The sequence below is a fragment of the Janthinobacterium sp. SUN100 genome, from assembly GCF_030397705.1.
Classification (GTDB): Bacteria; Pseudomonadota; Gammaproteobacteria; order Burkholderiales; family Burkholderiaceae_D; genus Janthinobacterium; species Janthinobacterium kumbetense.
Genome location: NZ_JAPUBU010000007.1, coordinates 115344 through 171977 on the forward strand (window position 1 = coordinate 115344; position 56634 = coordinate 171977).

Annotated in this window: 51 protein-coding genes and 2 riboswitches (2 of these 53 running past the window's edge); of the genes, 27 read left to right on the forward strand and 24 right to left on the reverse strand. The window is 63.0% G+C overall.

The genetic code is table 11. The features are described from left to right. The 3 genes from smc to O0881_RS27415 form a co-directional block, all read right to left on the reverse strand. Positions 1–296: the beginning of a chromosome segregation protein SMC gene (gene smc, locus O0881_RS27405; RefSeq protein ID WP_289913822.1), read on the reverse strand. The gene continues 3232 nt to the left of window position 1, outside the view; only the first 296 of its 3528 coding nucleotides appear in the window; its start codon is at positions 294–296; the stop codon falls past the left edge of the window. Positions 297–486: 190 nt separating this feature from the next. Then, complete coding sequence (locus O0881_RS27410; RefSeq protein WP_289913824.1) at positions 487–1122, reverse strand: phosphatase PAP2 family protein; 636 nt, start codon at positions 1120–1122, stop codon at positions 487–489. 147 nt (positions 1123–1269) lie between these two features. After that, positions 1270–1842, reverse strand: a complete 573-nt coding sequence (locus O0881_RS27415) for an ATP-dependent Clp protease proteolytic subunit (protein ID WP_289913826.1) — start codon at positions 1840–1842, stop codon at positions 1270–1272. A gap of 169 nt (positions 1843–2011) precedes the next feature. Then, positions 2012–2098: riboswitch (glycine riboswitch) on the forward strand. A 28-nt stretch (positions 2099–2126) separates the two neighbouring features. Further along, a riboswitch (glycine riboswitch) is annotated at positions 2127–2232 on the forward strand. Positions 2233–2306: 74 nt separating this feature from the next. Between O0881_RS27415 and gcvT the strand changes: the two genes are divergently transcribed. The 3 genes from gcvT (at position 2307) to gcvP (ending at position 6884) form a co-directional block, all read left to right on the forward strand. After that, positions 2307–3428 carry a glycine cleavage system aminomethyltransferase GcvT gene (gcvT, locus tag O0881_RS27420; RefSeq protein ID WP_251349130.1) on the forward strand — a complete coding sequence of 374 codons (1122 nt, stop codon included), beginning with the start codon at positions 2307–2309 and terminating at the stop codon, positions 3426–3428. Between the two features lie 71 nt (positions 3429–3499). Continuing rightward, positions 3500–3880 (forward strand): glycine cleavage system protein GcvH, encoded by a 381-nt coding sequence (gene gcvH, locus O0881_RS27425; RefSeq protein WP_077403327.1) that lies wholly within the window; start codon positions 3500–3502, stop codon positions 3878–3880. 103 nt (positions 3881–3983) lie between these two features. Then, positions 3984–6884 carry an aminomethyl-transferring glycine dehydrogenase gene (gcvP, locus tag O0881_RS27430; protein ID WP_289913828.1) on the forward strand — a complete coding sequence of 967 codons (2901 nt, stop codon included), beginning with the start codon at positions 3984–3986 and terminating at the stop codon, positions 6882–6884. An 80-nt stretch (positions 6885–6964) separates the two neighbouring features. Here the strand turns inward: gcvP and O0881_RS27435 are convergent, their stop codons facing one another. After that, positions 6965–7123, reverse strand: coding sequence for a hypothetical protein (locus tag O0881_RS27435; RefSeq protein WP_171985004.1), 159 nt, complete (start codon positions 7121–7123; stop codon positions 6965–6967). Between the two features lie 163 nt (positions 7124–7286). Between O0881_RS27435 and O0881_RS27440 the strand changes: the two genes are divergently transcribed. The 4 genes from O0881_RS27440 to O0881_RS27455 all read left to right on the forward strand — a co-directional run bounded on the left by O0881_RS27440 (position 7287) and on the right by O0881_RS27455 (position 12599). Beyond that, positions 7287–8504, forward strand: coding sequence for a Bcr/CflA family efflux MFS transporter (locus O0881_RS27440; protein ID WP_289913830.1), 1218 nt, complete (start codon positions 7287–7289; stop codon positions 8502–8504). A 22-nt stretch (positions 8505–8526) separates the two neighbouring features. Continuing rightward, on the forward strand, positions 8527–9138 hold the full coding sequence (locus tag O0881_RS27445; protein ID WP_289913831.1) for a TetR/AcrR family transcriptional regulator: 612 nt from the start codon (positions 8527–8529) through the stop codon (positions 9136–9138). 386 nt (positions 9139–9524) lie between these two features. Next, positions 9525–12209 (forward strand): magnesium-translocating P-type ATPase, encoded by a 2685-nt coding sequence (mgtA, locus tag O0881_RS27450; protein WP_289913833.1) that lies wholly within the window; start codon positions 9525–9527, stop codon positions 12207–12209. A gap of 36 nt (positions 12210–12245) precedes the next feature. After that, positions 12246–12599 (forward strand): hypothetical protein, encoded by a 354-nt coding sequence (locus O0881_RS27455; protein WP_289913834.1) that lies wholly within the window; start codon positions 12246–12248, stop codon positions 12597–12599. Positions 12600–12610: 11 nt separating this feature from the next. Here O0881_RS27455 and O0881_RS27460 read toward each other — a convergent pair whose 3' ends face one another. Beyond that, complete coding sequence (locus O0881_RS27460; protein WP_289913835.1) at positions 12611–13177, reverse strand: Rrf2 family transcriptional regulator; 567 nt, start codon at positions 13175–13177, stop codon at positions 12611–12613. A gap of 59 nt (positions 13178–13236) precedes the next feature. After that, on the reverse strand, positions 13237–14445 hold the full coding sequence (locus tag O0881_RS27465) for an FAD-dependent oxidoreductase (RefSeq protein WP_289913836.1): 1209 nt from the start codon (positions 14443–14445) through the stop codon (positions 13237–13239). A 142-nt stretch (positions 14446–14587) separates the two neighbouring features. Between O0881_RS27465 and O0881_RS27470 the strand changes: the two genes are divergently transcribed. Next, positions 14588–15280, forward strand: a complete 693-nt coding sequence (locus O0881_RS27470) for a ribonuclease HI family protein (RefSeq protein ID WP_289913837.1) — start codon at positions 14588–14590, stop codon at positions 15278–15280. On the opposite strand, the gene O0881_RS27475 is transcribed toward O0881_RS27470, so the two are convergent. The 3 genes from O0881_RS27475 to O0881_RS27485 form a co-directional block, all read right to left on the reverse strand. After that, complete coding sequence (locus O0881_RS27475; protein WP_289913839.1) at positions 15277–16923, reverse strand: methyl-accepting chemotaxis protein; 1647 nt, start codon at positions 16921–16923, stop codon at positions 15277–15279. The genes O0881_RS27470 and O0881_RS27475 overlap by 4 nt on opposite strands. 72 nt (positions 16924–16995) lie before the next feature. After that, positions 16996–18636: a methyl-accepting chemotaxis protein gene (locus O0881_RS27480; RefSeq protein ID WP_289913841.1), complete on the reverse strand. Its 1641-nt coding sequence runs from the start codon at positions 18634–18636 to the stop codon at positions 16996–16998. A 309-nt stretch (positions 18637–18945) separates the two neighbouring features. Continuing rightward, positions 18946–19437, reverse strand: a complete 492-nt coding sequence (locus O0881_RS27485; RefSeq protein WP_035818113.1) for a chemotaxis protein CheW — start codon at positions 19435–19437, stop codon at positions 18946–18948. A gap of 319 nt (positions 19438–19756) precedes the next feature. On the opposite strand from O0881_RS27485, the gene O0881_RS27490 reads away from it, so the two are divergent. From O0881_RS27490 to O0881_RS27505, 4 genes are all read left to right on the forward strand, one after another. Beyond that, positions 19757–20407, forward strand: a complete 651-nt coding sequence (locus O0881_RS27490) for an HD domain-containing protein (protein ID WP_289913843.1) — start codon at positions 19757–19759, stop codon at positions 20405–20407. 156 nt (positions 20408–20563) lie between these two features. Beyond that, positions 20564–21847: a TCR/Tet family MFS transporter gene (locus O0881_RS27495; RefSeq protein WP_289913844.1), complete on the forward strand. Its 1284-nt coding sequence runs from the start codon at positions 20564–20566 to the stop codon at positions 21845–21847. A gap of 100 nt (positions 21848–21947) precedes the next feature. Next, positions 21948–22769 (forward strand): transporter substrate-binding domain-containing protein, encoded by an 822-nt coding sequence (locus tag O0881_RS27500; protein WP_099664353.1) that lies wholly within the window; start codon positions 21948–21950, stop codon positions 22767–22769. A 7-nt stretch (positions 22770–22776) separates the two neighbouring features. Beyond that, entirely contained in the window at positions 22777–23634 is an 858-nt protein-coding gene (locus O0881_RS27505; protein WP_289913848.1) for a DMT family transporter, read from the forward strand. Here O0881_RS27505 and O0881_RS27510 read toward each other — a convergent pair. Further along, entirely contained in the window at positions 23631–25520 is a 1890-nt protein-coding gene (locus O0881_RS27510; protein WP_289913850.1) for a CocE/NonD family hydrolase, read from the reverse strand. The two genes, O0881_RS27505 and O0881_RS27510, sit on opposite strands and share 4 nt — an antisense overlap. 383 nt (positions 25521–25903) lie before the next feature. Here O0881_RS27510 and trpS point away from each other — a divergent pair, with 383 nt between their 5' ends. From trpS to O0881_RS27530, 4 genes are all read left to right on the forward strand, one after another. After that, positions 25904–26983: a tryptophan--tRNA ligase gene (gene trpS / locus O0881_RS27515; RefSeq protein WP_289913851.1), complete on the forward strand. Its 1080-nt coding sequence runs from the start codon at positions 25904–25906 to the stop codon at positions 26981–26983. A gap of 129 nt (positions 26984–27112) precedes the next feature. Next, a complete protein-coding gene (locus O0881_RS27520) occupies positions 27113–28702 on the forward strand; it encodes a pyridoxal-dependent decarboxylase (protein WP_289913853.1) in 1590 nt (529 codons plus the stop codon). 35 nt (positions 28703–28737) lie between these two features. Beyond that, positions 28738–29991 carry a voltage-gated chloride channel family protein gene (locus O0881_RS27525; protein ID WP_289913854.1) on the forward strand — a complete coding sequence of 418 codons (1254 nt, stop codon included), beginning with the start codon at positions 28738–28740 and terminating at the stop codon, positions 29989–29991. After that, the gene (locus O0881_RS27530; protein WP_289913857.1) at positions 29988–30719 is read left to right on the forward strand and encodes a methyltransferase domain-containing protein; all 732 of its coding nucleotides are present in this window, start codon (positions 29988–29990) and stop codon (positions 30717–30719) included. Before O0881_RS27525 ends, O0881_RS27530 begins: the two co-directional genes overlap by 4 nt. Positions 30720–30726: 7 nt before the next feature. On the opposite strand, the gene O0881_RS27535 is transcribed toward O0881_RS27530, so the two are convergent. Next, a complete protein-coding gene (locus O0881_RS27535; protein WP_289913858.1) occupies positions 30727–31284 on the reverse strand; it encodes an XRE family transcriptional regulator in 558 nt (185 codons plus the stop codon). A gap of 51 nt (positions 31285–31335) precedes the next feature. Between O0881_RS27535 and O0881_RS27540 the strand changes: the two genes are divergently transcribed. Next, complete coding sequence (locus O0881_RS27540) at positions 31336–32241, forward strand: DMT family transporter (RefSeq protein ID WP_289913859.1); 906 nt, start codon at positions 31336–31338, stop codon at positions 32239–32241. A 3-nt stretch (positions 32242–32244) separates the two neighbouring features. Here the strand turns inward: O0881_RS27540 and O0881_RS27545 are convergent, their stop codons facing one another. The 6 genes from O0881_RS27545 to O0881_RS27570 form a co-directional block, all read right to left on the reverse strand. Continuing rightward, entirely contained in the window at positions 32245–33192 is a 948-nt protein-coding gene (locus tag O0881_RS27545) for a cupin-like domain-containing protein (protein WP_289913860.1), read from the reverse strand. Positions 33193–33244: 52 nt separating this feature from the next. Then, complete coding sequence (locus O0881_RS27550; protein ID WP_289913862.1) at positions 33245–34231, reverse strand: chemotaxis protein CheB; 987 nt, start codon at positions 34229–34231, stop codon at positions 33245–33247. A gap of 126 nt (positions 34232–34357) precedes the next feature. Continuing rightward, positions 34358–35101, reverse strand: coding sequence for a DNA-binding protein (locus O0881_RS27555; RefSeq protein WP_046684938.1), 744 nt, complete (start codon positions 35099–35101; stop codon positions 34358–34360). 142 nt (positions 35102–35243) lie between these two features. Then, positions 35244–35861: an LON peptidase substrate-binding domain-containing protein gene (locus tag O0881_RS27560; protein WP_289913864.1), complete on the reverse strand. Its 618-nt coding sequence runs from the start codon at positions 35859–35861 to the stop codon at positions 35244–35246. A gap of 67 nt (positions 35862–35928) precedes the next feature. Continuing rightward, positions 35929–37167, reverse strand: coding sequence for a DEAD/DEAH box helicase (locus O0881_RS27565; RefSeq protein WP_289913866.1), 1239 nt, complete (start codon positions 37165–37167; stop codon positions 35929–35931). Positions 37168–37285: 118 nt separating this feature from the next. Further along, positions 37286–39361 (reverse strand): TonB-dependent receptor, encoded by a 2076-nt coding sequence (locus O0881_RS27570; protein WP_289913867.1) that lies wholly within the window; start codon positions 39359–39361, stop codon positions 37286–37288. Positions 39362–39753: 392 nt separating this feature from the next. Between O0881_RS27570 and asd the strand changes: the two genes are divergently transcribed. Then, entirely contained in the window at positions 39754–40602 is an 849-nt protein-coding gene (asd, locus tag O0881_RS27575) for an archaetidylserine decarboxylase (RefSeq protein ID WP_251349155.1), read from the forward strand. Between the two features lie 17 nt (positions 40603–40619). On the opposite strand, the gene O0881_RS27580 is transcribed toward asd, so the two are convergent. After that, complete coding sequence (locus O0881_RS27580) at positions 40620–41525, reverse strand: LysR family transcriptional regulator (RefSeq protein ID WP_077403254.1); 906 nt, start codon at positions 41523–41525, stop codon at positions 40620–40622. A gap of 124 nt (positions 41526–41649) precedes the next feature. On the opposite strand from O0881_RS27580, the gene O0881_RS27585 reads away from it, so the two are divergent. The 3 genes from O0881_RS27585 (at position 41650) to O0881_RS27595 (ending at position 44249) form a co-directional block, all read left to right on the forward strand. Continuing rightward, positions 41650–42249 carry an NAD(P)H-dependent oxidoreductase gene (locus O0881_RS27585; RefSeq protein WP_099664366.1) on the forward strand — a complete coding sequence of 200 codons (600 nt, stop codon included), beginning with the start codon at positions 41650–41652 and terminating at the stop codon, positions 42247–42249. Between the two features lie 57 nt (positions 42250–42306). Then, positions 42307–43182, forward strand: coding sequence for a pirin family protein (locus O0881_RS27590; RefSeq protein WP_251349156.1), 876 nt, complete (start codon positions 42307–42309; stop codon positions 43180–43182). A 116-nt stretch (positions 43183–43298) separates the two neighbouring features. After that, positions 43299–44249 carry a cation diffusion facilitator family transporter gene (locus tag O0881_RS27595; RefSeq protein ID WP_289905370.1) on the forward strand — a complete coding sequence of 317 codons (951 nt, stop codon included), beginning with the start codon at positions 43299–43301 and terminating at the stop codon, positions 44247–44249. A gap of 40 nt (positions 44250–44289) precedes the next feature. Here the strand turns inward: O0881_RS27595 and O0881_RS27600 are convergent, their stop codons facing one another. Genes O0881_RS27600 through O0881_RS27610 form a run of 3 tightly spaced genes read right to left on the reverse strand, consistent with a single transcriptional unit; the run spans position 44290 to position 47853 of the window. Next, positions 44290–46542, reverse strand: a complete 2253-nt coding sequence (locus O0881_RS27600; RefSeq protein WP_099664369.1) for a bifunctional (p)ppGpp synthetase/guanosine-3',5'-bis(diphosphate) 3'-pyrophosphohydrolase — start codon at positions 46540–46542, stop codon at positions 44290–44292. A 39-nt stretch (positions 46543–46581) separates the two neighbouring features. Beyond that, the gene (locus tag O0881_RS27605; protein WP_034784210.1) at positions 46582–46932 is read right to left on the reverse strand and encodes a RidA family protein; all 351 of its coding nucleotides are present in this window, start codon (positions 46930–46932) and stop codon (positions 46582–46584) included. Between the two features lie 39 nt (positions 46933–46971). Next, positions 46972–47853 (reverse strand): alpha/beta hydrolase, encoded by an 882-nt coding sequence (locus O0881_RS27610; protein ID WP_289913869.1) that lies wholly within the window; start codon positions 47851–47853, stop codon positions 46972–46974. A gap of 226 nt (positions 47854–48079) precedes the next feature. Here O0881_RS27610 and O0881_RS27615 point away from each other — a divergent pair, with 226 nt between their 5' ends. Beyond that, positions 48080–49417 (forward strand): dicarboxylate/amino acid:cation symporter, encoded by a 1338-nt coding sequence (locus tag O0881_RS27615; RefSeq protein ID WP_257218648.1) that lies wholly within the window; start codon positions 48080–48082, stop codon positions 49415–49417. 237 nt (positions 49418–49654) lie between these two features. Further along, positions 49655–50065, forward strand: coding sequence for a DoxX family protein (locus O0881_RS27620; protein WP_077409084.1), 411 nt, complete (start codon positions 49655–49657; stop codon positions 50063–50065). A 50-nt stretch (positions 50066–50115) separates the two neighbouring features. On the opposite strand, the gene O0881_RS27625 is transcribed toward O0881_RS27620, so the two are convergent. Further along, complete coding sequence (locus tag O0881_RS27625; RefSeq protein WP_077403229.1) at positions 50116–50766, reverse strand: CoA transferase subunit B; 651 nt, start codon at positions 50764–50766, stop codon at positions 50116–50118. A 157-nt stretch (positions 50767–50923) separates the two neighbouring features. Beyond that, positions 50924–51622: a CoA transferase subunit A gene (locus O0881_RS27630; RefSeq protein ID WP_099664372.1), complete on the reverse strand. Its 699-nt coding sequence runs from the start codon at positions 51620–51622 to the stop codon at positions 50924–50926. A gap of 147 nt (positions 51623–51769) precedes the next feature. Here O0881_RS27630 and O0881_RS27635 point away from each other — a divergent pair, with 147 nt between their 5' ends. The 3 genes from O0881_RS27635 (at position 51770) to O0881_RS27645 (ending at position 54442) form a co-directional block, all read left to right on the forward strand. Further along, entirely contained in the window at positions 51770–52336 is a 567-nt protein-coding gene (locus tag O0881_RS27635; protein ID WP_166450196.1) for a LuxR C-terminal-related transcriptional regulator, read from the forward strand. A 106-nt stretch (positions 52337–52442) separates the two neighbouring features. After that, positions 52443–53255: a phytanoyl-CoA dioxygenase family protein gene (locus O0881_RS27640; protein ID WP_289905373.1), complete on the forward strand. Its 813-nt coding sequence runs from the start codon at positions 52443–52445 to the stop codon at positions 53253–53255. A gap of 131 nt (positions 53256–53386) precedes the next feature. Continuing rightward, complete coding sequence (locus tag O0881_RS27645; protein ID WP_289913872.1) at positions 53387–54442, forward strand: class I SAM-dependent methyltransferase; 1056 nt, start codon at positions 53387–53389, stop codon at positions 54440–54442. Positions 54443–54498: 56 nt separating this feature from the next. On the opposite strand, the gene O0881_RS27650 is transcribed toward O0881_RS27645, so the two are convergent. Continuing rightward, on the reverse strand, positions 54499–55275 hold the full coding sequence (locus tag O0881_RS27650) for an SDR family oxidoreductase (protein ID WP_034752351.1): 777 nt from the start codon (positions 55273–55275) through the stop codon (positions 54499–54501). A gap of 264 nt (positions 55276–55539) precedes the next feature. On the opposite strand from O0881_RS27650, the gene O0881_RS27655 reads away from it, so the two are divergent. Continuing rightward, on the forward strand, positions 55540–56634 hold the 5' portion of the coding sequence (locus O0881_RS27655) for an electron transfer flavoprotein-ubiquinone oxidoreductase (RefSeq protein ID WP_174718100.1). Its footprint extends 582 nt past the window's final position; only the first 1095 of its 1677 coding nucleotides appear in the window; its start codon is at positions 55540–55542; the stop codon falls past the right edge of the window.

Genomic DNA, 56634 nt, shown 5'->3' on the forward strand with positions numbered 1-56634 from the left:
GCGTACTGGCCCCACTGGCCGGACGCCTTGCCATCGTTATTGTCGAACACCAGTTCCACGGAAGCGCGCCCGGCCGGTTTGCGGTGGGTGGAGCCATTGAAAATGACGTCCTGCATCGATTCGCCGCGCAATTCCGACGCTTTCGATTCGCCCAGCACCCAGCGCACGGCGTCGATGATGTTCGACTTGCCGCAGCCATTCGGCCCGACCACGCCCACGAGCTGGCCTGGCACCTGGAAATTGGTGGGATCGACGAAAGACTTAAATCCCGACAACTTGATGGAAGAGAGACGCACGTGTTTTAGAGTTCCTGGCCTATGCTGGCGGTTATATTTGGGTGAACCCGGTTCATATTCAGTTCATGGCCACCTTGGCCACCCTTGCGGCAACAGTCTATCCACTCACCGCAGGGAGTGGTTCATCATACCATTTCCTGATGCTTTTCTGGCCAAAAAACCGCAGCGCCAGGCGCCGGCGTGCCCCGCCTTACGGGGCTGGGCGGCCATCCTGCGCCAGTTTCCAGTCTTCGCGGGAAAAAACACGCTCATGACCGGACAGCGCCAGGGCCAGTTTTTGCAGCCATTGCTCGGTCGGCATGGGCTCCGCCTTGAAGCTGAGCCCCACCATCAGCACGAGGCTGGCCAGGGCCAGCGCATGGCTGACGGCGATATTCACGGCGCCGCGGGCGCTCCACATGAAGCCCAGGGCCAGCGCCAGGCCCAGCACGCAGCCGCTGACGGCTTCCGACACGCTGTGCGCATGCACGACCACGCGCGAAATGGCCACCAGCACGGCAAAGGCCACGCCGACAAGCACGCCGGCATGGCGCCAGCGCGGTGCGGCCCGCTGCAGCAGCACATACATCAGCACGGGAAACACGGCGCCGGCGCGCATGGCATGGCCGCTGAAGCCCGTAAAATCGAGCGCGCTGCTGCCCACGCCCCAACTCATGAAGGCCAGCTTCGACAACACCACGAGGACCAGGCCGCCGCCGTACCACAGGCTCCAGCTGAGCACCAGGCGCCATTGGCGCGAGACGAGCAGCCACAGGGCAATCGCCACGCCAGCCGGCCCCATCACGGACATATCGGCCGCAAAAGAAATCCCATTCCACCAAGTCATCGCGCCTGCACTTATTTCATGATCAGCTTGCACTATGCCACGACTCTGCCCTGTTCCGCGCGGCTTTTGCTGTGCTGCAGCGAAGAATTACATTCGATTACAAACTTTCCACGCTGAAACCATCGGCCCGCCATGGCGCGGCAGGCGTCAGATATTCGTCAGGCGCTTGCCCTTGGGCGGCGCAAAGTCGCGGATCGATTCGATCATGCCCACTTCCAGCGCCTGGTCGGCCGTCAGGTGCAGGTCGGAATACGCATGCACCTGCCACTGCTCTTCCGTCAGGCTGACGTGGCCGCGCAGGATGCGCTCGGTACGCATGTCGTCGGCGCGCAAGCCCTCGACGATGATGCTGAGCGCGTCGGGGCGGGAACCGGGCGAGGCTGTCGCATGCGACTTGTGCACCATGAAGCGGGCCGTGTCGCTGGCATGGCGGCGCCGCCCCGCCAGGAACAGGGTGACGGCGATGGAGGCCACGGCGCCCGCGTTATAGGTGATGATGTCGAGCGGCAACTTGCTGAGGAAGTTGTACAGACAGATGCCGTCGCTGACGTAGCCGCCGTTCGACTGGATCAGGATGTGCGCGGTGGTGAGCTTGTCTTCCGTGATGTCGGCCGCGGCGTTGAAGACGCGCCGCACCATATCGCTGTTGACGTCGCCCGAGAGGGTAAAGTAACCGTGCTGCTCGGTGTTGTTTTGCGTCTCGCTTTGTGTAGTGTTCATGGCAGGCACCCGCAAGAAAGCCAGAATTTCATCATAGCGCATTCCCGCGCGTCCGGGCGCCCTTTTGCGACGTCTCCAGCCCCCTGACAGCCCCGCAAACCGGGGCTTTTGCTGCAATTTGGCAACGTCTTTTCAGATTGACAGAAACACCCTGCTGGCATATATTCCTCCCACTTGATCGGGAGAGGGCAAACCAGCGTTGCCGCCGAAGGGGCACTACCCAAAAACTCTCAGGCAAAAGGACCGATCAGGCGGACTGAAGCTGTTGCTTTGGCGACACGTTTCAGCTCAACTCTGGAGAGCGGCCGCGGCTATTGCCGGCGGCCCACCGAAGGGGCGCACGGGGCAAGCCCCCGTAATCTCTCAGGTACAAAGGACAGGGGGGTCAGTGATCACGCTGGAAAGCCGTGTTTGGCTATTCTATGTTTTGTTAACTCCCCTTTTACCTTCGTCCCGAGGAATCCATGACGCTCAAAGCGACCCCACTCAATAACGCCCACCGTGCCCTCGGCGCCCGCATGGTCGATTTCGGCGGCTGGGACATGCCCGTCAACTACGGCTCGCAAATCGAAGAACACAACGCCGTGCGCGGCGATGCCGGCATGTTCGACGTGTCCCATATGTGCGTGGTCGATATCGAAGGTCCGAACGTGCGCGCCTTTTTGCGCGGCTTGCTGGCCAACAACGTTGACAAGCTGCAAGTGTCGGGCAAGGCGCTGTACTCGTGCATGCTCAATGCCGAAGGCACCGTCATCGATGACCTGATCGTCTACTTCTTCAACGAAAACTGGTTCCGCCTCGTCGTCAACGCGGGCACGGCTGAAAAAGACGTGGCGTGGATGCAGCAGCAAAACACCAACACCAACAGCGGCCTGACGATCACCGAACGCCGCAATGCCAACAATCCGATGGCCCTGGTAGCCGTGCAAGGCCCGAACGCGCGCGCCAAGGTGTGGCAAGTGCTGCCGGAAACGCAAGCCGCCTCCGAAGCCATCAAGCCGTTCAATGTCGTCATCGTCAAGGACACGGCTTTCGGCGAAGTCATGCTGGCGCGCACCGGTTACACGGGCGAAGACGGCTTTGAAATCGGCGTGGCCGCCACCCAGGTGGAAGCGCTGTGGAACGCCCTGGCGGCGGCCGGCGTCAAGCCTGCCGGCCTGGGCGCGCGCGACACCCTGCGCCTGGAAGCGGGCATGAATCTGTACGGCCAGGACATGGATGAAACCGTCAACCCGCTCGACGCGGGCCTGGCGTGGACCATCGACCTCGTCAGCGAGCGCGACTTCATCGGCAAGGCGGCCCTGCTGGCCAAGGGCCAGAACGCGCAATTCGTCGGACTGATCCTGCGCGAAAAAGGCGGCGTGCTGCGCGCCCACCAGAAAGTCATCATCGCCGGCAGCGAAGCCACGGGCGAAATCACCAGCGGCACCTTCAGCCCGACGATGCAGGAAGCGATCGCGCTGGCGCGCGTGCCGAACGGCGTCGCCGTGGGCGACACCGTGCACGTGGAAATCCGCGGCAAGCAGCTGGCCGCTTCCGTCGTCAAGCTGCCTTTCGTGCGTAACGGTAAAATCCTGGCTGCGTAAGGTTTTATAGAGCCGCCCGCAAGACCGTACAACCATAATCAATAACGAACACTTACCATCTGGAGCCACACATGAACATTCCTGCAGACCTGAAGTACACCGCTTCCCACGAATGGGTACGCCTTGAAGGCGACGGCACGATCACCGTCGGCATCACCGAGTACGCGCAGGACGCCCTGGGCGACATCGTCTTCGTCGAACTGCCAACCGTGGGCAACACCTACGGCGCCGGCGACGACGCCGCCGTGGTGGAATCGGTCAAGGCAGCGAGCGACATCTACGCGCCGATCGCCGGCGAAGTCGTGGCCGTCAACGACGACGTGGTCAACTCGCCCGAGTCGATTAATGCCGACGCCTACGCCAACTGGCTGTTCAAGATCAAGCCAGCCGACGTGTCGGCCCTGGACGGCTTGCTCGACGCTGCCGCCTATGGCGCCACCACCGGCGCGTAATCGCGTTTGACTCACGGGCCGCAATCGCGGCCCGTTTGCATTTTTTCTGCGCTGCGCCCGCGCGCCGCATCCCGGTTTTTCAGTCTTTTTTGGCCTCTATATCATGACCCGCACCAGCCTGACCCAACTCGAAGCACGCGATGCCTTCATCGCCCGCCACATCGGCCCTTCCCACACCGAACAAGCAGCCATGCTGGCGACCCTCGGCTATCCATCGCGCGCCGCGCTGATCGACGCCCTGGTACCGGCCAACATCCGCAACAAGGGCGCCCTGCCCCTGGGCGCGTATTCGCAGCCGATGCCGGAACAGGAAGCCCTGTCGCGCCTGAAAGCCATCGCCGGCAAGAACCAGGTTCTCAAATCCCTGATCGGCCAAGGCTACTACAACACATTCACGCCCGGTGTCGTTTTGCGCAACATCTTTGAAAATCCGGCCTGGTACACGGCGTACACGCCTTACCAGCCTGAGATTTCGCAAGGCCGCCTGGAAGCGATCCTGAACTTCCAGCAAGTGATCACGGACCTCACCGGCATGGGCATCTCGAACGCCTCGATGCTGGACGAAGGCACGGCCGCCGCCGAAGCGATGACCCTGATCCAGCGCGTGGGCAAGTCGAAGTCGAACGTGCTGTATGTCGCCAATGACGTGCTGCCGCAAACGCTGGAAGTGGTGCAGACGCGCGCCCAGCCGATCGGCATCGAAGTGCGCACGTTCGATCCGGCGGAAATCGAGTCGCTGGACGCCTGCTTCGGCGTGCTGCTGCAATACCCTGGCGTGAACGGCGTCGTGCGCGACTACCGCGCCGGCGTGGAAAAACTGCACGCGAACGGCGCCATGGTCATCGTCGCGGCCGACCTGCTGGCCCTGACCATGCTCACGCCTCCGGGCGAATGGGGCGCCGACGTCGTCGTCGGCAACAGCCAGCGCTTCGGCGTGCCGCTCGGCTTCGGCGGCCCGCACGCGGGCTATCTGTCCACGCGCGATGAATTCAAGCGCAATATGTCGGGCCGCCTGGTGGGCGTGACCGTCGATGCGCAAGGCAACAAGGCGTACCGCCTGGCCCTGCAAACGCGCGAACAGCATATCCGCCGCGAAAAGGCGACCTCCAACATCTGCACGGCGCAAGTGCTGCTGGCCGTGATGGCCTCGATGTACGCCGTCTACCACGGCCCGGCCGGCCTGCTGCAGATCGCCCGCCGCGTGCACCGCTTTACGGGCGTGCTGGCGGCCAACCTGAAGACCCTCGGCTATGGCGTCGTCAATACGAGCTACTTCGACACCCTGACCATCAACGTCGCCGATGCGGCGCAACTGCACGCGACGGCCATGCACCACGGCGTCAACCTGCGCAAGATCGACAATACCCACGTGGGCGTGTCGCTCGACGAAACCACCACGCGCGACGATATCGCGCTGCTGTGGAAAGTGTTCGCGCACGGCCTGACCAACGCGCCTGCCGCCCCGGACCTGGACAGCGTGGAAGCAAATGTGACCAGCGCGCTGCCGGCCAACCTGGCACGCGAGAGCGCCTACCTGACCCACCCCGTCTTCAACAGCTACCACTCGGAACACGAGATGCTGCGCTACCTGCGCAGCCTGGCCGACAAGGACCTGGCGCTGGACCGCACCATGATCCCGCTAGGCTCGTGCACCATGAAACTGAACGCGACGAGCGAAATGATCCCCGTCACCTGGCCGGAATTTTCGAACATCCACCCGTTCGCGCCGGATGCGCAAACGGTCGGCTACCGCGAGATGATTTCGCAGCTGGAAGAGATGCTGTGCGCCTTGACGGGCTACGCGGCCGTGTCGCTGCAGCCGAACGCCGGCTCGCAGGGCGAATACGCGGGTCTGCTGGTGATCAAGGCCTACCATGAATCGCGCGGCGAAGGCCATCGCAACATTTGCCTGATCCCGTCGTCGGCGCATGGCACCAACCCCGCCTCGGCCAACATGGTCGGCATGCAGGTGGTCGTCACCAGCTGCGACGCCAACGGCAACGTGGACCTGGCCGACCTGAAGGCGAAGGCGGAAAAGCACAGCGCCAACCTGGCTTGCGTGATGGTCACCTACCCGTCCACCCACGGCGTGTTTGAAGAAGGCATCCAGGAACTGTGCGAAATCATCCACGCGCACGGCGGCCAGGTCTACATCGACGGCGCCAACATGAACGCGCTGGTCGGCGTGGCCGCTCCCGGCTCGTTTGGCGGCGACGTATCCCACCTGAACCTGCACAAGACCTTCTGCATCCCGCACGGCGGCGGCGGACCGGGCGTCGGCCCGATCGGCGTGGGCGCCCACCTGGCGAAATTCCTGCCGAACCAGCGTTCCTCGGGCTACCAGCGCGATGCTGCCGGCATCGGCGCCGTCAGCGCCGCGCCATTCGGCTCGGCCAGCATCCTGCCGATTTCGTGGATGTACATCGCCATGATGGGCGCGGAAGGCTTGACGGCCGCCACCGAGACGGCGATTTTGGCGGCGAACTACATCGCGCGCCGCCTGGCGCCGCACTACCCGGTGCTGTACTCGGGCCACGACGGTCTGGTCGCCCACGAGTGCATCCTGGACCTGCGCCCGATCACGGACGCCACCGGCATCAGCAACGAAGACGTGGCCAAGCGTTTGATGGACTTCGGCTTCCATGCGCCGACCATGAGCTTCCCCGTGCCCGGTACCCTGATGATCGAGCCGACGGAAAGCGAATCGAAAGTGGAAATCGACCGCTTCATCGACGCCATGATCGCCATCCGCGCGGAAATCGCCAAGGTCGCCAGCGGTGAATTCGACCACGACGACAACCCGCTGAAAAATGCGCCGCACACGGCACAGGTATTGATGTCGGACAACTGGGAACGCAAGTACAGCCGCGAAATCGCCGCCTACCCCGTCGCTTCCCTGCGCCAGCGCAAGTACTGGCCGCCGGTCGGCCGCGCCGACAACGTGTACGGCGACCGCAACCTGTTCTGCGGTTGCGCACCGATCAGTTCCTACGAAGAAGAGTAAACGCCATCTGCCCGGCTAGCCGGGCAAGTGAAACACAGAACGGCAGGCCGCAAGGTCTGCCGTTTTTTTTATGCGCCGCGTTACAGCGCCAGCAAGGCCGCGCCCGGCAATCCCAGGGCGGTGCCCAGCATCGTCAGCAGCACGACATCGCGCCGTTCGCAGCGGGCGCGGTGCGAACTCCAGGCGGCAAACAGCAAGGCCACGGCCACGCCGCTGAGCGAAATACCCACTTCCGTCATGTCCGCGCTCCCCGCAGATGCGGCGCAGCCGCCATTGTTACGTTCATCATCGTCGTCATCCTTTGTCCTTATTGAGTTAACTACCTATCGGTAGGTAGCTAGTGTACAATAAAAAAGACGGCAATGTCCATGCCGTGTTTTTTGACGATACAAAGGAAGCGCAATGCAGCAGCAAACCACTCTCCCCGCCGCCAGTCTCGGGCTGGCGGCTTCCCTGGCCCTGGTGGCCGTGCTCGGTCCGGCCGGCATCGACATGTACCTGGCCTCGATGCCCGCCATGGCGCGCGAGCTGCACACCTCGTATGCGAACGTGCAGCTGAGCCTGACCGTTTTCCTGCTGGCCCTGGGCGGCGGGCAATTGCTGTGCGGGCCGCTCACCGACATGCTGGGCCGGCGCCGTCCGCTGCTGGCCGGCATCGCCGTGTACATTCTTGCCGCCGTGTGGGCGTCGCAGGCGGATCAATTGAGCACCCTGCTGCCGGCGCGCTTGCTGCAAGGTCTGGGCGCCGCGCTGACCCTGGTCGTGGTGATGAGCATGGTGCGCGACGTGGCCGATGGCGTCAAAGCGGCGCAGCTGTTTGCCCTCTTGATGACCATCGTCGGCCTGGCGCCCGTGCTGGCGCCCGCCGTGGGCGGCTTGCTCGACGCCCACTACGGCTGGCGCGCCGTGATGCTGGCCCTGGCCGCGCTGGGTGTCTTGACCCTGCTCAATAGCGCGCTGTTCCTGCCAGAAACCCTGCCAGCGGCCCGGCGCGTCGCGCCGCGCGGCATGCACCGCACGTATGCGCGCATCGCGCTGGACCGCGCCTTCCTGCTGCCCGCGCTGGCGCTGTCCGCCACTTTCTTTTTCCTGTTTGCCTATATCGGCGGCGCATCGCTCGTGTACCAGCGCGATTTCGGCCTGTCCGCGGGCAGCTTCGGCCTCGTGTTCGGCGCCACGGGCGTGGCCGTGCTGCTGGGCGCCATGGCCAGCGGCCGCCTGGTGGAAAAGCACGGCGTGGCGCGCCTTTGCGTGGCGGGCAGCGCGGCCATGCTGGGCGGCGCGGGGCTGGCCCTGCTCGGCGCCTGGGCGGGAGCAGGCATCGCCGCCGTCGTGCCGGGCATGTTCGTGGCCCTGTTTGGCCTGGGCATCGCGGAAGCGGCGCTGATGGCCATGGCCATGGGTTCCCAGCAGCGCGCGCTCGGTTCCACGGCCGCCCTGCTGGGCGCCATCCAGATGACCTTGTCGTCGCTGGCCACGCCGCTGGCGGCCAGCCTGTCGGAATGGGGGCCGCTGCCGTGGCTGCTGTTCTTGACCGTGGCCGGCCTGCTGGTATCATGGCTGACCCTGGCAACTGCGCGCGTCCATCCGGTCCATGCCAGCAGCCTGGGAGCGCACTGACGCCTCACCCCATATCACCCCCATGATGAAAAAACGCTCGGCCTCGGCCGATAATATCTGTGCCGTCGCCGTCGTCCACTTTTCGGAACACGGCTACGACGCTTCGTCCCTCAGCGACATCGCCGCGCAGGCGGGCATGCGCAAGGCTTCGCTGTACTCGCACTTCGCCGGCAAGGACGCCCTCTTCCTCGACGTGTTTGCCGACGCCCTGGCCGAAGAGCAAGCCTTCATGGACAGCTGCTTCGCCGACGAAGCGGCGCTGGCGGCACCCGGCGGCCAGCTGGCCGGCGCCCTGTACTGCGACCGCATGGCGCAGCGCTATGCGGACTCGGCCCATTTGCGCTTTCTGCTGCGCACGGCGTATTTGCCGCCCGCACCCCTGCGCGTGGAAGTGGGCACGGGCTACGAAGCCTTGCTGGCGCAGCTGCAGCAGTATTACGTGCAGAGCCTGGCCCGTCTCGCGCCCACGTTATCGTCGCAGCGCATCGACCTGTATGCGCAAGCCTACCTGGGCATCGTCGACAGCCTGCACGTGGAACTGATCTACGCGGGCGGCGCCGCGCTGCAGCAGCGCCATGCGGCGCTGTGGCAGATACTGTCCGATTCGCTGGCGATGGCCACGCAACATGGCTGAGCATGCGGCCTGCCACAGTCACATTACACTTTGGAAACCTAAGATTTCTTCAGTTGACACTCTTGCAGCATGTGCATAAGATGCCCCCATTATTCATTTACGGAGTCCCACGTGGGTACTTGTTCTAGTGACAGTAGCCGATCTTGTATCGGCGATTGCCTCGGCAGCTAAACAGCAAGCAACGCGGAACTCTCTTTCCTCCGTGCCTTGCTGAGCAAGGTGCGGTGTCTCGCGCGGCCAGTATGGCCGCACGCCTCTCCCCCCTCTTTCCGATCGCGACCGGCTACTGCCCCGGATTGCCCGCCAGCACTATCGTGCTTTGGCGGCACGCAAGTCTTGCCTGCGGCTGCGCCGCCCGTCAACACCTCGTCGTGAAAGGAAGAGCAATGAATCTCTTCACCCGCTTATTCGAATCGTTCCTGCGCAAGCGCCATACGGCAGGCAACTTCCGCCGCCGCGCCATGCCGCTGGAAAACAGCACGGCCCGCCCCGTGCCCGACCACCTGGCGCGCCAGTTGCTGGCTGCCGCCCATGAAGACCTCGATAGCGCCCTGAACCGCCTGCACACGCGCCTGGAAGGCTTGCGCGATGCCGAAGCGCAAGTGATCGGCGCGCAAACGGGTCCGAACGAGGTCGAGCATGAAAAGCCGCTGGCCTGGTACCAGCACCTGTGGCTGTGCTACAAGAATCCGTTCAACCTGCTGCTGACCGTGCTGGCCATCGTTTCCTACCTGACGGAAGACCCGAAGGCAACCATCGTCATCGGCACCATGGTGATCTTGTCGACCCTGCTGCGTTTCGTGCAGGAAGGCCGCTCGAACCGGGCCGCCGAGCGCCTGAAAGCCATGGTCAGCAATACAGCCACCGTGCTGCGCAATGGCCAGCAAGTCGAGCTGCCGATCCGCCAGCTGGTGCAGGGCGACCTCATCGTGCTGTCGGCCGGCGACATGATCCCCGCCGACTGCCGCCTGCTGTCCGCGAAAGACCTGTTCGTCAGCCAGGCCGCCATGACGGGCGAATCCTTGCCCGTGGAAAAGATGGCCGAACTGGCCGACGCCCATGGCAAAGATCCCATGGAACTGGCCAATCTGCTGTTCATGGGCACGAACGTGATCTCGGGCGCCGCCACGGCGCTGGTATTGGCCACGGGCAACCGCACCTATTTCGGCACCATCGCCACGCGCGTGACGGCCACCGAGCGCACGCCGACGGCGTTCGAAGCGGGCGTGAACAGCGTCAGCTGGCTCTTGATCCGCTTTGCCCTCGTGATGGCGCCGCTCGTCTTCCTGATCAACGGCTGGACCAAGGGCGACTGGATGGAAGCGTTCCTGTTCGCACTGTCCGTGGCGGTCGGCCTGACGCCGGAAATGCTGCCCATGATCGTCACCAGCACGCTGGCCAAGGGCGCCGTGAAACTGTCGAAAAAGAAAGTCGTCGTCAAGCGCCTGGACGCCATCCAGAACTTCGGCGCCATGGACGTGTTGTGCACGGACAAGACGGGCACCTTGACGCAGGACAAGATCGTGCTCGAGCGCCATACCGACGTGTTCGGCCAGCAATCCGATGAAGTGCTGCAATTCGCCTATTTGAACAGCCACTACCAGACGGGCTTGAAAAACCTGCTGGACCGCGCCGTGCTCGACCACGTGGAATTGCAGACGGAAATGCAGCTGGCGCGCGACTATGTCAAAGTCGATGAAATCCCCTTCGATTTCGTGCGCCGCCGCATGTCCGTCGTCGTTTCCGAAAAGAATGATCACCATGAACTGATCTGCAAGGGCGCCGTCGAGGAAATCCTCGCCGCCTGCAGCCACCTGCGCCTGGGCGGCGTGAATATTCCCCTCGACGCGGCCCTGCTGGACAAGGTGCTGGAAACCACGCACGGCCTGAATGCGGAAGGTTTGCGCGTGGTGGCCGTGGCCGTCAAGGAAGTGCCGCCCCACAAAACCGTGTACGGCGTGGCCGATGAAACGGCGCTCACGCTGATCGGCTACGTGGCCTTCCTCGATCCGCCGAAGGAATCGACGGCGCCCGCCCTGCGCGCGCTGGCGGAACACGGCGTCACCGTGAAAGTGTTGACGGGGGACAACCACCTCGTGACGGCGAAGATTTGCCGCGAAGTGGGCCTGGCCGTGCATGGCGTGCTGCAAGGCCCGCAGCTGGACGACATGGATGACGCCACCTTGGCGAAAGCGGCAGAGGACAACACGGTATTTGCCAAGCTCAGCCCGCTGCACAAGGAGCGCCTCGTGCGCGCCCTGCGCGGCAATGGCCACATCGTCGGCTTCATGGGCGACGGCATCAACGACGCGCCCGCCCTGCGCGCGGCCGATATCGGCATTTCCGTCGATTCCGCCGTCGATATCGCCAAGGAAGCGGCCGATATCATCCTGCTGGAAAAGAGCCTGATGGTGCTGGAAGAAGGCGTGCTGGAAGGCCGCCGCACCTTCAGCAACATGCTGAAATATATCCGCATGACGGCCAGCTCGAACTTCGGCAATGTGTTTTCCGTGCTGGTGGCCAGCGCCTTCCTGCCGTTCCTGCCCATGCTGCCGCTGCACTTGCTGGTGCAAAACCTGCTGTATGACGTGTCGCAGATCGCCATCCCGTTCGACAATGTCGACGCCGAACTGATCCAGCAGCCGCTGAGCTGGAACCCGCGCGACATCGGCCGCTTCATGGTGTTTTTCGGCCCCATCAGCTCGATCTTCGACATCAGCACGTTTATCCTGATGTGGCATGTGTTTGGCGCGAATACGCCGGAGCAACAGACCCTGTTCCAGTCCGGCTGGTTCGTCGTGGGCTTGCTAACGCAGACGCTGATCGTGCACCTGATCCGCACGCCGAAGCTGCCCTTCATCGACAGCATCGCGTCCGTGCCCCTGCTGGTGGCCACGACCCTGATCATGGCCGTGGGCGTCTTCCTGCCGATGGGACCGCTGGCGACTTACTTCAAGCTGCAAGCCTTGCCATTGGGCTACTTCCCATGGCTGCTGGGCATCCTCGTCTGCTACACCCTGCTGACGACGTTCATGAAACGCGTGTACCTGCGCAAATTCGGCTGGCAATAGTATGATGGGCCGCTCTTACCCCTACACAAGGCACGCATGAGCGGCTCCCCCTCACCTTCATCCATATCCAAACGCACGCAGGCCCTGCTGCTGTCGGGCCTCGTGTTTCCCGGCAGCGGGCATTTCTTATTAAAACGCAAGGCGCGCGGCTGCCTCTTCCTCGTGCCCGCGCTGATCGCGCTGGTGCTCGTATTGCGCCAGATCATGGCACGATTGGATCAAGTTATGGCACAGATCGACAGCGGCGCCCTGCCCCTCGACGTGCAACTGATCGTGGAAAAAGTCGATGCGCTGTCGGCCCATGACGGCCCCGCCATGACGGTGGCCGTTTGTGTGCTGGTGGCATGCTGGATCGGCAGCCTCGTCGATACCATGCTATTGAAACCCTAAGATCGCTGGCGTCAGACGGCATCGCCCTTGACGCGGCGCGGCTTCGGTCCGCGCACGGCGGCGATGCGCGCTTCGCTGCGCACTTGCACGCGGCCGCTGAACCAGCCCTGCAAATCCTCGCCAAAGCCGGCCGGCGCCGCACTGCCCACGCCTTGCGCCAGGTCCGCCAGGGTCGTCCTGGCCAGCTCGGCGCGCATGCTTTTCTCGGCGCGCAGCATCAAGGCATGGATGCCGCACACGCCGCTGGTCATCCAGCCGGGCGGCTCGCCTTCATACAGGGTGCAGCGGCTGCGGATCTGCTGGCAATCGAACAGCGGTTTCGGCCCCTCGATGGCGTCCACCACGTCGAGCACGCTGATCTCGGCAGCCGGGCGCGCCAGCTGGTAGCCGCCGCGTATGCCTTCCGACGCCGTCACGATGCCCGCCTTCTCCAGCTTGGGGAAGATTTTTGCCAGGAAAGAGACGGAAATGCCCTGCAATTCCGCCAGGTCGCGGCTGCTGGCAGGCTCGGCAAGCGGCTGCGCCAGATACAGCAGGCAATGCAAGCCATACTCGGTGCCGCTTCCATAATGTGCCATGATGCCATTCCTCCGTTGCAAAACGGGGACTGTAGCACTCCCCGTTTGCAGCCGCAAGGTTACAGCGACAGCTCGAACGCGGGATCGGCGGCCGCCAGCGCCGCCGCGCTGTCGGCGGGCGGATAAATCACGCGGCCATTGATGGCCACCTTCAAGGCCTTGCCTTCGCTGCCCGTCATCCACACCTTGCGCTCCCAGCCCTGCGTGACGACCGCGCCCCACGCCCCCAGGTCCAGGCACGTCACATAATACGGCTGGCGGTAGGGCCGCGTGGCCAGGCCCAGCAGGTCGGCCACGGCATTATCGCCCGACGAGCGTCCGAGGAACATGGCGTGCTGGCAACTCATCAGCGTGTGATTGCCAGCGTCGTCCGTGGCCGCGACGGCCGCGTCGCCCGTGGCAAAGACCTTGCCCGCGCCAGGCACGCGCAAGTCGTTCGCCACCCGCAGGCGGCCCGCCGCATCCTTGTCGCCGGGAATCTGCGCCGTCAGCGCGCTGGCCCGCACGCCCGCCGTCCACACCACGGTGGCCGCCTCGATGCGCTCGCCATCGGCCGTCGTCAAGCCGTCCCCGTCGATGGCGGCGACGGCCGAACCGAGCCGGCATTCCACGCCCAGCTCCGCCAGCGCCTGCTCGATCACGGGACGCGGTCCCGGTCCCAGATCGGGGCCGATGTCGGGCGCCCGCTCGACGATGATCACCTTGATATCGGCATCTTCGCCCAGGATGGCGCGCAAGCGGGCCGGCAGCTCGGCCGCCAGCTCGATGCCCGTGAAGCCGCCACCGGCCACGATGACCGTATTGCGCGCGGCCGATGCGGGCCGGGCAGCCAGACCATGCAGGTGCGCATCGAGCGCCACCGCGTCGTCGCGCTGGTCGGTGCTGAAGGCAAATTCTTGCAAGCCAGGAATATCCGGCCGGAACAGGCTGCTGCCCGCCGCCAGCACCAGACGGTCATAGGCCAGGGTCGAACGGCTGCCGTCGGCGGCCACGATGTCGACCTCGTCGCTGGCGCTGCGGATGGCCTCGACCTTGCCCGCGATGAAGCGCACGCCCGTGTCGTCAAACAGTTGCTGCAACGGCGCCACCATGCCGGCAGGCGCCGGCTCGTACAGGCGCGGGCGCATCGTCAGCACCGCTTCCGGCGCCACCAGCGCCACTTCGATGTCGCCTGCCGCAACGTTTTCCAGCCGCAGGCGGCGCACGGCGGCCAGGGCACTCCACAAGCCGGCAAAGCCGGCACCAATGATCAATACGCGCTGTGTCATGTTTTTCTCCTTGATTTAATAACGCAGACTATATCACTCCGCGTTATGTGGCGCAAGCGGACATGCCGAAAAAGGCGCAGCCTGTCTTGCGGTCCGCGCCGCACTCGCGTAGATTCGCGGCACAACGAACAGGGAAAGCCCCATGCAAGAGGAATTGGAAACATTGCTGGCAGCAGCGTTCAAGAGCGAGCGGATACTGGCGCGCCGGCTGGCGGCGCTGGAAGGCATCGCCGGCGACGCGGCGCTGCAGCGCATACTGGAACAGGCGGCCGGCACGCAGGGCCTTGCCGCCCTGCTGGCGGCGCGGACGCAGGCGCGCGCGGCCGACGCGCAGCGCAAGGCGCAAAAGATCAGCGACCGCCAGCAGGCGCAAGCGGCCAGGCGCCTGCCGGCTGGCCCCGCTTCGGCATGGCGCGGCTGGTTCGACGGCTCCGCCCACCCGAATCCGGGCAAGCTGGGCATCGGCGCCCTGCTGCTGGGGCCGAACGGCGAACGCATCGAAGTGAGCGAGGCGGCCGGTTATGGCAGCAGCAGCGATGCGGAATATGCGGCCCTGACGGCCGTGCTGCAGGCGGCACTCGGCGTGCGCCCGCCGCCCGCGCAACTGCTGCTGTACGGCGACAGCCAGGTGGTGATCAACGATGTGCTGGGAACGGCGGCGGCAGGCGCCAAGGGACTGGAAATACACAGGGCCACCGTAGTGGCCCTGCTGGAACAATTACACGATGTAACACTGCGCTGGCTGCCGCGCCACCGCAATGGCGAGGCGGATCGGCTGTCGCAGCTGGCGATCGCCGGCTGGGTGGAGGAAGACCCTCCACCCCTTGCCGTTTAGGCGGCGCGGCCGATCTGCAATGCCTCTTGCGGCGCCTTGGCCGCCGGGCGCTTGCCGCCACTCACGGCCTTCAAGCCGCCGGCGCCGGCCTGCTGGCCATTCAATTTGAACACGCTGACCACTTGCGCCAGGTTGTGCGCCTGGTGCTGCATCGATTCGGCGGCGGCCGCCGACTCTTCCACCAGGGCCGCATTTTGTTGCGTCACGGCATCCATCTGGCCGATGGCCCGATTGATCTCGTCGATGCCCACGCTTTGCTCGCTGCTGGCCGCCGTGATTTCCGTGATGATGTCGCTCACGCGCTGCACACTGTCGACGATATCGTTCATGGTCGAACCGGCTTGCGCCACCAGCATGCTGCCCGCGTTGACTTGCTCCACGGAAGCACCGATCAGGGTCTTGATCTCTTTCGCCGCCGACGCGGAACGCTGGGCCAGGTTGCGCACTTCGGACGCCACGACGGCAAAGCCGCGGCCCTGCTCACCCGCGCGCGCCGCTTCCACGGCCGCATTCAGCGCCAGGATATTCGTCTGGAAGGCGATGCCGTCGATGACGCTGATGATGTCGACGATTTTATTGGATGAAGCATTGATCGATTCCATCGTGCCCACCACCTGCGCCACGACTGCGCCGCCCTTGACGGCCACTTGCGCGGCCGACGCCGCCAACTGGTTCGCCTGGCGCGCATTGTCCGCATTCTGTTTCACGGTGCTGGTCAGTTCTTCCATCGACGAAGCTGTTTCTTCTAGGGAACCGGCCTGCTCTTCCGTGCGGGAAGACAGGTCCTGGTTACCGGCGGCGATTTCCGTCGATGACGTGGCGATGCTGTCCGTACCTGCGCGCACTTCGCTGACGATGTTGAGCAAGCTCGTGTTCATGTCCTTCAGGGCCAGCAAAAGTTGCCCAGTTTCATCTTTGGCGCTGGCGTCGATCTGTGCCGTCAAGTCGCCATCGGCCACCTTGCGGGCGATGTCCACGGCCGTGCGCAGGGGGCGCACGATGCCCGTCGTCAACAGCCAGGCGCAGACGACGCCAAAGCCCAGCGCCAGCACGGCCAGGGTCAGCAGCAAGTTGCGGCTCGTCTTGGCGACCTCGTCGATCTCGCGCGCCGTCGTGTCGATGCTGGCGCGCTGGTGCTGCAGCATGTCGTTGACCACTTTCAGGTATTTCGTCGAACCGGGCACGAAGATGCCCTGGAACGCCTTTTCTGCCTCGGCTTCCTGTCCATCCGCCTTCAGCTTCGACACTTGCGCGCGCGAATCGAGGTAGACCTTGCGCTGTTCGCTCACCAGGCGGAACAGTTCCTTTTCTTCCGGGCTGGAAATCAAGGCTTCGATTTTCTTTTGCAATTCGCCCGACACGACGGACGATTGCTTGGCCTCTTCCGCAAAATACGCGCCCAGTGACGTGTCGCTGCTGCGCGCGATGGCCGTGGTGCGGCGCACGCCGCTATCGATCTTTGCATACCAGTCGGAAATATAGCGTTCCTTCGCCAGCGGCAGCTCCATCATGGTGCGCGTGGCCATGGCCACGTCGTGCAAACGCCACACGCTGATGCCCGTAATGAGCATGGAAAACAGCAAAATCACGGCAAAACCCAGGCCGAGGCGCACACCAATACTGACGTTTCTTAACAAATTCATGTGAATATCCTAAAAAAGCGGAACCAGACTATATAAAAGGGGTTGCGGCTGCCTGGGGCAGCCGCGGCGGTATCAGCGCGTGCCGATGCGCAAAGTGGTTTGCTGCGCTGCCGGGCGTTTCTGCGCGTGTTGCACACCCTTCACGCCGCCGGCGCCGGCCTGCTGGCCATTGAGTTTAAAGACACTGACGACTTGCGCCAGGTTGTGCGCCTGGTGCTGCATCGATTCGGCGGCGGCCGCCGACTCTTCCACCAGGGCCGCATTTTGTTGCGTCACGGCATCCATCTGGCCGATGGCGCGGTTGATCTCGTCGATACCCACGCTTTGCTCGCTGCTGGCCGCCGTGATTTCCGTGATGATGTCGCTCACGCGCTGCACGCTGTCGACGATGTCGTTCATGGTCGAACCGGCTTGCGCCACCAGCATGCTGCCCGCGTTGACTTGCTCCACGGAAGCGCCGATCAGGGTCTTGATCTCTTTCGCCGCCGACGCGGAACGCTGCGCCAGGTTGCGTACTTCGGATGCCACGACGGCAAAACCGCGGCCCTGTTCGCCTGCGCGCGCCGCTTCCACGGCCGCGTTCAGGGCCAAAATGTTCGTCTGGAAAGCGATACCGTCAATCACGCTGATGATGTCGACGATCTTGTTCGACGAAGCATTGATCGATTCCATCGTGCCCACCACCTGCGCCACCACTGCCCCGCCCTTGACGGCCACTTGCGCAGCCGACGCCGCCAACTGGTTCGCCTGGCGCGCATTGTCCGCATTCTGTTTCACGGTGCTTGTCAGCTCTTCCATCGACGACGCCGTTTCTTCCAGGGAACCGGCCTGCTCTTCCGTGCGGGAAGACAGGTCCTGGTTACCGGCGGCAATTTGCGTCGACGACGTCGCGATGCTGTCCGTGCCGCTGCGCACTTCGCCCACGATATTGAGCAAGCTCGTGTTCATGTCCTTCAGGGCCAGCAAAAGTTGCCCAGTTTCATCTTTGGCGCTGGCGTCGATCTGCGCCGTCAAGTCGCCATCGGCCACCTTGCGGGCGATGTCCACGGCCGTGCGCAGGGGGCGCACGATGCCCATCGTCAAGACCCAGGCGCACACGACGCCGAAAGCCAGCGCCAGCGCGGCCAGCACCAGCATCAGGTTGCGGCTGGTATTGGCAACGGCGTCGATCTCGCGCGCGGTGGCGTCGATCGTGGCGCGCTGGTGTTCCAGCAAGTCCGACACCATTTTCTGGTATTTGGCGGCAGCCGGCACGAACGTCTTTTCAAACACGTCGTTGGCGGCATCGACCTGCGCTTCGCCCTTCAGCTTGTAGACCTGGTCGCGCGAACCGATGTACACCTTGCGCTGTTCCAGCAAGCCCGCGAACATGGCTTTTTCCTCCGGCTTGTCGATCAGCGCCTCGATTTTCTTTTGCAGCTCGGCCGAGCTGGACGACGAGACTTTCGATTCTTCGGCGAAATAGCCGCTCAGCGAGGTATCGCTGCTGCGGGCAATGGCGATGGTGCGGCGCACGGCGCTGTCGATGCGGCCATACCAGTCGGAAATATAGCGTTCCTTCGCCAGCGGCTGCTCCATCATGACGCGCGTGGCGCTGGCCACATCGTGCAAGCGCCAGACGCTGATGCCCGTAATGAGCATGGAAAACAGCAAAATCACGGCAAAACCGAGTCCCAGGCGGACACCGATGCTGACGTTGCGTAATAAATTCATGTGACTATCCTAAAGAGCCCTGATGCCATGGCTGGCAGTTTCGCGCTGCTGCGGGCTGGCTGCCATGGCGAAACGGGCGTAAAAAGTGAAACTCAAGTGAAACTGGCGCACGGTTCGGCTGAACCGTGCGCCAGGAAATGCGCTAGCGTGCGCCTTGCAGAAAAAGCAAACAATGCTTGGGGTCAATTGTTTCTAAAAAACCCTATCGCACTAGGGTGTCAGGAAATGTTCAGGGCAAGGCGCGTTGCCGAAGACAGTACGAATGTACGGCGAGGCAATGCAACGCCGTCCTGGACTTTTCCTGGCGGCCTAGGCTGCCAATTTTTCGATCAAGCCCATGTCGGCGCTGGACATCAACTGGTCGATATCGACCAGGATCAGCATGCGCTCGTCGATGGTGCCCAGGCCGATCACGTATTCCGTGTTGATCGAACGGCCCATGTCCGGCGCCGGCTTGATCTGTTCCGGCATCAGGGTGGTGACGTCGGAAACGCGGTCGACGACCATGCCGACGACGCGGTTGCCGATATTGAGGATGATGACGACGGTGAACTGGTCATAACTGGGCGTGCCCAGGTTGAACTTGATGCGCATGTCGACGATGGGCACGATGATGCCGCGCAGGTTGACCACGCCTTTGACGAACTCGGGCGCGTTGGCGATGCGGGTCGGCGTTTCATAGCTGCGGATTTCGCTGACTTTCTGGATGTCGATGCCATATTCTTCCTGGCCCAGGGTAAAGGCCAGGTATTCGGCAGCCTTGGCAACGGTTGCGCCAGTGTCGCTGGAAATGGTGTTCATGATATTCCTTTCGTTAACTCGCCTGGGGCGCAGGCCAAGGCACGCTGCAAGCAAGCCTTGGACGTGGCAGAGTCACCCAACAGGGGATGGCCGCCACTTGTGTGTTTTTGCAAATATTTTCTAGCAATTAGCTTATGCCTCTAATTTCCGTGCGGCAATGTTACCCCATGTAAATTTTACATGCACTAAAAAAGAGCGACCGTCTGATTTTTGATTTTCAAAGATGCAATTTATGTGGCGATTACAGCACGCCGGCCACCACCACGCGCGGCGACGTTTTATGCCACACTGGCGGCCCCTGCTTTTTACGACTGTGAACATGCATTCTTTGCTTTCCCAATGGCAACCACGCCTGCTGGCGCTGGCCACGGCCGGCCTGGGTGATGACGGCGCCCACGACCTCAACCACCTGCACCGCGTCTGGCGCAATGCCAGTGTCCTGCTGCAAGAGCATGCGGACGCGGACGCCCTCACCGTGATGGCCGCCTGCTACCTGCACGACCTGGTCAACCTGCCCAAGAACCACCCCGAGCGCCACCTGGCCTCGCGCCAGGCGGCAACGCTGGCTTGCCGCCAGCTGGCGGAACTGGATTTCCCATCAGAAAGATTGGCTGGCGTGGCCCACGCCATCGAGACGCACAGTTTTTCCGCCGACTTGCCGCCGCACACGCTCGAAGCGCAAATCGTGCAGGATGCCGACCGCATCGATGCGCTGGGCGCCGTGGGACTGGCGCGGTTGTTCTATACGGCGGCGCGCATGGATAGCGCGCTGGCGCATGGCACGGACCCGCTGGCGCAGCAGCGTCCGCTCGACGACAAGGCTTACGCACTCGACCATATCGTCACCAAGCTCGACAAGCTGCCCGGCAAGATGCAGACGGCGGCGGGCCGCGCGCTGGCCGAACAGCGGCTGGCCGTGCTGACGGATTTCCGCGCCGCCTTCGCCGACGAATGGGGAATTGCCATCTAGCATGGGTGGCGATAGCCAGCATGGCCCACGCTGTCTATAATGCAAGGCTCAGCTATCGCGCCGCGCGCCAGCAGGAAGCTGCCACGCGCCGGCGCCACGCCAACAACTGAACTCCGCACGCCGCACGGCGGCGCGGGGTGCGCGCCGAAAGCATGCATGTCCGATAAAACCAGCCCCGACAGCCATTCACCGTCATCGCCCGCCGCGCCCGCGCGCGCCGGCAACCTCAATTTCATCCTCGTCTGCGTCTTCATCGACATGCTGGGCATCGGCCTGGTGGTGCCCGTGCTGCCCATCCTGATCGGCGACTTTGTCAACGGCAAGGATGAGCAAGCATTCTGGTACGGCATCATGGCGGCCGTCTTCGGCTTGCTGCAATTCATCTTCATGCCCATGCTGGGCGCCATCAGCGACCACGTGGGACGCCGCCCCGTACTGCTGTATTCGATGGCCGGCATGGGCATCAACTTTCTCGCCACGGGCTGGGCGCCGAACCTGGCCTGCCTGTTCATCGGCCGCATCATCGGCGGCGTCTCGTCGGCCAGCATGTCGGTCGCGTCCGCCTATGCGTCCGACGTCTCCACGCACGACAACCGCGCCAAGAGCTTCGGCAAGATCGGCGCCGCCTTCGGCCTGGGCTTCATTTGCGGCCCCATGCTGGGCGGCCTGCTGGGCGAGATCAACCTGCACCTGCCGTTTTACGTGGCGGCGGGCCTGTCGGCGGCCAATTTCATCTACGGCTATTTCTGCGTGCCCGAATCGCTGCAGCCTGGTCCGCGCGCACCCTTCACCCTGGCGCGCATCAACCCGTTTGCCGCCCTGCTCAAGCTGGTGCGCCGCGTGGAGATCCGCGGCCTGGTGCTGGCCTTCGGCCTGATGACGTTTGCACAAATGATGCTCAACACCACCTGGGTGCTGTACACGCACTTCCGCTTCGACTGGACGCCGCGCCAGAACGGCATCGCCCTGTTCTGCGTGGGCCTGTGCGCGGCCGTCGTGCAGGCGGGCTTGCTGGGCATCCTCATCAAGCGTTTCGGCGAAGTGCGCCTGTCCCTGCTGGGCATGGCCTCGGGCGCCCTCACCTATCTGCTGTACGGCCTGGCGACGCAGGGCTGGATGATGTATGCGTTGATCCTGTGCAACCTGCTGGCCTTTGCCGCCGGACCGGCGCTGCAAGGCATCATCTCGAAATCGTCCAACGCCAGCGAACAGGGAGAACTGATGGGCTCCTTGCAATCGATCAGCAGCCTGGGCATCATCTTCATGCCTTTGCTCGGCAGCATGATCCTCGGCGAAGTGAGCCACTTGCCGCCGCAAGACTGGCGCATCGGCAGCACCTTCTACCTGTGCGCCATCATGCAAACCCTGGGCATCCTGGTGGCCTGGCGCTACTTCAAGGCGCAGCGCCAGGCAAGACTTATGGTTTCCACCACAAAGTAGTCGGCGGGATAATATTGTATTTGGGAAATAAATAGGCGAGAATGGGATAATCAAGCGGGCGTTGCCGACGCCGGCGATACGATGGTGAGCAAGGATGGGTATGACTGACTTTTATTCCAGCGCCTGGCGCCGAACCGTGGCCATGCTGGCGCTGGCGCTGCCATCGCTGGCGGGCGCACAATGCTCGCGCGACATCCAGGTGCCCGTCTCGGCCATCGGCGCCAGCGTGGTGGTGAATGGCGCCACCATCAGCGGCATCTATCCCGACTTGCTGCGCGGCATGGGTGCCAAGCTCGGCTGCAATTTCATCTTCACGGCCGTGCCCCGCGCGCGCCTGGAAGCGATGTTTGAGGCGGGCAAGGCCGACTTGCTGATCCCGGCCAGCAGCACCTTGCGGCGCGACCAGCATGGCCTGTTCATCCCCATGCTGGGCAGCCGGCCCCTGCTGATCTCGCTCCAGGGCGCGCGACCGCCCATCAACACCATGCAGGAATTGATCGAGCGGCGCGAATTGCGCGTGGCGCTCGTGCGCGGCTACGACTATGGCGCACCGTACCAGGCGCTGGCGAAGGAGCTGAGCAGCCAGGGCCGCCTGTTCTACGAAGTCGACGCCCTGTCCGTGGCGCGCCTGATGCAAAGCGGCTTCATCGACGCCACCATCATGGCGCCCACCATCCTCGCCGGCGTGGCGCAAAACGATGCGCGCGTGTATGGCCTGGCCGACCGCCTGCGCCTGGAAGCGCTGCCGGAATTGCCTTGGGGCATGAGCGGCGTCTACCTGTCGCGCAAGTCGCTGACGGCGGAAGACCAGGCGACCCTGCGCGAACTGCTCGACAGGGCGGGCCGCTCCGGCGCCGTGATGGACGGCTTCCAGCGCCATCACCGCCAGGAATTGCTGTCGCTGAGCATACGCCCCCGCTAAGGCCTGCATGTCCGGTCTGGTCGTCGCCGTCGTCCTGTTTGCCGCCCTGCTGCACGCCAGCTGGAACGCCATCGTCAAGTCGGGCAAGGATACCTTCCTCAGCACGGTGCTCGTTTCCGTGGGCGCGGCCCTGATTTCGCTGGCCGTCTTGCCCTTCGTCAACACTCCCGCGCCCGCCAGCTGGCCCTACCTCGCCGCCTCGGCCGTGGCACAGCTGGCATATTACTCGCTGCTGGCGGCTGCCTACAGGGCGGCCGACATGAGCCATGCCTACCCCTTGATGCGCGGCAGCGCGCCATTGCTCGTGGCGCTGGCCAGCTGGCCGCTGATCGGCGAACGCCTGTCTCCCATGCAGATGGGCGCTGTCGCCTGCATCTGCGCGGGCATCCTCGGCCTGTACGTGGCCGCGCGTACGGGCGCCATCGGCAGGATGCCGAAAAACACGGGCCGCGCCACCGCCTTTGCGCTCGGCAACGCCTGCGTCATCGCCAGCTATACCTTGATCGACGGCATCGGCGTGCGCCTGTCCGGCGCGCCGGCCGCCTACACCATGTGGATTTTTGTCTTGAACGGCGCAGGACTGCTGCTGTGGACGGCATTGCGCCGCCCCGCCGACTTGCTTGCGTATGCGCAAACGCAATGGCGCCTGGCCGCCGTTGGCGGCTTCGGCACCCTCGCTTCGTATGGCCTGGCCCTGTGGGCCATGACGCAGGCAAGCGTGGCCGCCATCGCGGCCCTGCGCGAAACGTCGATCCTGTTCGCCATCGCCATCGCGGCCCTGTTCCTGCGCGAAAAGATCAGCCCCCGCCGCTACCTGGCCATCGGCCTGATCGCGGCGGGCGCCATCCTCATGCGAATCGCTTAGCGGGCGTCGAGCGGCGCAATCGGCAACTCGATCGCGCTGGCCGCCCCTGTCGCGTGGTACACGCGCTGCGTCGCCTTTCTATAATGGCCTGGGTCGGCCAGGAAGATGTTCGGCACGTAGTTTTGCGGGTTGCGGTCGTACAGGGGGAACCAGCTCGACTGCACTTGCACGGCGATGCGGTGGCCGGGCAGGAAGACGTGATTCGCGTTCGGCAAGGCGAAGCGGTAGCGTTCCACTTTACCTGCCGGTATCGGCGTCGGGTGCTCGAAGCTGTCGCGGTAGCGGCCGCGGAAGATATCCATCGCCACGCCCAGCTGGTAGCCGCCCATGGCCGGCTGCGACGGCACTTCGTCCGGATACACATCGATCAGTTTCACCACCCAATCGGCATCCGTGCCGCTGGTGGCGGCAAACAGGTTCACCATCGGCGCGCCGGCGATGCGCACGGCCGTCTTCAACGGTTCGGACATATAGCTGAGCACATCCGTGCGGTCGGCATAGCCGCGCTGGTCGCTGACCAGCCATGGCTTCCACACATCCGGGTCCGTGAGGCGCACGGGACGGGGCACGAAAGGCACGGGCTTGGCGGGATCGGCCACGTATTCATCGAAGGCGCCTTCAGCCGCATCCGCAGCGCCCGATGGCGCCGCAAAACCCAGCCTGGAACCGTCCTGCAGGTAGATCGGCGTCAGCTTGGTGTCGCAGGTCTCGCAGGCCAGCGGCCACTGCTGCAGGCGCTGCCACTGGTTGGTGCCGGTCTGGTACGACACCACGGGCGCCGTGTTCGCTTCCGGCGCGCCATCCTTCAGGTATTGATTCAGGAATGGCTGCATGACTTTTTCGCGGAACTGGCGCGCCGTATCGCCGTCAAACTTCAGGGCGCCCAGGCTGGAGCCGTCATAGTTGACGCCGCTATGGCGCCACGGGCCGATGGCCAGGTAATTGAGGTTGTTGCGCTTGTCGCGCCCCTCCATCGCCGTGTAGGTGGCGTACGGGCCATAGATGTCTTCCTGGTCCCACTGCCCCACCACGTGCATGGTAGGCACGATCAGCGGGCGCTTGGCGAGGATCTTGTCGAGCGCCTGTTCCTGCCAGTAACTGTCGTAGGCTGGGTGCTCGAACAGCTTTTTCGTGTAGGTCAGCTTGTCGATGCCGAACTTCTTCGCGTAATCGCCGGCCGAGCCGATGCGCAGATACGCATCGTATTCGTCATACACGCCCAGCGCCGGCGCCTCGCTACTGCCGCGCGCGCTCGTCTGCCACGCCAGGTAGGACAGGCTCGGCATGCGGAAGGCGCCGTTGTGGAACCAGTCGTCGCCGCGCCAGCCATCGACCATGGCGCTCATGGGAATGGCCACCTTCAGCGCCGGATGCGGGTCGACCAGGGCCATCAGCACCGTGTGGCCCTCGTACGAGGAACCGAGCATGCCCACCTTGCCATTCGTTTCCGGCACGTTTTTCACGAGCCAGTCGATGGTGTCCCACGCATCGGTCACGTTATCGACCTTGGTATGGTTCAGCGGTCCGCGCACGGGGCGCGTCATCACGTAATCGCCTTCCGAGCCATGCTTGCCGCGCACGTCCTGGAACACGCGGATGTAACCGTTTTCCACCAGGGTATCGTCACCCTGCGGCAGGGCGGCCAGCATGCTGGGGCTGGCAGCGCGCTGGGCGCGGCGGGCCGCATTGTACGGCGTGCGCGTGAGCATGATCGGCGCTTTCTGGGCGCCTTTCGGCACGACGATCACCGTGTACAGCTTGACGCCGTCGCGCATGGGGATCATCACCACGCGCTTGACGTAGTCATTCACATCGGGCATGACCAGCTTGGCGCCGATATCGGGCGTCATGGGCGGCGTTTGCGCCATCGCGGGTACTGCAAACAAGGAACTGAATAGGGAACTGACAACAAAAGCCAGGCCGGTGAGCCGGACGGGGGACGACATGCGCATACTGTTCTCCAATGATTCATGCCACGCAAAAGTGGCCGAACGGCAATAGTACCCGGAAAGCAAGTTTTACATAAGGCAAGCCTCTGACGCAGCGCAGCAGATAAATCCGGGCGCAAACTTGACAGAACGCGCCCGAACTGCAACCATAACGCCATGAAATTTATCCCTTCACAACACGCCTGCTTGAATTGGTGGTCCCGCTCACTTTCGCGCGGCCACTGCATAGTGATGTGAATTTGATCCACGCCGCCTCGATCGGTGGCGTAACAGGCTCAGCCTGGATCATCCCCGATGCAGGCGGCTCAAAAGGAAACTTGATGAGCTTGCCTAATACGCCCGATACCCCCGACAGCCAGGACCAGAACGACGCCGCGCCGCTGTCCGCCGCCGCCATCGCTTCGCAATCCGTGATCCTGACGGGCGACCGCCCTACCGGCCCCTTGCACCTGGGCCACTACGTGGGCAGCCTGCGCGACCGCGTGCGCTACCAGAACAGCTACAAGCAATTCATCATGCTGGCCGACGCGCAGGCGCTGACGGACAATATGGACGACATCGACAAGGTGCACCGCAATGTCGTCGAAGTGGCGCTCGATTACCTGGCCGTCGGCATCGACCCGACGAAAACCACCGTGTTCATCCAGTCGCAGATTCCGGAACTGGCCGAACTGACCTTTTACTACCTGAACATCGTCACCGTGGCGCGCCTCGAGCGCAACCCCACCGTCAAGGAAGAAATCCGCCTGCGCGGCTTCGAGCGCGACATCCCGGCCGGCTTCTTGACCTACCCGGCCAGCCAGGCGGCCGACATCACGGCCTTCAAGGCGGGCGTGGTGCCCGTGGGCGAAGACCAGATCCCGATGATCGAGCAAACGAATGAAATCGTGCGCCGCTTCAACCGCATGTATAACCGCGAAGTATTGATGGAATGCAAGGCGCTGGTGCCGGACATCGGCCGCCTGCCCGGCATCGACGGCAAGGCCAAGATGAGCAAATCGCTGGGCAACACCATCAACCTGGGCGCGACCCCGGCCGAAATCACGGCTGCCGTGAAAAAAGTCTATACCGACCCGCTGCACCTGCGCGTGGAAGATCCGGGCCACCTGGAAGGCAACATCGCCTTTACGTACCTGGATGCGTTTGACCCGGAAAAAGCGGCGCTGGCCGAAATGAAAGCCCATTACGTGCGCGGCGGCCTGGGCGACAGCATCGTCAAGAAGCGCCTGGACCTGGTCTTGCAGGAAATGCTGGCGCCGATCCGCGCCCGCCGCGAAGAGTTCGCCAAAGACAAGGGACAAGTCATCCAGATGCTGAAAGAAGGCACCTTCAAGGCACGCGAAGTGGCGGCCCGCACGGCTGATGAAGTCAAGTCGGCCCTGGGCTTGAACTATTTCTGATCAGCAGCAATAGCAAACTGACATAGCAAACTGATGCGCTCAGGCGGAGTCGGGTAAAATCCCGCTTCCGCCTGGGCGCAATTCGTTTGTCACCGTGGCACCAGCAATCCGTAGAGAAAACAACGCGCCATGACCGATACCCCTGTCGAACAGCTGCTGCAGCAGCATTTTTCCATCGATGCATTGCAGCAGGCGCCCGCGCCCCTGCGGCAGGCGCTGGGCATGCTGGGCGGCTGGCTGGCCGCCGAGCGCGACACGGCCTATCCGCACACGCCGTATGCGGAGCTGCTGACGCAGCTGTCCGACACCAGCCTGCCCGCGCACGGCATGCCTGTGGCGGATTTCCTGCAAGAACTCGACACCACCGTGCTGGCCAATACGGCCCAGCTGAACCACCCGCAGTACATCGGCCACATGACCCAGGCCCTGCCGTGGATCAGCGTGCTGGCCGAAGCGTTTACGGCCACCCTGAACCAGAACCAGGTCAAGATCGAGACGGCGTATGTGTCGACCCTGATCGAAAAGCAGATCCTCGGCTGGCTGCACCGCCAGGTGTACCAGCAGCCCGAACATATCTACACGCAAGCCATGGCCGCCACCAGCGGCGCGCTGGGCAATGTCGTCAACGGCGGCACCATGGGCAACTTGACGGCCCTGGCCGTCGCACTGGAACAGCAGCTGCCAGGCACGCGCAAGCGGGGCCTGTTTGCCGCCATGCAAGAATCGGGCTACGCGGGCCTGGCCGTGATCGGCTCGGCCCGCAGCCACTATTCCGTCAAGAAGGCGCTGGCGACCCTGGGCCTCGGTGAAAACGCCTTGCACCTGGTGGCCGTCGACCGCGACAACCGCATCGACGTCCAGGCGCTGGAAGCGACCATTGCCGACTTGAAATTGCGCAATATCAAGGTCGTCGCCATGATCGGCATCGCCGGCACGACGGAAACGGGCGCCATCGACCCGCTGGCCGCCATGGCAGCCATTGCCGCGCGGGAAAGCATCTGGTTCCATGTGGATGCGGCCTGGGGCGGCGCGCTGCTGATCGCGGAACAGTACCGCGGGCTGTACGACGGCATCGCGCTGGCCGACTCCGTCGTCATCGACGGGCATAAATTGCTGTGGGTGCCGATGGCGCAAAGCATGGTGCTGTTCAAGGATAGCGCCAGCCTGAACCTGCTCAAGCACAATGCCAACTACATCTTGCGCGACAACTCGGGCGACCTGGGCCAGACTTCGCTGGAAGGCTCGCGCCGCTTCGACGCCTTGAAACTGTGGACCTCGTTCAAGGTGCTGGGCGTGTCCGGCTACACGACCTTGCTGCAGCAGGCAGCCACCTTGTCCGGCCAGTTGCAGGATTTATTGGCCGACCAGCAGGATTTCGAACTCGTCACGCGCTCCGACACCTTCATCCTGACCTACCGCTACGTGCCCGCGCATTTGCGCCAGCGCATGGACAGCTTGCTGGCCGGCGGCCAGGTGGACGCGGCGACCGAACTGAACAAGCAACTGAACACCTTGAACGCCAAGCTGCAAAACCGGCAAAAGGCGCAAGGCCACAGCTTTGTGTCGCGCACGGTACTCGAGTCGACGCGCTACCCCGGCCCGACCAATGTACTGCGCGTGGTAATGACGAATGTCAAGACGCGCCCCCACCACTTGCGCGCCATCCTGGCCGAACAGCGGACCATCGGCCAGGCGCTGACGGCGGAACTGGGATTGTAAGAACGTTCCACCCATCAACCTTGACTGGATGCCCGATGCACCGCCTCAGCGCCCTCACCGATCTCTTGCGGCATCTGTTGAAATGGCTGTTGCTGGCGAGCGTCGTGGCCGTGCTGGCAGGGTCGGCCTCGGCCGCTTTCCTGTTCGCCCTGGACTGGGCCACGCGCACGCGCCTGGCGCACGCCTGGCTGATCTGGCTGCTGCCCGTGGCGGGCTTTGCCGTCGGCTGGCTGTATTTGCGCTACGGCAGCAGCGTCGAAGGCGGCGCGAATCTGCTCATCGATGAAATCCACGACCCGAAAAAAATCATCCCCTTGCGCATGGCGCCGCTGGTGCTGGGCGGCACCGTCGTCTCGCATTTATTCGGCACCTCCGTCGGACGCGAAGGCACGGCCGTGCAGATGGGCGGCGCGCTGGCCGACCAGCTGACCCGCATGTTTCGTTTGAACAATGAAGACCGCCGCATCATCCTGATGGCCGGCATCAGCGCCGGCTTTGCCTCCGTCTTCGGCACGCCGCTGGCGGGCGCCCTCTTCGGCCTGGAAGTGCTGGCCATCGGCCGCCTGCGCTACGAAGCCATGCTGCCCTGCCTGGCCGCCGCCGTCATCGCTGACCAGGTGGTCCTGCTGTGGGGTCCGCTTTTGCACATTGCTCACACGCATTACGCCGTGCCTTTGACCCCCGCCATTTCCGCCTGGACCTTGTCCGCGATGGTCATCGCGGGCGTGCTGTTCGGCGTGACCGGCAAGGTGTTTGCGCAAGCCACGCACGGCTTGAGTGCCTTGATGAAACGCAAGATTGCCTACGCTCCGCTGCGCCCGCTGATAGGCGGCCTCGTCGTCGCGCTCGCCGTGTGGCTGCTGGGCACGGATCGCTACATCGGCCTGGGCATCCCCACCATCGTCGATGCGCTGAAGGAAGCGCTGCCCGCCTGGGATTTCCTCGGCAAGATGGCGTTTACCATCGTCTCGCTGGGCACGGGTTTCAAGGGCGGCGAAGTGACGCCATTGTTCTTCATCGGCGCGACCCTGGGCAATGCGCTGGGGCCGCTGCTGCACCAGCCCGTCACCTTGCTGGCCGCCATCGGCTTCGTCGCCGTGTTTGCGGGCGCCGCCAACACGCCCATCGCCTCGACCCTGATGGCGATGGAACTGTTCGGTGCGGAGATCGGCGTGTACGCGGCCATCGCCTGCGTCGTGGCCTACCTGTTTTCCGGCCACGCGGGCATTTACCGGGCGCAGCGGGGCGGCCACGCCAAGCGCACGCCCCACAAGGAACCCGAGCCATGACGCAGAACATCTACGACAACGACGCCTTCTTCACGGCTTACAGCCAGTTGCCGCGCTCCGTCGGCGGACTCGACAGCGCGCCAGAATGGCCGGCCCTGCGCGCCATGCTGCCGGAGCTGCAAGGAAAAAGCGTGCTGGACCTGGGTTGCGGCTATGGCTGGTTCTGCCGCTGGGCGGCCGAGGCCGGCGCGGCGCGGGTGCTGGGCGTGGACGTGTCGGAAAAGATGCTGGCGCAGGCAGCCGGCATGGGAGACCATGCGGCCGTCAGCTATGCCCGGCTTGACCTGGAACAACTGGCCTTGCCGCCGGCCAGCTACGACCTCGTCTACAGTTCGCTGGCCTTCCACTACGTCGCAGGCTACGCCACCCTGCTGGCCGCCATCCGCCAGGGCTTACAAGCGGGCGGCAAGCTGGTGTTTTCCATCGAGCATCCGATCTTCATGGCGCCGCGCCAGCCCGGCTGGCTGACGGATGCGCAAGGCCGCAAGCGCTGGCCCGTCGACAGTTACCAGGAACAAGGCCCGCGCGTGTCCGACTGGCTGGCACCGGGTGTGATCAAGCAGCACCGCACGCTGGGCACGACCATCAATGCGCTGCTGCAAGCGGGTTTCCAGCTGGAACACGTGGAAGAATGGGGTCCCAGCGATGAGCAGGTCGCCCTGCAGCCGGCCCTGGCGGAAGAGCGCGAACGGCCCATGCTGCTCCTCATCGGCTGCGGCCTGGCGTAGTCTCCCCTCAGCTGGCCACGTTGCGCGTAAAGCGCAAGGTGGATGAGCCAGCGTTGACATAGCTATACGCTTGCGCGCTGCTGAACACGAAGAAATCGCCTGTGACCAGCGTTTTCGTCCCGGCCGCCAGCTCCAGCTGCAGCTCGCCTTCCAGCACGTACAGCATTTCGCTGAAGCCGGCCGGATCAGGCTCGGCATCGTAGCGCTCGCCCGGCGCCAGTATCCACGACCATAGCTCCACCTGGTGGCTGGCGGGCGCCGCCCCCAGCAGCACGGCCTGGCTGGCTTGCGATGCGCTTTGCCACATCAGCACGCGCAAGCTGTCGTGCGGCTGCCGCGGCGGCTGGACCAGGTCGACGAAGGCCACGTTCAAGGCGGCGGCCACGTGGTCGAGGTTGGCCAGGCTGATGTTGGTGCCGCCCGCCTCGACGCCGTTGACCATGCGCCGGCTCAGGCCCGACTTGCGCGCCAGCTCGTCCTGGCTGAGGCCGGCGGCCAGGCGCAAGCGCCGCAGATTTTTGGCCAGGTGTTCCAGCACGCCACCGGCCTCGACTTGACTGCGCAATATATTGCTCCTATCATGATGGGAAATATTTTGCTCATAGCATAGCTCCCCATGAAAACACACGCAAGTCCCCCGCCCGCCCTCGGCATGCCCGAACTGGCCCTGATCGCCATCACCTTCATCTGGGGCGGCACTTTTCTCGTGGTGCAACATGCCATGACGGTCAGCGGGCCGCTGGCCTTTGTCGCCGCCCGCTTTGCCGTGGCCGCCAGCATCGGCGCCCTGATTTGCCGGGGCCAGCTGCGCCAGCTGACGAAAGCGGAGTTGCTGACGGGCATGGCCATCGGCGTAAGCATCTTTGGCGGCTATGCGCTGCAAACCTATGGCTTGATGTATATCACGAGCAGCAAGTCCGCTTTCATCACGGCTTTTTATGTGCCCATCGTGCCGCTGGTGCAATGGCTGGTCTTCAAGCAGCGGCCCCACCCTGCCGTGTGGGCGGCCGTCGTGCTGGCGTTCATCGGCTTGCTGTTATTGACGGGCACGGATGGCTTGAGCATGGGTTTTGGCACGGGTGAGCTGATCACGGCCGTGGGCGCCATCGCGATCGCCCTGGAAATCATCCTCATCAGCCGCGTCTCGCCGCAATTGAACATCCTGCGCGTGACCATCGTGCAACTGGCGACGGCGTCCCTGATCGCCCTGCTGCTGATGCCCGTCATGGGCGAAGCGCCGCCCGTCCTCAGCAAGACCTTCATCTTCAGCGTGCTGGCACTGGGCTGCGCCAGCGCGCTGATCCAGTACGTGATGAACTGGGCGCAAAAGCGTATTTCCGCCACCAAGGCCACCTTGATCTATGCGGGCGAACCGGTCTGGGCCGGCGTGATCGGACGCATCGCGGGCGAGCGCCTGCCGGCCTTGGCCATCGTGGGCGCGATTCTGATCATTTGTGCGGGCATCCTCAGCGAATGGCGGCCGAAGCGGGGCCGCAGCGCGGCCAAGGCCGTGCAGCCATAAGCTTCAATCCCCGCCCCGCCGCAGCGCCGCATCGCCATGCAAGGCCAGCGGCACGGCCCTGGCCCAGCGGTTCGAGGACAGGGAAAACGTCAGCGCCCGCACCTGGTGGTACCAGCCGGCAGGCACGTACAGCATGTCGCCCGGCTCGACGAGGCATTCGATCATGGCAGCCTGGCGCGCGAGGGGAAAACGCTCGAAATCGGGCGCTTCCGGGTCGAAGGGCGAGCCGAACAGGATGGCGTTCGCTTCGCTCGGATACAGGAAGGCATCGTGGTGCGGCGGCGATAACATGATGCGCTTGCGGCCCCACACTTGCGCGAAGATATTGTCGTCGTAATCGCAATGCAGGGGCGTGACCGTGCCGGCCGGCCCCACCCAGAAGCGCGGCGGACCCATCTTGTCGAAATACGTGGGCCAGTGGCACAAACGGTTCAGTTCGCGCAATTCCAGGTTGCCCAGGTAAGGCGGCAACGCGTGCCTGCCCTCTGCCACCAGGTCCAGGTATTGCCCCATCGACATATCCTGCATGGCGCGGTCGGCCGCAAAAGCCGTGTTGATGTAGTCGCCCACCCGCGCCCGCACGGGCACGTGGCTGAACTGTTCGCGCAAGACGTCGGGCCCCAGGGCCGACAGGGGCCAGCGCTGCACCAGCCCGCGCATCAGGAAAGGCAGGCCCAGCGCGGCCCGCGCGCGGAAGGCGGCGGCGTCCAGCATGGCCAGACGCGGCACCTCGGTAATGCTGGGCAAGTCGCGCGCCGCCTGCTTGATGGCCTCGCGCATGGCGTCGATCGAGGTGACGCCGCGCACCTGCGCATCCTTGGCTTCGCGCGCTTGCTTATGCGCAAGGGCTGTTGCGGCAGAACTGAATTCTGCCGGCGGCCTGGGCGGCAGTGCGCGCGTCGATATGGGGGCTGCCGCAAGCGGGAGCGGCTCTTTTTTTTCTGCAGACATAAATCTTCTTTGCGATCAGGGGCCGCGCGGCATGGCGCGGCAGTGCGCTATTTTAAGCCAGCAAGGTCCGTTTCAGCACATCGGCCTGCTCGCCCGCCTGGCGCGCCTTGGCGGCATATTCGCTGGCCGTGCCCGGATGCAGCCAGGCTTGGGCCTTGGCGGCCAGGTTCAGGTAGAGCCTTTCTTTTTCCTGCAACGCCCTGACGGCGGCCCAGATGGCGTCTTCCGCCTTGTCATGCTGCAACTCGCCCAGCATTTGCGCCGTGAAACTGTGGCCCGTATGGCAGCGAAAACGCTGCGGCTGCTGGCCGTGCAGCTCCCACAGGGTGCCCTGGCATTCGGGACAGGTGAAAGTCGATGGCGTGGCAATTTTTTCCAGTTGGTCCATATTTCCCACTCCCCGGGCAAAACGGTTTTCCACGGCAATCCATGGGGGCGCAGGCGGCAAGGGCTGCGCGGCGCGGGCCGGCGTGCCGCTGGCCAGCACCAGCAGGGCCGAACCGATCTCGGCGGCCGGCAGGCGCCAGTCCACCCCCGCATGCTCGATCGCGCTTTGCGGCATCGACGGCGCCACCGCGTCCTGCGGCTCCTGCACCAGCGCCTTGCCGCCGCAGGCCTTGATGGCTTGCAAGCCCGCCGTGCCATCGTCGAGATAGCCGCTGAGGATCACGCCCACCACCTTCGGCCCGAAAGCGGCGGCGGCACTGCGAAATAGCGGGTCGATGGCGGGACGCGTATGGTTTTCCTTGGGGCCCCGGCTCAGCCCGACCGTCGCCTGGCCGGCCAGGTTGGCAACGAGCAAGTGCCGGTCCGGCGGCGCCAGCAGGATGCGCCCCGCGCGCACAGGTTCGCGCTCTTCGGCAAAGCGCACGGGCAAGGCGGAGGTTTTAGCGAGAATCTCGGGCAAGACGCTGCTGCGCCGCCCCACATGCGCGACCACCAGCACGGGCGCCGGCATATTGGCAGGCAAGGCGGAAAAGATGGCGGACAGCGCTTCCACGCCGCCTACCGAGGCGCCCATGACGATCAGCGTTTCCATGCCGGCCCCTTTCGCGCTCAGGTCCAGCAGTTATTCTGCGGCGCCTTGCATCGCGATTCCGTGCGCCGCCTAACACAGGGCCGCATGACGCCGTGTCACCCTGGGACGCATCGGGGCCAGGCGTCCTCAGACGGGCGTCTTGAAAATCGGATCGACGATGAATTGCTGGGCCTTGATGCGCAAGGTGCGCTCTTCATCGAGCTCGGCGCGCGTTTCGCCCAGCTCTTCGCGTTCCGCTTCCAGTTCCAGGCGCGCGGCCGCCAGTTCCGTTTCCACGCGCGTCAGGCTTTCCAGCTTCAGCTGGGCCTGGATCAGTTCGGCGCGTGCCGCTTCGGCAGCCTCTTCCAGGCGCGGGATGCCTTCGAGCTTGAATTGCGCCTTGGCCAGGTCCATGCGCGCCTGCTCGGCCGCCTCTTCCAGGCGCGGCAAGCCTTCCAGGCGGAGCTGCGCCTTGGCCAGGTCCGTGCGGGCCTGGTTCGCCACTTGCCGCTCCCGTTCCAGTTCCTCGCGCAAGGTTTCCAGCTCGCCAGCCTGCAAGTCGAGCAACTCTTGCTGGCGCTCGTTCTCACTGGCCAGGTCCATCAATTCCTGTTGATTGTCGTTCATCTCGGCTTCATGCGCGCTGTGGCTGGCGCTTAATTCCTGTCCTACATAATCGAGGATGGCTTGCTGCAGCACGGGCGACAGTTCGGCGGCGGCAGCGATCTGGCGCTGCGCACCCGCCTTGCGGCGCTGCAAGAGCTTGCTGATGGTGCCCAGGCAGGCGCCGTTGCCCAGCCGTTCGCGCAAGGCGCGCACCGTGATGGCCTGGCCTTCGCCCGCCATCGCTTCCATTGCCGCATTGATCTGTTCCGCGCTTACTTTTGCCATGTCGTTTACTCTTGAATATTGCTCAGGGCAATCTTGCCCAGGGGCATTATCTTATGCCAGCGGCGGCAAAGCGTAAAGTATTTCTCAATAGAAATTGCAATTGCACAACGGAAGCGTGTGCAAACATGCGGCTTCGGCTGATTTATTCTTCCAGCAAGCCGTTCTCCGTCAACATATCCTGCACCAGCTCCAGGCGCAGCACGGGATTGTCCTGGCTCAGTAAAAGCTGCTTCTGCATGGCGTTCAGAGACAGCAGCTCACACCAGCGGTTCGCCACCCAGCCGCACTCGTCGAGCCGGTATGGCGGCTGCAGGGGCATTTGCTCCGGCGGGATCTTTTGCTCCTGCAAGGTGCGGATCAGGGCGCCGAGCGCGTCGGCCACGTTCTGCTGTTCTTGCGGGATGGGGATGGTTTTGTCGGGCGCCAGAGTTTCGATCCGCGCCACCCACAAGCCGTGCTTCAGCTGCTCGCTGGACACGATGTGAAAGCGCTGCATGCCCATGCATTTGATTTGCAGCAAGCCCGACAGGGGCGCGGCCCAGTCGACGATGCGCGCCAGGGTGCCCACGGGCGCCAGGGTTTCCTGCTGGCCCGGCTTGCGCACTTCCGCGCCGTCCAGCAGCTGCACCACGCCGAACGGCTGCTCGCCCATGATGCACTGACGTATCATGTCCAGGTAGCGTACCTCGAAGATCTGCAGGGGCAGATAGCCATCGGGATACAGCACCGTATTGAGCGGGAACAAAGGTATCGAGGTCATAGGCGCATGATGGCACGAATGGCATATCCGTGCTGCGCGCCTTGCCCTGCCTGGCCAACTTCCCCGCTTACTTGTAGAAGCGGCGTTTTTTCGCCCGCTCCGCCGCCTTCGGCGCCAGCACCTTCACGGCCTTCTTCTGTATCGTGCCGCCGGCGGATGTGCCCGGCACGCGGTGCTCCGCCTCGAAACCGGCTTCCTCGTTGCGTTTCAGGGTTTGCCGGGTCAGCGCTTCCACGGCCGACAGCAATTCCACCTCGTCGGCGCAAATGAGCGAGACCGCTTCGCCCGAGGCGCCCGCGCGCCCCGTGCGGCCGATGCGGTGAATATAATCTTCCGCCACGGTGGGCAAGTCGAAATTGACGACGACGGGCAATTGATCGATATCGAGGCCACGGGCGGCCACGTCGGTGGCTACCAGCACTTGCACTTCGGCAGACTTGAAGCGGGCCAGCGCGCGCAGGCGGTTCGGCTGCGTCTTGTCGCCGTGAATCGAATCGGCGCGCACGCCCTGCTCCAGCAAGGTGTTCACCAGCAGCTCGACACCCTTGCGCGTCTTGACGAAGACCAATACCTGGCCCCAGCGCTTTTTCTTCAGCAAGTGCAAAAACAGTTCCGGCTTGCGTTTCTTGTCGCACACGATCACCGACTGTTTCACGGCCTTGACCGTGCTGTTGCGCGCGCTGACCTCCACCGAGACGGGATCCTTCAGCATGGTTTTCGCCATGGCGCGGATGGCGTCCGAGAAGGTGGCCGAGAACAGCAGCGTCTGGCGCTGCTTGGGCATGGTCATCAGCAATATGTCGAGTTCGCGCTCGAAGCCCAGGTCCAGCATGCGGTCCGCCTCGTCCAGCACCAGGGTTTGCACCTGCTCGAACTTGACGGCGCCCTGCGTCTGCAGGTCGAGCAAGCGGCCCGGCGTGGCCACCAGCACGTCGAGGCCCTTGCGCAGCTTGCTGATCTGCGGCTCGATGGGCACGCCGCCGTAGGCGACAAAGCTGCGCAGCGGCAAGTTGCCGCCATAGCTGCGGAAGCTCGCATACACTTGCTCGGCCAGTTCGCGCGTGGGCACCAGCACCAGCACGCGAACGCACTGGGGCGCCACCACGCCTTCCAGGGTCAGGCGCTGCAGCAGCGGCACGGCAAAGCCGGCCGTCTTGCCCGTGCCCGTCTGGGCGGCGGCCATCAGGTCGCGTCCGGCCAGCACGGCAGGAATCGCTTGCGCCTGCACGGGCGTGGGCTTGGCATAGCCAAGCTCGTCAAGTTTGCGGACCAGGGGATCGATCAGGCCGAGGGAGGAAAACGTCATGGGAAAAGCAATCTTGGCAAAGGAAAAGGTGGCGCGCACGGACGGGCCGTGCGCGCGATTGCCGAGATTATAGGCCAGCGGGGATGCCGGCCGGGGTTTCACAACTAAAACATCGCCATCAGAACTTCATTTCCATGGTCGCGCGCGCCTGCGGCGAACTCGGCGAAATGTTGTTGCGCACGATCGTGCCGCTGGCGTCCGCATACGTGGTGGTGCTTTCAAAATCCTGCGCCAGCAAATTCGACACGGCCAGGCGCAACTGGTTCTTCGCATCGAATTTCCACAGCGCATAAATGTCGAGATCGCGCCGCGGCGACGTGTAGGCGCTCTGACGCTCCGTGATGCGCACGGGGCCGCCATTGCGGAAATTGAAACTGCCGCCCGTGATCAGCATGCCATCGGGCGTCTTGTAGTCGAGGCCAACGTTGCCGCTGACGGGGGTTTGCTGGTCGAGCCGGTTGTCCGGTCCCGGCACGTGCTCCACCTGCGACCAGTTGCGGCTGACGCTGGCGCGCAAGTCGATGGCCGGCACGGGCGCGGCCAGCACGGCGCGCAGCGGGAACTTCGCTTCCAGTTCCAGTGTCTGCGTATTCGCGCGGCCGTCGTTGACGGGCGTCGATACCCAGCGCTCATTGATATATAACAAACCCTGGCGCGTGTAGCCATCGATGCGGCGGGCCGAGGCGCGCGCGCTGAGCAAGGCGCCTTCGGCCCAGTAGTGTTCGTAGGAAGCGTCGATGCCCAGCGCCAGCTCCGGCTTCAGGTTCGGATTGCCTTCGCGGTCAGGCTCGGTCTGGCTATTGTTCGTCGACATCATACGGCGTGGAATCAGGCTGGAAGTGGCCGGCGCCTTGTAGGTGCGCGTCAAGGCCAGACGCACCTGGTCGCCCTTGGTATCAGGCAATTTCCACAAGGTTTGCAGCAGCGGGCTCCAGACGCTGCTGCGCTGCTGCACCTCGTCATAGGTATTGCCGATACTGCGCGTATCGATGCCTTCCCAGCGCACGCCCGCATACATGGACCAGCGCGGCGTGATCTCCCACTCGTCCTGCGCATACAGCGCCAGGCGCTTGATGTCGGCATTGAAGTCTTCATCGACGTTGAACGGAGGGCTCCCGCCCGGCAAGGCCAGCTCACGCTGCCAGCGCTCTTCGTCCCGCTTGCCGTAACTGCCATCCCAGCCCATCGACAAGGCATGGCCCGGGATGAGCGGCGAAGAATACTTGCCGGTGGACGACACGCTCTTTTCCGACGCATCCACGCGCGCGCTACGGTCCAGCGCCAGTCCCACGCCATCGATATAGCCGAGCGGATGGTTATCGGAGGAATTATTGCTCAGGCCTACGCGCAGTCCCAGTTCCAGCCTGGCGCCGCCATCGAGCTTGCGCACCCAGGTCAGGTCCGTACGGCCAAAGACATAATGGTTGCCGCCGTCGCTGTCGTTCGTATCGTAATCCGGCCGCAAGCCCATGAGCGTGTCGGTACGGCTGTGCGTACGACTTTCGTTGCGTCCCACATTCAGGAAAAATTGCGCCGTCAGATTGTCGCCGCCGGCAAAAGCCCAGTTCAGGCGCGGCGACATATTGATGCCTTCCGAACGGCCGTCGCCCGTGCCTTTGCTGCTGCGCAGCAGATTTTGCTGGCCTTCCGGCGCATAGCCCAGGTCCCGTGCCGGGTTTGCATAGTGATAGTCGTAGCGATAAAAGGAGGCCGCCAGCGAATAGGAAAAAATGCCGTCCTTGTCCGACAATTGCAGGTTGCCATTGCTGGAAAACGCATCGCGCCCGCCCCCCACGCCCAGCTTGACGTCGCGCTGCGCCGTCTTGACGGCCTTTTTCAGCACCACGTTGATGGTGCCGGCGATCGACTGCGTGCTGTATTCGGCGCTGGCCGCATGCAAGATCTCGATGCGCTCGATCACGTCGGGCGACAGGGTGTCGAGCGAAAAACCAGCCGGCGCCCGCTCGCCGTTGAGCAATATCTGCGTGTAGCCGCTGCCAAGCCCGCGCATGCGGATTTCGCCGCCCGAGCGCCCCGCCGCGCCGGACACGGTAATGCCGGGCAGGCGCTTGAGCACGTCGGTGACATTCGTGTCGCCATACTTGAGGATTTCCTCGCTGCCCACGATCATCTTGCTGGCCGTATCGTCGCGGCGCGGATCGTAGCCGCTGCCCTTCACTTCCACGGTCTGCATGGCGGGAGCGGCGGATTTCTCGGCCTTCTCTGCCTTCAGCGGCGCAGCGGCGGCATCCGCGGCTGGCGTTTCGGATTGCTGGGCCTGGACATTCCAGGCAAGTAATACGGAGGAACAAAGGACGGTAAGGCGAAGGCAACGGCGTGGCATCATGACCTGGCTAAAAAAGTTGGCTGAATAAAAATGGCTAAAAGCTAAAAAACAGGCCGCTGTATTGTGCTGTAATTTTTTCCGCGTGGCACAGTTTCCTGAAAATATTTCCTATGGCAAATTAAATTCGGCGGCCGGCTGCGCTACGCCCCCTTGCATACGGTACATATCATTGCGCGCCACATCGCCGCTATAATGCGTTTTCATCATTGTTCCCATCACCCCGTCAAAGGCTTCCCATCGTGTCTGACCGTCTTGCCGTTTTGCCTCAATATCTGCTGCCCAAGGGAGCGTTGACCAATTTTGCCGGCCGGATCGCCGGCGCCAAGGGCGGCGCCATGACGACGCGCCTGATCCGCTGGTTCGTCGGCCGCTACAACGTCAACATGGATGAGGCGCTGGACCCGGACATCACGCACTACGCGAGCTTCAACGACTTTTTCACGCGCGCGCTGCGCCCGGACGCGCGTCCGCTGGCGCAAGCCGACTACGTCTGCCCCGTCGATGGCCGCATCAGCCAGTTCGGCACGATCGACAAGGACCAGATCTTCCAGGCCAAGGGCCACCATTTCAGCACGACGGCCCTGGTCGGCGGCGATGCGGCCCTGGCGGCCCAGTTCGAACACGGCAGCTTTGCCAATCTGTACCTGAGCCCGCGCGACTACCACCGTATCCACATGCCCTGCGATGGCCGTTTGACGCGCATGATTTATGTTCCCGGTGAACTGTTTTCCGTCAACCCGACCACGGCGCGCGGCATTCCCGGCCTGTTCGCCCGCAACGAGCGCGTCGTTTGCGTATTCGACACGGCCAACGGCCCCTTCGTCATGACCCTGGTGGGCGCCACCATCGTCGGCAGCATGGCCACCGTCTGGCACGGCGTCGTCAACCCGCCCCGCACGGGTGAAATTCGCGACTGGAGCTATGCGAACGACAATGTCGTGCTGAAACAGGGCGACGAGCTGGGCCGCTTCCTGCTCGGTTCCACCGTCGTCATGCTGTTCCCGAAAAACACGGTCGATTTCAATGCCAGCTGGCAACCGGCCGGCCCCGTGCAGCTGGGCGAAGTCATGGGCAAGCTGCCCAAGTAAGGCAGCAAGACGCGCGCCTAGACGGGCGCGTCGGTCCGGTACATTTCCTCCATCAAGTCCAGAAATGCGCGCGTCTTGGCCGGCATCAAGCGCCGGCCGGGAAACACGGCCCAGCCCGTGACGAGCGGAAAACTCCATTCCGGCAAGACCCGCACCAGTTCCCCCGTCGCCACATACGCCTTGGCAAAGCGGTCCGTGCTGGCCGCGATGCCCACGCCCGTACACGCCATGCGCACCAGCAATTCCGGCGAGTTCGCCAGCAGGCGCACGGGCAAGTCCCGTTCCCACGTCGTCTTGCCGCGGATCAAAGTCCAGTGCACGAGGCCATGCACGGCGCGTGGCAAGCTCAATAGATCGTGACCATACAGATCGTCGGGATGCTCGGGCAAGCCGTGCACGCTCGTGTATTGCGGCGAGGCATACAGCGCCAGGGTGCTGAAGGCCACGCGGCGCGCGGCCAGGCTGGCATCGTCGGGCAAGTTGCCCATGCGGATGGCCAGGTCGAAATTCTCTTCCAGCAAATCCACCCGGCGTGCCGACAAATCCAGTTCCAGCGAAATGGCCGGATAGCGGCGCACGAACTCGGCCAGCACCTGGCGCATCAACGTGTCGCCAAAATCGGCCGGCATGGAAATGCGCAGCAAGCCGCTGGGTCCCGCCTGGCGGTGCTGGGCCAGCGCGCCGGCCGCCTCCGTTTCTTCCACCACCTTGCGCGCATGCTCGAGCAGGCTGGCGCCGAATTCCGTCAGCGCCAGCTTGCGCGTGGTGCGCAGCAGCAGCCGTTCGCCCAATTTCGCTTCCAGCAGCGAGATGCGCCGCGACAGGGTCGACTTGGGCAAGTCCACGCGCACGGCGGCGCGCGAGAAACTACCGCATTCGACGACGCGGGCGAACAGCAGCAAATCTCCGGGATCGATATCCATCACTGACCTTTACGTTCAATTGTTCCACTAGTGGATTAATGTTATCCATTTTAACGGCTTCCGCATCAATTTTGGAATTGCTATAGTTCATCCATCGCAAGACACCTCACAACGGAGAAACAAGATGAACATCCTGCAAATCAATTCCAGCGCCCGCAGCACCGGTTCCGCCTCGACCCGCCTGGCTGACGCCATCGTTACCCGCGTACAAGCGGCCAACCCCGGCGCCGCCCTGGTGCGCCGCGACTTGGCTGCCGCACCGCACCCCGTGCTCGACGAGCCGACCCTGCAGGCGCTGTTCACGCCAGCGGACAAGCGTACGCCGGAGCAAGCGGCCCGCATCGCCCTGGACGACGCGCTGATTGCGCAAGTGCAAGCGGCGGACGTCATCGTCATCGGCGCGCCCATGTACAACTTCGGCATCACCGTGCAACTGAAAAGCTGGTTCGACGCGATTGCCCGCGCCAACGTCACCTTCAAGTACACGGAAAACGGCCCCGTGGGCTTGCTGACCGGCAAGAAAGTCTATGTGGGCCTGTCCCGCGGCGGCTTGCACCGCGACAGCGCCAACGATAGCCAGGTGCCTTACCTGAACACCATGTTCGGCTTCCTGGGCCTGACCGACGTGCAATACGTGTATTCGGAAGGCATGGGCATGGGCCCGGAAGCCGTGGCCAAGGCGCAAGCCCAGGCGGACGCCGAGATCAACGCGATCCTGGTGTAATCCCCAGCAGTGAAAGGGGCGGCGCACTGGCGCCGTCCTGGCCTAGAGGAGAGAACAATGAGCGATACCACCACCGTCAACAAACCACGCGCCGTCGAGCGCGTGATCGCCGGCCAGGCCGTCATGGATGGCGCCGGCGTGAAGATCAACCGCGTGCTGACGCAGCAGCTGCAGCGCCGCCTCGACCCGTTCTTGATGCTCGACAATTTCGCCAGCGACAAGCCGAACGACTATATCGCCGGCTTCCCCGAGCATCCGCACCGCGGCTTCGAGACCGTGTCGTACATGATCACGGGACGCATGCGCCACAAGGACAGCGCGGGCCACGAAGGCTTGCTGACCTCGGGCGGCGTGCAATGGATGACGGCCGGCAGCGGCGTGATCCACTCGGAAATGCCGGAACAGGAAGAAGGCGTGATGGAAGGTTTTCAGCTGTGGCTGAACCTGCCCGCGCGCGACAAGATGCGCACGCCGTGGTACCGCGACTTCGACAGCAGCGAAATCCCCCGCTACACGACGGACGCGGGCGTGACCGTGCAAGTGATCGCCGGCGCCAGCCATGGCGTGACGGGCGCCGTGCAGCGCGAGCTGACGGAACCGCTGTACCTCGACATCGACTTGCCGGCCGGCGCCAGCTTCGAGCAGCCCTTGCCGCCAGGCCATAATGCCTTCCTGTACACGTTCCGTGGCGAAGTGCAAGTCGATGGCAAGGCCGTGCCCGCCCTGCGCATGGCGATCTTCGCCAACACGCCAGGGTCCGACGGCGTGCGCATCGAAGCGCCGCAAGGCGGCCGCGTGATCCTCGTCGCCGGCCAGCCCTTGAACGAACCGATTGCGCAGTATGGCCCGTTTGTCATGAATACCCAGGCGGAAGTGTTCCAGGCCGTGCAGGATTTCCGTGAAGGCAAGTTTGGCGAGACGGCGGCGCAATAAAGTTGCCTGTTCCATCAAAAACCTGCAGTCCTCCGGGCCTGCAGGTTTTTTTTCGTGCCGACTATATTGTTGCTTTTCAATTACACTGACGGCAACATCATTCCACAAAGCATTCCATGCAGCCGACGCACACCGAACACGACGCCACCCATTTGCACGCCCACCTGAAGGGCGACGCCAAGCACACCCATTCGTTCGAGGGCCGCAGCCAAAGTATCCTCGCCTGGGCGCTGGGCCTGACCCTGTCATTTGCCGGCATCGAGGTGGCGGCCGGCTTTCTGTCCAATTCGCTGGCCCTGATTTCCGACGCGGGCCACATGGTCACGGACGCGGCCGCGCTGGGCCTGGCCCTGCTGGCGCAACTGATCGCGCGCCGCCCTCCTTCGCCCCGCCACTCGTTCGGCTTTGGCCGCGCCGAGGCGCTGGCCGCCTTCGTCAACGGCCTGGCCATGCTGTGCGTGGTGGGCTGGATCTGCTACGAAGCGGCGCTGCGCTTTTCCTCCCCGCAACCCGTGAAGGGCGGCATGGTCTTCATCGTCGCCTTCATCGGCCTGGCGATCAACGTGGTGGTGGCGTGGGTATTGTCGAAAGACAAGCAAAGCGTGAACACGCGCGCCGCCCTCGTGCACGTGATGGGCGACTTGCTGGGCTCGGTCGCCGCCATCGTCGCCGGCGCCGTGATTTACTTCACAGGCTGGATGCAGATCGACCCGCTGCTGTCCGTGCTGGTGTCGCTGCTGATTTTAAAGTCGACATTCGGCGTGCTGCGCGAGTCCTACCATTTCCTGATGGAAGGCGTGCCCATGCATATCGACTACATCCAGGTGGGCGCGGACGTGGAACAAGTGGATGGCGTGATTGCCGTGCACGACTTGCACGTGTGGGACATGTCGCCGGGCCAGCCGGCCCTGATCGGCCACGTGGAAATCGAGCACCTCGACCATTGGCCGAAGGTATTGCGCGCGATCAAGAAAATGTTACTCAGCAAGCACGGTATCGACCACATTACTTTGCAGCCGGAGACGGCCACGATGGCGGGGCTGCATGCGAGCGACAAGACGCATTGATAAGAAACGTGGGAATCCGGGCCGGACTCCCACGGATAAATTAACTTCTTCTTGCTTCCAGCACGCCACTGACGTCCTTGATCACATTCAGCGCTTTTAATAACTGCGCCGTCGAGCTGATTTCGGCCGTAAACGTCATGCGGGCCTGGCCCTTGGCGCTTTGGGTGTTGACGCCGATCACGTTGATCTTTTCGCGCGAGAAGATTTCGGAGATGTCGCGCAGCAAGCCCTGGCGGTCGCCGGCCAGGATGAAAATGTCCACCGGATACACGGTATCGTGCCCGCCCGTGCTGCCCCACTCCGTGAAGATCACGCGCTCGGGCGACTTGGCGCGCATTTCCTCGAAGTTCTTGCACGTGGCGCGGTGGATGGAGACGCCCTTGCCGCGCGTCACGAAACCGACGATGCTGTCCGGCGGCGCTGGCTTGCAGCACTTGGCCAGCACCGTCATGAGGCCTTCAGTGCCCACCACCAGCACGCCGGACTTGGCGCCCTGCTCCACGCTGGACGCGCGGCTTTTGCCAACCAGCACGGCGTCTTCCGGCACCACCACTTCGCCATTGTCGTGCAGCGCCTGCTCCACATGGCGCAGGCTGAATTCATCCTTGCCGACCGACAGGAACAGCTCGTCGACTTTCGCAAAGCCCAGCTTTTGCGCCAGCGCTTCGAGGTTGACGGCCGTCTTGCCTTCGCGCTGCAGGGATTTTTCCACCAGCGCGCGGCCGTGGGCCAGGGTTTCCTGCATGTCGATGGCATGGAACCAGGCGCGGATCTTCGAGCGCGTGCGCGTGCTGACGGCGTAGCCGGCGCTGAGCCAGTCGCGCGACGGCCCCGCCGTGCCCGGCGCGCCCTTGGCCGTGATGATTTCGCAGGTCTGGCCGTTCTTCAATTGCGTATTCAAGGGCACCATGATGCCGTCGACCTTGGCGCCGCGGCAGCGGTGGCCCACGTCCGTATGCAAGTGATACGCAAAATCGACGGGCGTGGCGCCCACGGGCAATTCCAGCACCCGCGCCTGCGGCGTCATGACGAAGATGCGGTCGTCCAGGGTGGCCGATTTCAGCTTTTCCACCCATTCGCGCTGGATTTCTTCCTGGCCCACGACGGCGTCGGCCACCTCGGTTTTCCACGCCAGCAACTGGCGCAGCCAGGCGATCTTTTCGTCGTATTTCTGGCCGGCAAAGTTCGAACCGCCCTCTTCCTTGTAGCGCCAGTGCGCGGCCACGCCGTACTCGGCAAAGCTGTGCATTTCATTCGTGCGGATTTGCACTTCCAGCGGACGGCCATCCTCGGCCGTCACCACCGTGTGCAGCGACTGGTAACCGTTGGGTTTCGGCCGCGAAATGTAATCGTCGAATTCTTTCGGGATGGGGGTCCAGATATTGTGGACCACGCCCAGCACCGTGTAGCAGGTTTTCACGTCGGCAACGATGACGCGGAAGGCGCGCACGTCGTACAGGGCCGTAAAGTCCAGCTCCTTGCCGCGCATCTTGTTCCAGATGCTGTAAATGTGTTTCGGGCGGCCAAACACTTCCGCCTGGATACCGGCCGAGGCCAGCTCAGTCTGCAGGCGCAAGATCGCCGAGGAAACAAAACCCTCGCGCATCATGCGCTTTTCTTCCAGCATCTTGGCGATGCGTTTATACGCTTCCGGCTCGATGAAGCGGAACGACAAATCTTCCAGTTCCCACTTCAGCTGCCAGATACCGAGGCGGTTGGCCAGCGGCGCGTACAGGTCCAGCGTTTCCTTGCCATACTCGCGCGTCATTTCATTGAACAATTTCAACTCGGCGAAATAGCGCAAGGTGGTCACGCACGAAGCCAGGCGCACCAGCACGACGCGCATGTCGGACGCCATCGCCAGCAACATCTTGCGCAGGGTTTCCACCTGGGCCACGGCTTGCTGCGCCGCATTCTTGCCGCGCCCGCCAGCGCTGCCATGCTGCGCCTGGGTCAGCGCACGCAAGCGGATCAGCTGGCGCACGCCTGTTGCCAGGTCGCACACCTGCTTGCCGAAGCGCGGCTCGATATCGGCCGCCGTGTCGGGTTCCAGCAGGGTCAGCTCGAACATCAGGCCGGCGATGCGCGTTTCCGCATCGCTGCGCAGGAAAGCGAGCGTGGTGGCCACGCCGAGGGCGAACTCCAGCGCGGAGCGGCCGGCAAAGGTCAGCTTGTCGCCATACGCTTCGGTGGCATACGCGAGCGCGTCCAGCACGCGCGCGCTGTCCGGCGCACTCAAGCCCTCTACCAGTTGTTCCGAGGTGACGCTATTCGGGGCCGAGATGGAAACCATGTAATACCTTTAAACTTAATAACTAAACAACTGAATAACTTAACGCTCTGCAGCGATGATGACGATTTCCACCAGGCAAGCCGGATTGGCCAGCTTCGCTTCCACCGTGGCGCGCGGCGGCGTGTGGCCGGAAGCCACCCAGTCATCCCACACTTCATTCATGCCGGGAAAATCTTTCATGTCGGCGATGTAGATCTGGCAGGACAGGATGCAAGTCTTGTCGCTGCCCGCTTCCATCAGCAGACGGTCGACGTGGCCGAGCACTTCGCGCGTCTGGCCGACGATGCCTTGCGTGGTGTCTTCCGCGATCTGGCCAGCCAGGTAGATGGTGTTGTTGTGTATGGCTACTTCGGAGAGGCGTTTGCCTACGTGCAGTCGTGTAATTTCCATGCTTCTTCTTTCGGTTGTTTCAAAATCTGTACAGCGGTATTACTTGCCCAGCAAAAACTTGCGGGCGATGGCGATCTGGTCGTCGTGCACGAACGTGGGCGCATGGCCGACGCCGGCGATTTCCACCAGCTCCGCCTTCGGGCCGCGGCCCAGCATGAGCGTGGCCGTCTCGTGCGACAGCAGATCGGATTCCGAGCCCCGCACCAGCAAGGTGGGGCAGCGCACGGCATCATACGCGGCCCACAGCATGGCTTCATCGCTGGCCGCCGATTCCGGCGTGGCCGAGCGGAACGGCATGGCCAGTCCCATATCATAGTGGCGGCGCCAGTGGCCATCCTTATCCTGGCGCAACACATCCACCGCCAGTTTATGCCATTCCGCGTCCGTGTGCGGGCCGAAGCTGGCGGACACGTCGCGCACAAACTTGGCGCCTTGCTCGAATGTCTCGAAACGCAGGTCCTGGCCGATGTAGTCGCCGATGCGCTGCAAGGCTTCCGGCGCCAGTGTCGGGCCGATATCGTTCAAGACCAGCTTGCTGATCGGGCTGTCCGGCAACGATGCCAGGCCCAGGCCGATCAAGCCGCCCATCGAGGTGCCGAACCAGTCCACCGTCTGGCGCTCGCCATTGGCCAGCACGCGCGCCAGCAGGGTCACCATGTCGCTCACATATTGCGGCACGCGGTAAAACTGCGGGTTGGCCAGCCAGCCCGAGCGTCCGCGTCCCACCACGTCGGGACAGATCACGCGGTAATCGCTGGCCATGGCGCGCGCCAGGTTGTCGAAGTCGTCCGCCACGCGCGTCACGCCATGGGCGCAGACGAGCACGTTCGGATTGTCCGCCGCACCCCACTCTTTATACGACATGGTGTGCAAGCCTGCGGGGGAGATACATTGCACTGACTTGATGCTCGCTTCGATCATGCGATTTCCTTATTCGATATAAAAAGAGCACCGCTTCCTGCCAGCCATGGGGTGTCCCGCGCGCGACGCTACGGCAGTGTAGCGCAGCGCGGGCAATGCTCCAAGCGCGCGCCTGAAATGCTGCGGCGCAGCACAGCACTGGCACCTTCGCCATGGTGCAATACCCGATATAGCGAAAATGCATATCTGCGGTTATCCACAATTGAGCCTGCCTGGCAATGGGCGGATGATCGCAGCATCAACCCGCAAGAGGAGACCACTCGTGAAAAAACCATTCTATAAAATCCTGTATGTACAGGTGCTGTTCGCCATCGTGGCTGGCGTGCTGCTGGGGGTGTTCTACCCATCGAACGCCGTCGACATGAAACCGCTGGGCGACGGCTTTATCAAACTGATCAAGATGATCATCGCCCCGGTGATCTTCTGTACCGTGGTCTCCGGCATCGCCGGCATGCAGGATGTGAAGAAAATCGGCCGCGTGGGCGGCAAGGCGCTGCTGTACTTCGAAGTGGTTTCCACCTTCGCGCTGGCCATCGGCTTGCTGGTTGCTAACATCCTCAAACCGGGCGCCGGCTTCAACGCCGATCCGGCCCACCTGGACGCCAAGTCGATCGCGCAATACACGCACGCCGAAGGCATGAGCACCGTCGACTTCCTGATGAATATCATCCCGAAGACCTTCGTCGACGCCTTCGCCAAGGGCGACATCCTGCAAGTGCTGCTGATCGCCATCCTGTTCGGCTTTTCACTGTCCCTGCTGGGCGAGCGCGGCCGTCCGGTCACCAAGCTGATCGACGAGCTGTCGCATGCCATCTTCGGCATGGTCAACATCATCATGAAAGTCGCTCCCATCGGTGCGTTCGGCGCGATGGCCTTTACCATCGGTAAATACGGCCTGGCTTCGCTGATCCCGCTGGCGAAACTGATGGGCTCGTTCTACCTGACCTGCTTCCTGTTCGTCTTCGTCGTGCTGGGCCTGATCGCCAAGTACACGGGCTTCTCCATCGGCCGCTTCTTGTTGTACATTAAGGAAGAACTGCTGATCGTGCTCGGTACCAGCTCGTCGGAATCGGCCCTGCCGGCCCTGATGAAAAAACTCGAGCGCCTCGGTTGCTCCAAGCCAGTCGTCGGCCTGGTCGTGCCTACCGGCTACTCGTTCAACCTGGACGGCACCAATATCTACATGACCATGGCCGCGCTGTTCGTGGCGCAAGCCACCAACACGGAACTGACCATCTGGCAGGAACTGACCATCCTGGGCGTGGCGATGCTGACCTCGAAAGGCGCGTCCGGCATCACGGGCGCCGGCTTCATCACCCTGGCCGCCACCCTGGCCGTGGTGCCGACGATTCCCGTGGCCGGCATGGCGCTAATCCTGGGCATCGACCGCTTCATGAGCGAATGCCGCGCGCTGACCAATTTCGTCGGCAACGGCGTGGCCACCATCGTCGTGTCGAAATGGGAAAAAGAACTGGACATGGACAAGCTGCATAGCGAGCTGGCCCATCCAACCCACCCGACCGACGATGCGTATGTCGCGCCCAGCGTGAATATCGTCAAGTAAGCTGTACGCTTCATTGAAAAGCCCCGCAGATCACTCTGCGGGGCTTTTTTCATGCGTGCAGGCTTTTGCCGGCATCATCAACAAACAGTAAATCATCCATCAATATTTCATTGGATGATCAATGAATGAAAAACCATTACAGTACGGTCACCTGTTCGCCACTTGGTTCCCGCATAATGACATTGCGTTAATGCAAGCCTGACACCGAACCATCCTCACCTTTGAATGGAGTACGTCATGTCCCTCTCGCCCGCCTTCTACGCCACCTGGAACCCACGCCTGCTGGGCCTGCTCCGCATCATCCTCGGCTTCCTCTTCCTGCAACACGGCACGGCCAAACTGTTCGGTGCGCCGCACGTGGCCATGTTCGACGGCTTGCAACTGTTGTCCGTGATGGGCGCGGCCGGCGTCATCGAGCTCGTCGGCGGCAGCTTGCTGCTGGTGGGCCTGTTCACGCGCCCCGTCGCCTTCATCCTGTCGGGCCAGATGGCGGCCGCCTACTTCATGGCGCATGCGCCTGCCGGTTTCCTGCCGATCCTGAACGGCGGCGAAATGGCCGTCATGTATTGCTTCACCTTCCTGTATTTCGCAGTGGCCGGCGCCGGCGCCTACAGCCTGGACGGCTTGCGCGGCAAGGCAGGCGCATAAAAAAAGGGCGGACATCGCTGTCCGCCCTTTCATTGCCTGCAACGATCCGTTTATACGGCGGAAACGTCCAATTCAGCGCCCGTGGCCGCCTGCACCTGCTCCTTGGTCACGCCCGGCGCCAGTTCCACCAGCTTCAGGCCGTTTTCCGTCACGTCGATCACGCCCAGGTCGCTGATGATGACGTCGACCACGCCCACGCCCGTCAGCGGCAAGTCGCACTGTTTCAGCAGCTTGTGCGACGTCGTGCCATCCTTGGCCGTGGCCACGTGTTCCATCAGCACGACGACGCGCTTGACGCCGGCGACGAGGTCCATCGCGCCGCCCATGCCCTTGACCATCTTGCCTGGGATCATCCAGTTCGCCAGGTCGCCCTTTTCCGACACTTGCATGGCGCCCAGGATGGCCAGGTTGATCTTGCCGCCGCGGATCATGCCGAACGAGTCAGCCGAGCTGAAGTAGGCGGCGCCCGGCAAGGCCGTCACCGTCTGCTTGCCGGCATTGATCAGGTCAGCATCGACTTCATCGTCCGTGGGAAACGGGCCGATGCCCAGCAAGCCGTTTTCCGACTGCAGGAACACTTCGATATTTTCCGGCACATAGTTCGCCACCAGGGTCGGCAAGCCGATGCCCAGGTTCACATAAAAGCCATCCTGCAATTCCTTTGCCGCGCGCGCGGCCATTTCATCACGTGTCCAAGCCATTATCATCTCCCTCAATTTTCGTGGAACGCCTGCCCAAACCTACTGCGCGGCGCGCTTTGCGGCCTGCGATGCTCATCGTACTCAAGTACGGTTGCGCTTCTTAGCCACAAATCACTGCCGCTCGCTACGGTTTTGCCATGCGTAAATTTTCTATTTATTAGTCGGTGCGCACGGTGCGCTGCTCGATGCGTTTTTCCGGGTTCGCATTGACCACGATGCGGTGCACGAAGATGCTCGGCGTGTGGACCTGGTCCGGGTCGATCTCGCCCACTTCGACGAGTTTTTCCACTTCGACGATGGTGATCTTGCCCGCCATGGCCACGTTCGGGTTGAAATTGCGCGCCGTCTTGCGGTAGACCAAATTGCCCGCGCGGTCGGCCATGTAGGCTTTCACCAGCGACACATCGGCCACGAGGCTGCGTTCCATCACGTATTGTTCGCCGTCGAATTCGCGCAGTTCCTTGCCGTCGGCGACGATGGTGCCCACGCCGGTTTTCGTGAAGAAGGCGGGAATGCCGGCGCCGCCGGCGCGCAGCTTCTCGGCCAGGGTGCCTTGCGGCGTGAATTCCAGTTCCAGTTCGCCGGCCAGGTACTGGCGCGCGAATTCCTTGTTTTCGCCCACATAGGAGGCGATCATTTTCTTGATCTGGCGCGTGGTCAGCAGCTGGCCCAGGCCGAAGCCGTCGACGCCGGCGTTATTCGAAATGGCCGTCAGGCCCGTCACGCCCGAATCGCGCAAGGCGCCGATCAGGGCTTCGGGGATGCCGCACAGGCCGAAGCCGCCAACGGCGATGGTCTGGCCATCTTGGACGATACCGGCCAGCGCCGAGGCGGCGTCAGGATAAACTTTATTCATGGGTGTCCCTCTATCTTTTGTTAAGCTTTGGTCTTGAGTCCATGACTCAGGCAGCGACTCAGCATAAAATACGCGAGTGGAAAGTACAATACCGTAGAACTACCGGCGCCGTGCCGGCAATCCCCCTGTGAGAGTGATACGTATCAGATGAACGCCGCGTCAGCCATCGATTATGAAAGTATCTTCCTGCACGCGCCCGTGGGCATGTGCATGTCGGAAAACCGCATCATGCGCAGCTGCAACGAAGCGCTGGCGGCCATGTTCGGCTATGCGCGCGCCCAGCTGGACGACCAGTCGTTCGAAGTACTCTACCCCACGCACGACGAATTCCTGCGCACGGGTGACCGCATCATCCCCATCATGAACGCCAAGGGCCGCTATTCGGACGAACGCATCATGCGCCGCAGTAATGGAGAATTGTTCTGGTGCCACGTCACGGGCCACGCCATGCTGCCGCGGGAACCGCTGGGGCCGGGCATCTGGACGTTCGAGGATGTCAGCGAGAAGCGTCCCGTGACGGCGGAGCTGACGCCGCGCGAGCGCGAAATCGCCGCCCTGCTGGTGGAAGGCAAGACCAGCAAGGTCATCGCCCGCCAGATCGACCTCAGCCCCCGCACGGTGGAAATGCACCGTGCCAAGCTGATGCGCAAGTTCGCCGCCTCGACGTCGTCCGAGCTGGTGCACAAGCTGGTGGGACTGCAGCTGCAGCGCTAGGGACAGGCTCAAAGCGAGCAGCAAACGTTGCTCACAGGAAAAATACAAGTTATGATGAAGAGTCAGCAAACCCTGCCTCTCAGGCTTGCCTATTCAAGTCGTTCCAATGAAAAAAATTTCCGTCCCCACGACCGCCATCCTCGATCAACTGTCTGGCCCCGTTTTCAACCCCGACATCTTCCGCAAGGCAGGCGTATTTATCATGCGCAATGCGATCCCTGCGGATGCGATTGAGCAATGGCAAGCAAGCTGGCTGGAATTCCAGGCAACGCAGCTGCAGGAAAGCCGCGATGTGAACCAGGCCAATCCTGTTGCACTATCGGAACAGTTGCCGCCGCCACTGGCGACCATGTACCGGCACCCTGTTTTCGCGGAAACCATGCGGCAAGTACTGGGCGAGCATATCGCACTGTACAACCATCGTTTTGTCATCAAGGATCGCTTCAGCACGGGCAAGGTGTTCTTGCATCAAGACAGTTGCTACCATGTGGGCAACCTCAATAAATGCAGCCTGTTCGTGCCGCTCAGCAAGGCAAACCGCGACAATGGCGGCATGACATTCCATGTCGGCTCGCATCAACTCGGTTTTCTCGGCGATGCCGGTGAAATCAACCCGGAGAAATTCGACGTGCAGTGGCCCACGGTCACGCCGGAACTACAGCCAGGCGATTTTGTCATCATGCACAGTTCCCTGTGGCACGAATCCGGCCCGAACACCTCCGGCATCGACCGCATCCTGGCCGATACCATCGTGCAGGCGGCCGATGACCCCACGGGCAAGGAACTGCTGTGCGGAGAATGGCAGACGGACATCTTCTATTCGCCCGTGAACTACATCCGCTATTTCGTCAATTCGCGCGTCCTCAAAATTATCAAGTATGAAAAAGAGCGTGCCGAGGCCCTGCACGCGGGGCATTGACGCGCCACCTGGCCGCATTGCCCCCCTCCCTCAATACCCTCTTTAAAGTTGACAATATGCCATCCACAAGTGCCCACGCATGCCCGATTTGCCATGGCCCGATGCAGGAGGTCACGAATGCCTCCTGTGCGATGCACGCCAGCCTGTTGCATCCGGCCACCGAGCTGGCACAATATCTGTGCCAGGATTGCGGGCATGGCCGGCTGACACACAGCATTCCCGCCGAGGTACTGTACAACTCGAATGTCGCCATTCCAACCGATCACTCGGCCGGAGACGTGCGCTTTGCCTTCATACAAAATGCAGCCGACTTGACGCAGGTCAATGGCACGATTGTGGAATTTGGCGGCGGCCCCGGCGAACTGGCTGAGCAGGCCCGGCAGGCGCTGGATCACCCGCGCGCGACCGTCATGGACTTTGTCGACCGCGTCGCCTTCCCCTCGCTCGATTTCGTGAAAATGGATTTGAATGTGGATGGCGCCAGGATTGCGCAACGGCTGGAAGAGCAGTTGCATGACAAAAACCTGTTCCTGCTGTCCCACGTCGTCGAGCACCTGAACGATCCCGGCGCGCTGCTGCAGGAACTGCACCGTTTCAGCAACAGCCTGGTCTATATCGAAGTGCCCGATTTTGGCACGGCACATCCGGCCAGCACCCTCAAATTCTCATTGAATTGCCTGGAACACTACCACTACTTTACCGACCGGTCCCTGCTGGACATGGTGCACAAGGCGGGTTTCCGCGTCATCGCCTTCGAAACCCAGGGCGCGCCGCGCATGCCGGCCATCCGCGTGCTGTGCACTCCCCGTCCACAGCTGAGCAACGCCGTACTGAACTACAACGACCATTTCGATGTCATTGCGGAGCGGCTGCGGCAGAAAATATTGTCCGCGCCAAAAGACCAGGAAATCTGGTGCTGGGGACTGTCCGCCTTCATGGCCGAAGCGCTGGACAAGCTGGGTGCCGAACGCCATCGCGTGAAAGGCATCCTGGATACACGCTATCCGGGCAAGGATTTCCTGGGCATCCCGGTCCAGCGCGAAGCTGCCGCACGGGCTGATGCAGCGCCGCCACACAGCATCTTGCTGGTATGCGGCTCCACCTACTCGGCAGTACAGGCGATTATCCAGACCAAAGCCAGCGCGAGCTATCCGGAAGCCGAGTTCTTTACCGTATCAATTGATTAAATTAGCAACTGCGGCTGCGATGGGCGGCTCCGGCAACGACGCCGCCCATCGCACGATCAGAACGTGCTCATGCCGCCATCGGCGGAAATGATGGCGCCGTTGATGAAATGCGAATCCTCGCCCGCCAGCAACAGCAGCAGGCCGTCGAGGTCTTCCGGCTTGCCCGGACGTTTATTCGGCAGCATTTCGATCAATTTCTTGCCCTGTTCGGTGGCAAAGTAATCTTCATTGATTTCCGTGGAAATGTAGCCGGGGCAGATGGCGTTCGTGTTGATGCCGTACTTGCCCCACTCCACGGCCATGGCGCGCGTCATGTGCACCATGCCCGCCTTGCTCATGCAGTACACGCCGATCTGCGGCAGCACTTGCAAGCCCGCCATCGAGGCGATATTGATGATGCGGTGCTGTTTCTTCGGGTCGCCCTTGGCGCGCGCGATCATGCGCTTGGCCGTCTGCTGCGCCACGAAGAAGGAGCCGCGCAGGTTGGTATCCATCACGAACGAGTAATCCTCGGGCGTGACGTCGACCAGGCGTTGCGTGGTGGAGACACCGGAATTGTTGACGAGGATATCGATGGGACCCGCTTCCGTTTCCGCGTGCGCGATGGCCGACTTGATGCTGGCGAAGTCGGTCACGTCGAGCGACACCACGTGCGCGGCGCCGCCATCGGCTTCGATTTCGGCGCGCAATTCCTTCAGGCGTTCGGTGCGGCGCGACGCCAGCACGACCTGCGCGCCAGCCTGGGCCAGCACTTTCGCAAAGCGCGCGCCGAGGCCGCTCGATGCGCCGGTAATCAGGGCAATCTTGCCCTCGAAATTGACTTCTATGCCCACGAGCTACTCCTGTTTTATTTTAGATAACACTTTACGCCGTGCCGATGGCGCAGGGGCAAAAGACCCTGCGTCGCACTTGAGCAAAGGTAAACGCCATCATTACACAAAATGGCCGGATTTAGATTGCGGCGAGGGGCAATGTCACGCAAAATGGCGCCAAAGTTGCAATCCTCGTCAAAAACAAGCACACTCGTGCTTAAATTTCCCCGATGATGCTTTATTCCCTATCCTTGCTACCTAATTGAGTGACTATAAATCGAGACCATGACACAGCCTAATAACTTAGTTGAACAGTACGGACCGCGCGAAACCATGGAGTATGACGTGGTGATCGTCGGCGGTGGCCCCGCAGGCTTGGCCGCGGCGATCCGCCTGAAGCAGCTGGCCGCTGAAAAGAGCCAGGAAGTGTCCGTCTGCGTGCTGGAAAAAGGCGGCGAACTGGGCGCGCATATCCTGTCGGGCGCCATCATGGACCCGAAAGCGCTGACCGAACTGATTCCGAACTGGAAAGAACTGGGCGCGCCCCTGAACACGGAAGTGACGGAAGACCGCATCCTGTTCCTGACCGAAACGAAAGCGTATAAAACGCCGGGCTTCGCCGTGCCGGCCTGCTTTGAAAACCACGGCAACTACATCGTCTCGCTGGGCAATGTGGTGCGCTGGATGGGCCAGCAGGCGGAAAACCTGGGCGTGGAAATCTTCCCCGGCTTCCCTGCCGCGGAAATCCTCTACAACGACGACGGTTCCGTCAAAGGCGTGGCGACTGGCAACATGGGCGTCAAGCGCGATGGCGAGCCGGGCCCCGACTTCCAGCTGGGCATGGAATTGCACGCCAAGTACACCCTGTTCGCCGAAGGCGCGCGCGGCCACCTGGGCAAGCAATTGATGGCCAAGTATGACTTGAATGCCGGCAAGGACCCGCAATCGTATGGCATCGGCATCAAGGAATTGTGGGAAATCGACCCCGCCCAGCACAAGCCGGGCCTGGTGATCCACTCGAGCGGCTGGCCGCTGGACACGAAAACCTACGGCGGCTCCTTCCTGTACCACCTGGAAAACAACCAGGTCATGGTGGGGTATGTGGTCGGCTTGAACTACGAAAACCCGTACCTGTCGCCGTACGAGGAATTCCAGCGCTATAAGACGCATCCGGAAATCCGCAAGTTCTTTGAAGGCGGCAAGCGCATTTCGTACGGCGCGCGGGCCATTGCGGCCGGCGGCCTGCAATCGTTGCCGAAACTGGTGTTTGCCGGCGGAGCACTGATCGGCTGCGATGCGGGCTTCCTGAACATGAGCCGCATCAAGGGCAGCCACGCGGCCATCAAGAGCGGCATGCTGGCGGCGGACGCGGCCTTCGGC

Excerpts from the sequence above, each read along its gene's own strand:
- O0881_RS27410 (WP_289913824.1), bottom strand. The coding sequence starts at position 1,122 with ATGACTTGGTGGAATGGGATTTCTTTTGCGGCCGATATGTCCGTGATG.
- O0881_RS27415 (WP_289913826.1), bottom strand. The coding sequence starts at position 1,842 with ATGAACACTACACAAAGCGAGACGCAAAACAACACCGAGCAGCACGGT.
- gcvT (WP_251349130.1), top strand. The coding sequence starts at position 2,307 with ATGACGCTCAAAGCGACCCCACTCAATAACGCCCACCGTGCCCTCGGC.
- gcvH (WP_077403327.1), top strand. The coding sequence starts at position 3,500 with ATGAACATTCCTGCAGACCTGAAGTACACCGCTTCCCACGAATGGGTA.
- gcvP (WP_289913828.1), top strand. The coding sequence starts at position 3,984 with ATGACCCGCACCAGCCTGACCCAACTCGAAGCACGCGATGCCTTCATC.
- O0881_RS27435 (WP_171985004.1), bottom strand. The coding sequence starts at position 7,123 with ATGACGGAAGTGGGTATTTCGCTCAGCGGCGTGGCCGTGGCCTTGCTG.
- O0881_RS27440 (WP_289913830.1), top strand. The coding sequence starts at position 7,287 with ATGCAGCAGCAAACCACTCTCCCCGCCGCCAGTCTCGGGCTGGCGGCT.
- O0881_RS27445 (WP_289913831.1), top strand. The coding sequence starts at position 8,527 with ATGATGAAAAAACGCTCGGCCTCGGCCGATAATATCTGTGCCGTCGCC.
- mgtA (WP_289913833.1), top strand. The coding sequence starts at position 9,525 with ATGAATCTCTTCACCCGCTTATTCGAATCGTTCCTGCGCAAGCGCCAT.
- O0881_RS27455 (WP_289913834.1), top strand. The coding sequence starts at position 12,246 with ATGAGCGGCTCCCCCTCACCTTCATCCATATCCAAACGCACGCAGGCC.
- O0881_RS27460 (WP_289913835.1), bottom strand. The coding sequence starts at position 13,177 with ATGGCACATTATGGAAGCGGCACCGAGTATGGCTTGCATTGCCTGCTG.
- O0881_RS27465 (WP_289913836.1), bottom strand. The coding sequence starts at position 14,445 with ATGACACAGCGCGTATTGATCATTGGTGCCGGCTTTGCCGGCTTGTGG.
- O0881_RS27470 (WP_289913837.1), top strand. The coding sequence starts at position 14,588 with ATGCAAGAGGAATTGGAAACATTGCTGGCAGCAGCGTTCAAGAGCGAG.
- O0881_RS27475 (WP_289913839.1), bottom strand. The coding sequence starts at position 16,923 with ATGAATTTGTTAAGAAACGTCAGTATTGGTGTGCGCCTCGGCCTGGGT.
- O0881_RS27480 (WP_289913841.1), bottom strand. The coding sequence starts at position 18,636 with ATGAATTTATTACGCAACGTCAGCATCGGTGTCCGCCTGGGACTCGGT.
- O0881_RS27485 (WP_035818113.1), bottom strand. The coding sequence starts at position 19,437 with ATGAACACCATTTCCAGCGACACTGGCGCAACCGTTGCCAAGGCTGCC.
- O0881_RS27490 (WP_289913843.1), top strand. The coding sequence starts at position 19,757 with ATGCATTCTTTGCTTTCCCAATGGCAACCACGCCTGCTGGCGCTGGCC.
- O0881_RS27495 (WP_289913844.1), top strand. The coding sequence starts at position 20,564 with ATGTCCGATAAAACCAGCCCCGACAGCCATTCACCGTCATCGCCCGCC.
- O0881_RS27500 (WP_099664353.1), top strand. The coding sequence starts at position 21,948 with ATGACTGACTTTTATTCCAGCGCCTGGCGCCGAACCGTGGCCATGCTG.
- O0881_RS27505 (WP_289913848.1), top strand. The coding sequence starts at position 22,777 with ATGTCCGGTCTGGTCGTCGCCGTCGTCCTGTTTGCCGCCCTGCTGCAC.
- trpS (WP_289913851.1), top strand. The coding sequence starts at position 25,904 with ATGAGCTTGCCTAATACGCCCGATACCCCCGACAGCCAGGACCAGAAC.
- O0881_RS27520 (WP_289913853.1), top strand. The coding sequence starts at position 27,113 with ATGACCGATACCCCTGTCGAACAGCTGCTGCAGCAGCATTTTTCCATC.
- O0881_RS27525 (WP_289913854.1), top strand. The coding sequence starts at position 28,738 with ATGCACCGCCTCAGCGCCCTCACCGATCTCTTGCGGCATCTGTTGAAA.
- O0881_RS27530 (WP_289913857.1), top strand. The coding sequence starts at position 29,988 with ATGACGCAGAACATCTACGACAACGACGCCTTCTTCACGGCTTACAGC.
- O0881_RS27540 (WP_289913859.1), top strand. The coding sequence starts at position 31,336 with ATGAAAACACACGCAAGTCCCCCGCCCGCCCTCGGCATGCCCGAACTG.
- O0881_RS27545 (WP_289913860.1), bottom strand. The coding sequence starts at position 33,192 with ATGTCTGCAGAAAAAAAAGAGCCGCTCCCGCTTGCGGCAGCCCCCATA.
- O0881_RS27550 (WP_289913862.1), bottom strand. The coding sequence starts at position 34,231 with ATGGAAACGCTGATCGTCATGGGCGCCTCGGTAGGCGGCGTGGAAGCG.
- O0881_RS27555 (WP_046684938.1), bottom strand. The coding sequence starts at position 35,101 with ATGGCAAAAGTAAGCGCGGAACAGATCAATGCGGCAATGGAAGCGATG.
- O0881_RS27560 (WP_289913864.1), bottom strand. The coding sequence starts at position 35,861 with ATGACCTCGATACCTTTGTTCCCGCTCAATACGGTGCTGTATCCCGAT.
- O0881_RS27565 (WP_289913866.1), bottom strand. The coding sequence starts at position 37,167 with ATGACGTTTTCCTCCCTCGGCCTGATCGATCCCCTGGTCCGCAAACTT.
- O0881_RS27570 (WP_289913867.1), bottom strand. The coding sequence starts at position 39,361 with ATGCAGACCGTGGAAGTGAAGGGCAGCGGCTACGATCCGCGCCGCGAC.
- O0881_RS27580 (WP_077403254.1), bottom strand. The coding sequence starts at position 41,525 with ATGGATATCGATCCCGGAGATTTGCTGCTGTTCGCCCGCGTCGTCGAA.
- O0881_RS27585 (WP_099664366.1), top strand. The coding sequence starts at position 41,650 with ATGAACATCCTGCAAATCAATTCCAGCGCCCGCAGCACCGGTTCCGCC.
- O0881_RS27590 (WP_251349156.1), top strand. The coding sequence starts at position 42,307 with ATGAGCGATACCACCACCGTCAACAAACCACGCGCCGTCGAGCGCGTG.
- O0881_RS27595 (WP_289905370.1), top strand. The coding sequence starts at position 43,299 with ATGCAGCCGACGCACACCGAACACGACGCCACCCATTTGCACGCCCAC.
- O0881_RS27600 (WP_099664369.1), bottom strand. The coding sequence starts at position 46,542 with ATGGTTTCCATCTCGGCCCCGAATAGCGTCACCTCGGAACAACTGGTA.
- O0881_RS27605 (WP_034784210.1), bottom strand. The coding sequence starts at position 46,932 with ATGGAAATTACACGACTGCACGTAGGCAAACGCCTCTCCGAAGTAGCC.
- O0881_RS27610 (WP_289913869.1), bottom strand. The coding sequence starts at position 47,853 with ATGATCGAAGCGAGCATCAAGTCAGTGCAATGTATCTCCCCCGCAGGC.
- O0881_RS27615 (WP_257218648.1), top strand. The coding sequence starts at position 48,080 with ATGATCGCAGCATCAACCCGCAAGAGGAGACCACTCGTGAAAAAACCA.
- O0881_RS27620 (WP_077409084.1), top strand. The coding sequence starts at position 49,655 with ATGTCCCTCTCGCCCGCCTTCTACGCCACCTGGAACCCACGCCTGCTG.
- O0881_RS27625 (WP_077403229.1), bottom strand. The coding sequence starts at position 50,766 with ATGGCTTGGACACGTGATGAAATGGCCGCGCGCGCGGCAAAGGAATTG.
- O0881_RS27630 (WP_099664372.1), bottom strand. The coding sequence starts at position 51,622 with ATGAATAAAGTTTATCCTGACGCCGCCTCGGCGCTGGCCGGTATCGTC.
- O0881_RS27635 (WP_166450196.1), top strand. The coding sequence starts at position 51,770 with ATGAACGCCGCGTCAGCCATCGATTATGAAAGTATCTTCCTGCACGCG.
- O0881_RS27640 (WP_289905373.1), top strand. The coding sequence starts at position 52,443 with ATGAAAAAAATTTCCGTCCCCACGACCGCCATCCTCGATCAACTGTCT.
- O0881_RS27645 (WP_289913872.1), top strand. The coding sequence starts at position 53,387 with ATGCACGCCAGCCTGTTGCATCCGGCCACCGAGCTGGCACAATATCTG.